Genomic DNA, 57671 nt, shown 5'->3' with positions numbered 1-57671 from the left:
AGAAACTATTGCTGTTGTAATGATGTTAATTGCCATGTCTATTGCCATGTCTTGGGTAATGTCTTATGAAGATATTCCACAATCAGTAACAGCATCATTATTACAAATTAGTGATAATAAAATTACTGTTTTACTTACCATTAATCTTATTTTGCTTTTTGTTGGAATATTTATGGATATGACACCTGCAGTATTAATTTTTACGCCAATTTTCTTACCAGTTGTAACTGCATTAGGAATAGATCCTGTACATTTTGGAATAATTATGGTTCTTAATTTATGTATAGGTTTGTGTACACCTCCTGTAGGATCTGTACTTTTTATTGGTGTGGGTGTTGCTAATACTAAAATAACAAAAGTAATTAAACCATTATTACCTTTGTTTTTAGCGATGATTGTCTCATTAATTTTGGTAAGTATCTTTCCAGAATTAAGCTTGTGGTTACCTAGATTGTTTGGTTATAAATAATAGACTAATCTTTTAATCTTTTAGAAGATCCTCTAATAATTACATCTGTATTTAAGAAGCTTATCTCAGTTATACTCTCGTTTTTAGACTTTTTTAGATGTTTCAATATTTTTTTAGAAGATATTTTTCCCATTTCATAAGCTGGGTGAGATATAGTTGATAAACCTGGATCAATAATTCTTGATATCGGATCGTTATTAAAACCTATAACTCCAAAATCTTCAGGAATTCTTAAACCTCTACTTTTTGCTACTTGAATAGCAGCAACAGCAGTGGTATCATTTGAAGAAAATATAGCATCTGGTGGGTTTTCTAAACTCAATAGTTTATTAACTGCTTTTTCACCCTCTTCATAACTCATGGTTTTTACATGAATAATTAAATTATCCTCTTCAGGTAAGTTATATTTTTTTAAGGCATCTCTATAACCTTGTTCTCGTTCGTTATAAATACTCCTAAACTTTAGACCTGCAATATGTGCAATACGTGTATATCCTTGTTCTATTAAATGTTGGGCAGCTTTAAATCCTGCTGAGTAATTATCTATCATTACTCTGTATGTAGTAAATGTTTTAGGAACTCTATCAACAAAAACAAGAGGTATATTTTTATTCCTAAATTGATCAAAATGATCAGTGTCTTTTGTCTCCATTGCAAGAGAACAAATAACACCACTAACTCTACTATTATATAATGCTTGACACATATTTACTTCATCTTCATAAGAGTCATGAGATTGTGCAATAATTACATTAAATCCAGCCTTTTGAGCTACTACTTCTATACCGCTAATGAGATCAGACATGAATGGCCTATTTATCCTTGAAATAAGCACTCCTATTGTGTTTGTTTTATTATTTCTTAAACTAGAAGCTAATATATTAGGCGTATACTGCATTTTTGCTGCAGCCTCATTAACCTTCAAGGTAGTTTTTTTACTAATACTAGAATGATTTTTTAATGCCCTTGAAACTGTAGATGTAGATAAGTTCAACGCATCAGCTATGTCATATATAGTAACATCTTTGTTCTGACTCATAATAAAAATATGTTGATTTTTACAAATTTAGAGTTTTATTAGCGATGATTATTAAGAAATGTTAAAAACTTAATAAAGACCACGAATATGATTGTGAACATGATTATTGTAGAATTCTTGTAGTTTTTTATGCGTAGACTCCTCTAAATGTTTTAGCTCAGAAACACTGCAGTTAGAAGCTACTTGAAACACTGAACTTGCTCCAGGAATAATACATGAAATTGAATCATGGTCTAAAATCCAACGTTGTGAAAACTGTGCCATTGAAATATTTTCTGGTAAAAATTCATTTTTAATTTTATCAGATAATTCTACACCTTTTTCAAAAGGTAATCCAGCAAATGTTTCTCCCACATTAAAAGCATTTCCATCTTTATTATAATTTCTATGGTCATTTTCGTTAAACAACATTTGTTTTGTGAATTTACCAGATAATAATCCGCTAGCTAATGGTAAACGAGCAATAACACCTACTCCTTTTTCTTTAGTTTTTGATAACAATTGTTCAGTAATTTTTTGTCTAAAAATATTAAAAATTACTTGTATGCTGGTAATATCATCTTGTTCAGCACAAAACAACCCTTCATCTATAGTTTCTACACTTGCACCAAAAGCTTTTATTTTACCTTCTTTTTTTAATTCCTTTAACCAATAAAATATAGTTTCTTGTTTTAAAATTTTGGTTGGTATACAATGTAACTGAAGTAAGTCTAAGCTATCGACTCCTAATCTTTTTAAAGATTTTTCTACAGACATTGTTAAAGCTTCTTTGGAGTAATTATTAGGATAAACATCTGATCCTCTACCAAATTTTGTCGCAATTCTCAAATCAGGCTTATATTCTTTTAAAAACTTGCCAATAATTTCCTCACTTCTACCATTTCCGTAAACGTCAGCAGTATCAAAGAGAGTAACTCCTCCTTCTACAGCTTTTTGCATAATATCAAATGCTTTTTTTTCAGAAATTTCATTTCCCCAATCTCCACCTAATTGCCAGCAGCCTAAACCAACTTCGCTAACATTAAAACCATTTTTTCCTAAAAATCTTGTTTTCATTTTTTTTTATATTAGTATTAATTATCCTATTTTACAAAAAACATTTGCAATATAGCGATTAATAATTATTTTTTTATATTTTTACGCAACCGATTGCAATATCTCATAAATTTATCTAAAATGAAAAAAAATCAACTAATATATTTACTAACATTACTTTTAGCTTTTTCTTCTTGTAAAAAAAAGACTTTAGTTAATGTAGAAAAACCAAATGGGTTAAAAGAAGTTTATAAAAATAATTTTTTAATAGGAGTTGCAATAAATGCAAATCAAATTAATGAAAAAAACGAGGTGCAAAATGCTTTAATTAAAACAGAATTTAATAGCATAACTCCAGAGAATATCATGAAATCTTTATTAATTCATCCTAAAAAAGATACATTCAATTTTGAATTATCAGATAAATTGGTGGGGTTAGCAGAAAAAAACAACATGCATATTCAAGGGCATACTTTAGTATGGCACAGCCAATTATCGCCCTTTTTTAAAGAAATAAAAGACAGTACAGAAATGGTTAATGAACTAAAAAACCATATAAATACTATTGTTGGTAGGTACAAAGGTAAAATTGATGCTTGGGATGTTGTAAATGAAGCTTTAAATGATGATGGTACTCTAAGAAAAACAGCATTTTTAGATGCATTAGGAGAAGATTATTTGTCCTTAGCATTTGATTTAACTAAAAAAGTAGATCCTGATGCAGAACTTTATTATAATGATTATAGCATGACTATTCCTGCAAAAAGAGCTGGAGCCATAAAAATGATAAAAAGAATTCAAGAACTTGGTACAAAAATAGATGGTATTGGTATGCAAGGTCACTGGGATTTAAACACCCCAAGCATAGAAGAAATTGAAAAAAGTATTGTTGAATATGCTGAGTTAGGGATTAAAGTAGCGATTACAGAATTAGATGTATCTGTTATACCTATGCCTTGGGATTTTTCTGGTGCAGACGTAAATGTAAAGTTTGAAAGTGGAGATCCAACTATGAATCCTTACCCAGAAAAACTTCCAGATTCTATACAAGTTAAACTAGCAGAACGTTATGAAGCTATTTTTAAGCTATTTTTAAAACACGAAGACAAGATTAGTCGTGTAACATTTTGGGGTGTTAATGATGGGGATTCTTGGAAAAATGATTGGCCAATTAATGGCAGAACCAATTACCCATTATTGTTTGATAGAAATAATGAAAAAAAGAAAGCTTATTACAGTGTATTTAATTTGAAATCTGATTCTAAAGAATGATATTACCTAAGAAAACCCTTTTTTTTTCCAGCATTATTTTTTGGTGTATAAGTATTAATGTTTTAAATGCAGAAGTTAAACTTCCTGCATTTATTAGTGATGGATTAGTTTTGCAACGAAACGCTGAAGTTAAAATTTGGGGTTGGGCATCATCCAAAGAAAAGATAATTATAGATTTTAATGGCAATGTATATAAAGGCGAAGCTAGTATTGAAGGAAAATGGGAATTTACTTTAAACAACTTAAAAGCAGGAGGACCATATACAATGGTTGTGTCTGGTGAAAACACCATAATTATCAATAATATTTTAGTAGGAGATGTCTGGTTATGTTCAGGGCAGTCAAATATGGAATTACCTATGAGACGTGTAAGCCCTTTGTATGAAGACGAAATTAAATCTGCTAACAATCCTAAAATTCATTATATAAAAATTCCACAACGTTATAATTTTAAAGCACCTCAAGAAAATATTGAAAGTGTAAACTGGCAAGAAGTAAATCAAGAGAATATTTCTGAATTTTCATCAGTTGCGTATTTTTTTGCACAAGAATTATATGAAAGCTACAATGTTCCTATAGGTATAATTAATTCAAGTTTAGGAGGTTCACCAGCAGAATCCTGGATAAGTGAAGACGCTTTAAAAGCATTTCCTCACTATTTTGATGAAGCTCAAAAATTTAAAGATGATAGTTTAATTAAAGAAATTCAAAATACTGATAATCAGAATTGGAAAGATTGGCATAACAAACTTTACAACAAAGATTTAGGAAATAAAAAAAATCCTTGGTACAATCAAAGCTTAGACACCCAAAAATGGGATGAAATGGATGTTCCTGGATATTGGGATAAAGAAAAAATTGCTGGCAAAAACGGCGTGGTTTGGTTTAGAAAAGATGTACAAATTCCAAAATCTATGCTAAATCAAACATTAAAATTAAATTTGGGCAGGGTTGTCGATTCAGATTCCGTTTATGTAAATGGAACTTTTGTGGGCACAACTGGTTATAAATATCCTCCAAGAAGATATACAATACCTTCTAATATTTTGGTTGAAGGTAACAATAACATTACGATTAGAGTTATAAATGAAAGTGGTGTTGGTGGTTTTTATTTAGATAAACCTTATGAAGTAAAATCTGATAATAAAACCATCGATTTGAAGGGAACTTGGAAATATAGACTTGGGGCAGAAATGCCACCAAAAGAAGGTCAAACATTTATTAGATGGAAGCCTGCTGGTTTATATAATGCAATGATAGCGCCTTTATTGAATTATAAAATAAAAGGAGTAATATGGTATCAAGGAGAATCAAACGTAAAAAATCCAAAAGAATACCAAACACTTTTTCCTACTTTAATTAAAAATTGGAGGACAAAATTTAAGCAAGGTAATTTTCCTTTTCTATTTGTGCAATTGGCCAATTACCAAGAAGCATATAAAGAACCTACAGAAAGTAGTTGGGCAGCTTTAAGGGAAGCACAATTACAAACATTAAAGTTACCAAAAACAGCTATGGCTGTTACTATTGATATTGGCGAGTGGAATGATATTCATCCTTTAAATAAAAAAGATGTTGCAAAACGATTAGCTTTAGCAGCAAAAAAAATGGCTTACAAAGAAAAAAATGTTGTGTTTTCTGGCCCTACTTTAAAAAGCAAAAAGAGTAAAGGAAATAAAATAATTCTGGAATTTGAAAACGTTGGAAGTGGCTTAGTTGCTAAAGGAGGAGAATTAAAAGAATTCGCGATTGCAGGTGCAGATAAAAAATTTGTTTGGGCAAAAGCAATAATCGAAAAAAACAAAATAATTGTTTTTAATGAGTCTATCAAAGATCCTGTTGCTGTTAGATATGCTTGGGCAGATAATCCAGATAAAGCAAATTTATATAACAAAGAAAACTTACCTGCTTCACCATTTAGAACCGATAATTGGTAAATTTAAAAATTATGAAATCAACAAAAAAAGTATTTTTTCTAATATTTAGTTTATTATTTTTAGTTTCTTGTAATTCAAATTCTCTAATAAACTTACAAAAACAAAAGTCTTACATTCAAACAAGCTCTGGTTTCGCTATTGTAAATAATAATGAAGCAACTGCTATTTATTTAAGTGATAATGACTATAAAGGTGTTAAAAAAATAGCTCAGAAATTTCAAGAAGATATAGAACGAGTTACCAATATAAAACCTAGTATCATTTCAAATGAAATACCATCAAATGGAACTGCAATAATTGTAGGTACTATAGGGAATTCTAACTTAATTGATCAACTAATTGAAGAAAAAAAGCTAGAGGTATCTTTAGTTAAAGGAAAATGGGAAACCTTTTTAATACAAACTATAAAAAATCCTTTTGAGGGTGTTGAAGAAGCTTTAGTAATCGTTGGTAGTGACAAACGAGGAACCATTTATGGTATGTTTGATGTCTCATACGAAATAGGGGTATCCCCACATCATTTCTGGGCAGATGTTCCTTCAAAGAAAAAAGAAAATGTTTTTATTACTAGAGGCAGCTATACAAAAGGGTCGCCTAAAGTAAAGTATAGAGGTATATTTATTAATGATGAAGCACCAGCACTTTCTGGCTGGGCTTTTGAAAAATTTGGTGGGTTTAATGCTGAATTTTACAATCATGTTTTTGAGTATATTCTTCGTATGAAAGGTAATTATTTATGGCCTTCCATGTGGGGACGTATGTTTTATGAAAACGATCCACAAAATCCTATTTTAGCAAACGAATATGGTATTGTTATGGGAACTTCGCATCACGAACCTTTAACGCGTGCACATGCAGAATGGCAACGTTTTGGTAAAGGTGAGTGGAATTACAACACCAATCCAGAAGGCTTACGAAAGTTTTGGACAGAAGGCATGGAACGAAGAGGAAATACTGAAACTATTGTAACTGTTGGTATGCGTGGTGATGGAGATGAAGCCATGAGTGAAGGAACAGCTACAGAATTATTAGAAACCATTGTTAAAGATCAGCGAAAAATAATTGAAGACGTTACAGGTAAACCTGCAGAAGAAACACCTCAAATGTGGGCTTTATATAAAGAAGTTCAAGATTATTATGACCAAGGCATGCAAGTTCCAGATGATGTTACGCTTTTATTGTGTGACGATAACTGGGGAAATATTAGAAAATTACCAGCCTTAGATGCAAAACCAAGAAAAGGAGGTTATGGTATTTACTATCATTACGATTATGTTGGTGGTCCACGAAATTACAAATGGATAAACACAACACAAATAGAACGTGTTTGGGAGCAAATGCATTTAGCTTACGAGCATAATGCAGATAGAGTTTGGATTGTAAATGTTGGCGATATTAAACCCATGGAGTTTCCTATTGAATTCTTTTTAGATTACGCTTGGGATCCTGAAAAATGGAATGCTGATAATCTTCAAGATTATTATACAGAATGGGCAGAAAAACAATTTGGAAGCCAGTTTGCTGAAGACATTGCAGACATGCTCAGAAAATACACAAAATATAATGCTCGTAGAAAACCAGAATTGTTAAATATTCCTGTGTATAATTTAACTAATTTTAATGAAGCTGAAAAAATCGTAGAAGATTATAACCTTTTAGCAAAAAAAGCAAAAGACTTAAAACAAAAATTACCACGAGATTATCATGATGCCTTTTATCAATTAGTAGAGCATCCAATAATTGCTAGTGCTAATTTAAATGAGCTTTATTTAGCTACAGAGAAAAATAAATTATATGCAACACAGGGTAAAGTAATAGCCAATACCTACGCTAAAAAAGTTAAGGAGCTGTTTGTTAAAGATTCTTTGATGACTAAATATTATCACGAAGAATTAGCCAATGGAAAATGGAACCATATGATGTCTCAAACTCATATAGGTTATGATAATTGGCAACAACCACGTTTTAATGTTATGCCTGAAACTATTTTAGTTGATGAAAATACTGAAATAGAAGTAGCAGATGTAAAAACACTAGCTTCTATCGATTTAGAAACCCCAAGCGATGCCAAAGGTTTTATAGAAAACAGCAGTTATATTTCAATGGAAGCACATCATTTTTCAAGTAAAACAGAGCCAGAATCTTTTCAATGGAAAGTTGTTGAGAATTTAGGGAAATCAGGATCTTCAGTTATTTCACTTCCTATCAAAAAGGGTAGAGTTGTATTGAATGAAGACTCACCTAAATTATCTTATAATGTTCATTTTCAAAATAAAGGAAAAGTAAAAGTACATGCCTATTTTTCACCAACTATAAATTATTCAACAAGAGAAGGGATGTATTATGGATTGTCATTTGATAATGAAATGCCAACACAAGTAAATTATGATACTGATCCTTTAATATTTAACTACAATGGTAAAGTTCCAAGTAATTGGCAAAATAATGTGTCAGATAATATAAAAGAGATTACAACAGAATTTGAAATTAATAAAACAGGAAATCATATTTTAAATTATTATAGAGTTGATGAAGGTTTAGTGTTACAAAAAATAGTAATTGAAACTCAAGAAAAGAAAATACCTAAAACATATTTAGGTCCTCCAGAAAGTAAATACGTAGATTAATTAATAAAAAACAACAACCATCTAAAGTTAATATAATGAGTATTGAAACACAAAAATTATCTGTAAAAGAAAAAATTGGATACAGTTTAGGAGATCTTGCTGCTAATCTAGTTTTTCAAACATTAATTACCTATTTAGCCTATTTTTACACAGATATTTATGGTCTAGATACAGGACATGCCTCTGCAATAATGTTTACTGTTGGTTTAATTGCTGCATTTGGTTTTAACCCAGTTATTGGTGCTCTTGCAGATAGAACTGTATCAAAATGGGGTAAATTCAGACCTTGGATTCTATTTACTTCTGTTCCTCTTGGTATTGTTGCATTACTTGCCTTTAGTACACCAGATTTTTCTTATAAAGGAAAAGTAATATATGCTGTAGCTACTTATACATTATTATTAATGTTATATGCAGCCAACAATTTACCTTACTCTGCTTTAAGTGGCGTAATTACAGGTGATATGAAAGAACGAAATAGCATGTCTGCATATCGTTTTGTAGCGGTTATGTTTGCGCAATTTTTTGTACAAGTTTTTATGTTACCTATTATAGAATCTGCTGGTGGTGGAGATAAAGCAATTGGTATAGAAATAGTAATGACTTGGTTAGCAATTATTGGTACAATTATGCTGATTATTACATTTTTAACTACAAAAGAGCGTGTTATTCCAACAGCTGAACAAAAATCTAGTTTAAAAGAAGATTTAGGCGATTTAACAAAAAATAAACCTTGGGTTATAATGCTGGTATTAACAACATTGGTGTTTGTAACATTAGCTATGAAAGGTGGTTCTTATGTGTATTATTTTAAGAATTATGTAGATGCTGATGAGCTAACTTCTTTTATTAGTCCTATTCTGGATTTCTTCAATAGTATTGGTGCAAATTTCTTTGGTGAAGATCCTGTTTCTGCCGGTTTTGGATTGTTTAATGCAGGGGGTATTATTTTTATGATTGTTGGTATTGGTTTATCAAAAAAATTAGCAGACAAATATGGTAAAAGAGATATTTTCAGATTCTTTTTATTCATATCAACATTATTTATTATTTCATTTTATTTCTTTTCACCAGAATCTGTAGAATTAATGTTTTTATCACAAATTTTACACGGTTTCTTTTATGGTATTACAATACCAATTTTATGGGCAATGATTGCAGATGTTGCAGATTTCTCTGAGTGGAGAACTAATCGTAGAGCAACAGCAATTATTTTTTCTGCAATGATGATAGGTTTAAAATTAGGACTTACAATTGGTGGCTCTCTTGTTGCTTGGATTTTAGGGCTATACAATTACCACCCACAATCAGAAACACAAGTAGAAAGTGCAATTCATGGAACAAAAATGTTAGTAAGTATATATCCTGCAATTCCATTTTTATTAGGTTGTGTTTTATTGTTTTTCTATGAAATCAATAAAAAAATGGAGAATCAAATTGAAGCAGATTTGAAGCTAAGAAGAATGTAATTTAATTGTAAAAACCTTAAAGAAAAAAGAATGCCAGAAGAAAGTATTGAACATATTGATTTTGAGAAACTAACAGAAACAGCGATTTCTCAACCTTTAGTAAAACATATTTACACAGCAGATCCTTCTGCACATTATTTTAATGGTAAAATTTATATTTACCCATCACATGATATTGATGCTGGAGAAGCTTTTGATGACTTAGGAAGTCATTTTGCTATGGAAGATTACCATGTAATTTCTATGGATAGTATTGATAGCGAAGCAATAGTACATGGTTTAGCTTTGCATGTAAATGATGTAGCTTGGGCAAAACAACAAATGTGGGCACCAGATGCACAAGAAAAAGATGGTAAATACTACTTATTTTTTCCTGCAAAAGATTATGATGATGTTTTTAAAATTGGAGTTGCTATTAGTGATTCCCCAACAGGACCTTTTAAAGCTCAACCAGAAGCAATAAAAGAAAGTTTTTCAATTGATCCTGCCGTTTTTAAAGACGATGATGGTAGTTATTATATGTATTTTGGAGGTCTTTGGGGAGGACAATTACAACGTTGGAGAAATGGAACTTTTAATGCAGAACATCCAGAAAGTCCTACAGCATTTCTTCCAAAAGACAATGAACCTGCTTTGTTACCATATGTTGCTAAAATGACAGATGATTTACTAGAGTTTGATGAAAAACCAAAAGAAATTGAAATTTTAGATGAAAACGGAAATTTACTATTAGCTGGAGATAATGATAGACGCTTTTTTGAAGCAGCTTGGTTACACAAATATAATGGCAAATATTATTTTTCATATTCAACAGGAGATACACATTTTATTTGTTATGCAGTTGGTGATAGTCCTTATGGTCCTTTTACTTATGGTGGACGTATTTTAAATCCAGTTGTAGGTTGGACCTCTCATCACTCAGTTTGTGAGGTTGAAGGAAAATGGTATTTATTTTATCATGATTCTAGTTTATCTAAAGGAATAACACATTTAAGATCAGTAAAAGTTGCAGAAATTACTCACAATAAAGATGGAAGCATCCAAGCTTTAAATCCTTATAAAATTTAACAAAATGAAAACACAAAAACTTCTATCTATTTTATTGATAATTATAGTATGTTTTTTTAGCTCTTGTAAAAACAAAACAGTTGAAAATCAATTTGACAATAAAGAATATGCTGCCTTTGATTGGTTTAATTACAAAGGAAAAGACCAAGTTTTTAACACAATAAAAAAAGCAGATAGCGAATATTTAAACCCAATACTTGCTGGTTTTTATCCAGATCCAAGTATTTGTAAAGCTGGTGATGATTATTATTTAATAACATCATCTTTTACATATTTTCCAGGTTTACCAATTTTTAAAAGTTCCGATTTAGTAAACTGGAAACAAGTTGGGCATGTTATTACAAGAAAAGAACAAGGTAATTTTTCTAAAATGCCTGTTTCTAGAGGTTTATATGCCCCAACAATTCGTTATAACAATGGTACATTCTATGTAATTTGTACAAATGTAGAACAAGGAGGTAATTTTATTGTTACCACTAAAGATCCTGAAGGAGAATGGTCTAATCCTGTTTGGTTGCCAGAAATAGATGGTATAGATCCAGATATCTTTTTTGATAATGATGGCAAAACGTACATTACACACAATGGTCCTCCACCAAATAACGAAATAAAACATAATGGTCATAGAGCTATTTATATTTGGGAGTATGATTTGGAAACCCAAAAAATAATTTCTGATCAAAAGTTATTAGTAGATGGTGGAACTGATATGGCTAAAAAACCAGTTTGGATAGAAGCACCACATATCATTAAAAAAGATGATTATTACTACTTAATTTGTGCAGAAGGAGGAACAGCTTACGAACATTCTGAAGTAGTTTTTAGAAGTAAAAATGTACTTGGGCCTTATGTTAGTTATGAAAATAATCCGATTTTAACACAACGTCATTTATCAAAAGATAGAAAAAATCAAATATCAACAACTGGTCATGCAGATTTTGTAGAAACTCAAAATGGAGATTGGTGGGCGGTTTATTTAGGTTGCAGACCTTACGAAATTGATTATTACAATACTGGACGTGAAACTTTTATGCTTCCTGTAACTTGGAAAGATGGTTGGCCAACTTTTGAAAAAGGAAATGAAGCACATCCTTTTTCACATCAAAAACCTAATTTACCAGAAACTAAAGAAATAATTCCTCCAACAACGGGTAATTTTGAATCGAATGATGATTTTTCTTCGGAAAAACTAGACTTTAAATGGGTGTTTTTAAGAAATCCTAAGGATAGTATTTATGTTTTACAAAACAGTAATTTATACTTAAAACCATCAGAAGAAAATATAAAACAAATTAGTAGCTCATCATTTATTTTAAGACGTCAACAACATCTTGAATTTGAAGCTTCAACTAAATTAAATTTCTCATTAACTAATTCATCTCAAACTTCAGGTTTAGTGGCTTTTCAAAATGAAAACCATTATATTTTTATTGGAAAGAGATTAAATAATGATGATAAAATAGAAGTTTTTGTAGAAAGAAATGCCTTAAAACAAAATGAAGGAAAACCAGAAATAATAGCATCTCAAGTAATAAAATCAGAAACGGAAGATTTATTTTTAAAAATAGAAGGTAAAACTAGGTATTATGATTTTTACTATAAACTATCTGAAAATGATGATTGGATTTTATTAGCAAAAGATGTTGATGCAATTAATTTAAGCACAGAAGAAGCAAAAGGTTTTGTAGGAACAATGCTTGGAATGTATGCTTCAAATAATCATTTTAAATTAAGTGAATAATTAAAATAATGGAATATTATATTGGATATGATTTAGGTAGTTCATCTGTTAAAGCAGCTTTAATAGACTCAAAAACAGGAAAATCTGTTGGAGTTACAAATTACCCTGAAAAAGAAATGACAATCTTGTCTGTAGAAACTGGTTGGGCTGAACAAGAACCAGAAGTTTGGTGGAAAAATATTGGAAAAGTAACGCAAAAATTACTAGCACAAACAGGTATTTCATCAGATAAAATAAAAGGCATAGGTATTTCTTATCAAATGCATGGGTTAGTTGTCGTTGATAAAGAAGCAAAAGTTTTAAGACCATCCATAATTTGGTGCGATAGTAGAGCTGTGCAAATTGGTAATGATGCTTTTAATGGTGTTGGTGCAGATAAATGTGTTTCTAATCTTTTAAATTCACCTGGAAATTTCACTTTATCAAAATTAAAATGGGTAAAAGAAAATGAACCTCATCTTTACGAAAAAATAGATAAATTACTTTTACCTGGAGATTACATCGCTTTAAAATTAACTGGAGAAGCAACCACAACAATTTCAGGTTTATCTGAGGGTATTATGTGGGATTTTAAACAAAATAAACCCGCAGATTGGTTGTTTAATTATATGGGAATTAGCACAGATTTAATTCCAACTATAGTTCCAACTTTTTCAGACCAAGGAAAAGTTACAAAATCTGCTGCTGCAGAAATAGGTTTACCAGAAGGAATACCTGTATTATACAGAGCAGGAGATCAACCTAACAACGCACTTTCTTTAAATGTTTTACATCCAGGAGAAATTGCTGCAACAGGTGGTACAAGTGGTGTTGTGTATGCAGTTACTGATAAAACAGCTTCAAAAGAAAGTATAAGAATTAACAATTTTGCACATGTAAATTACACAAAAGAAGCTCCAAGAATTGGAAAGCTTTTAAATATAAATGGAGCAGGAATTCAATATAGTTGGATGAAAAACCATATTGCACCCACAGATTCTTATAGTGATATGAATGATTTGGCTTCTCAAGTTCCTGTGGGTTCTGATGGATTGCGAATTATACCTTTTGGAAATGGTGCAGAACGTATGTTACATAATTCAAATAACGGATCTAGCATCTTCAATTTAAATTTTAACAAACATCAAAATCAGCATTTATTTAGAGCAGCTTTAGAAGGTATTGCATTTGCATTTGTGTATGGTATTGATATTTTAAAAAATGATGGTGTTAGGTTATCAGGCATGCGTGCTGGAAATGATAATTTGTTTCGTTCAGAAATTTTTTCAAAAACAATTGCAACCTTAATTGAAACTGAAATAAATATTATTGATACAACTGGCGCAATTGGTGCTGCACGTGCAGCAGGAGTTGCTGCTGGAGATTTTGCAACATTAGAAGAAGCTTTTTCAGATAATGAACAAGTGCTTACCTATCATCCATTAAATGATAGACAAATATATGTTGATGCATATAACTTATGGAAAAATGATTTAGAAAATAAATACAATAATTAAATAAATACAATAATGGCTTTAATAGGAAACAAAGAATATTTTAAAGGAATAGGCGAAATTAAATTCGAAGGAAAAGAATCAGACAATCCTTTAGCATTTAAATATTACAACCCAGAACAAGTTGTAGCAGGTAAAAAAATGAAAGATTGGTTTAAATTTTCAATCGCATATTGGCATACATTCTGTGGTCAAGGTTCTGATCCTTTTGGACCTGGAACACAAAACTTTGCTTGGGATCAACATTCGGATGCATTAGAAGCTGCAAAAGCAAAAGCAGATGCTGCTTTTGAATTTACAACTAAAATGGGATTTGGATACTACTGTTTTCATGATTTTGATTTAATTAGAGAAGGAGCAACTTTCGCTGAATCTGAAAGTAGAATTGCTGCAATTACTGAAGTATTAAAAGAAAAACAAGCTGCTTCTGGAGTAAAATTACTTTGGGGAACTGCAAACTGTTTCTCTAATCCAAGATACATGAATGGGGCTTCTACGAATCCTGATTTCAACGTATTAGCAAGAGCTGGTGGTCAAATTAAAGTTGCTTTAGATGCAACAATCGCTTTAGGTGGTGAGAACTACGTATTCTGGGGTGGTCGTGAAGGTTACATGTCTTTATTAAATACAGATATGAATCGTGAATTGGATCATATGGGTAAATTCTTAACTTCTGCTAGAGATTATGCAAGAGCTCAAGGATTTAAAGGAAACTTCTTTATTGAACCTAAGCCAATGGAGCCAATGAAACATCAATATGATTTTGATTCCGCAACTGCAATTGGTTTCTTAAACAAATATGGTTTACAAGACGATTTCAAAATCAATATTGAAGTGAATCACGCAACTTTAGCACAACATACTTTTCAACACGAAATCGAAGTTGCTGCTGGTGCAGGAATGCTTGGTAGTTTAGATGCAAATCGTGGAGATTATCAAAATGGATGGGATACAGATCAATTCCCTAACAACATTCAAGAAACTACTGAAGCTATGTTGGTTTTTATGAAAGCAGGTGGTTTACAAGGTGGTGGTGTTAATTTTGATGCAAAAATCAGAAGAAACTCTACAGATATGGAAGATGTATTCTTAGCACATATTGGTGGTGCAGATACATTTGCAAGAGCATTATTAACAGCAGATGCAATTATTTCTAATTCTCAATATGATGCATTAAGAAAAAAAAGATATGCTTCTTTTGATAGTGGAAAAGGAAAGGATTTTGAAAATGGAAAATTAGACTTCAAAGATTTATATGAAATCGCTAAAAATAATGGAGAATTAGAATTACAAAGTGGTAAACAAGAATTGTTTGAAAACATTATCAATCAATACATATAATCTAAGTAAGTTATGCGCTTTTATTTTTTTTTAAAAGCGCATAACTTAAACTAATCAATTTATAATGGAATCAGTATTAGAACGTTGGGATTGGGTTGTTCTCGGAATTTATTTTTTAGCTTTAATAGCTGTAGCTGTTTGGGTTGTATTACAAAAAAATAAAAATACTGAAGACTATTTTCTTGCAGGACGTAATGTTGGATGGTTTGTAATTGGAGCTTCAATTTTTGCTTCAAATATAGGTTCAGAACATGTTGTTGGTTTAGCAGGAACAGGGTTTGCAACAGGAACTCCAATGGCGCATTATGAATTACACGCATGGATTGTACTGCTTTTAGGTTGGTTATTTCTCCCTTTTTATATGAGAAGTGGTGCATTTACGATGCCTGAATTTCTTGAAAAACGTTTTGATGCAAAATCAAGATGGTTTTTATCAGTTTTTTCATTAGCTGCATACGTACTTACTAAAGTATCTGTAACTATTTATGCTGGTGGAATTGTGGTATCTGAATTACTCGGTATTCCATTTTGGTATGGAGCAATAGGTATTGTTATTTTTACGGGCATTTATACTGTTATTGGTGGAATGAAAGCCGTAATTTATACCGAAACTTTACAAACAGTTATTCTAATTGCAGGTTCATTAATTATCACCTATTTAGGTTTACAAGAAGTTGGTGGTTGGGACCAATTACAAGAAACGGTTAGAAATGTAAGTCCAGATCATTTTAACATGTGGAGGCCAATGAATGATCCAGATTTTCCTTGGACAGGGTTACTATTTGGAGGAACCATTGTTGGTATTTGGTATTGGTGTACAGACCAATATATTGTACAAAGAACATTAGCTGCAAACAACATTAAAATAGGTAGAAGAGGTGCTATTTTTGGAGCCTATTTAAAATTACTACCCATTTTAATTTTCTTGATTCCTGGTATTATTGCCTTTGCTTTAAGCATTCAAAATCCAGAAGTTTTTGGAGTTGAAAAAGCAGATAGAGCTTTTCCTATGTTAGTTAAAACGTTATTACCTGTTGGTTTAAAAGGATTAGTTGCTGGTGGATTAATGGCTGCTTTAATGAGCTCATTAGCATCTGTATTTAATTCATGTTCAACAATTTTTACAATTGATATTTACAAGAAATTAAAACCTCATAAATCTGAAAAAGAACTCTTAACAATTGGTAAAATTGCTACAGGAATTATAGTTGTTTTAGGTATTATTTGGATTCCAATTATGGAGAAAATTGGTGGTGGTGTTATGTATCAATATTTACAAAATGTGCAATCTTATATTGCACCACCAGTTACAGCAGTTTTCTTATTAGGTATTATTTGGAAACGTGTAAACTCTAAAGCAGCAATAACAACTTTATTGGCAGGTTTAGCTTTATTAATAATACGTTTAGGATCCGAAATTTACTATCAACGAGAACTTTTATCAGGTCAAGATATTTCTGGATTGTTATATGCTTTTGCTAAAATAAACTTTGCACACATGGCAATATTTATGTTTATTTTTTCAGTAATACTTTGTATTACTGTTAGTTTAGCTACAGCAGAACCTAATTACGAAAAAATTAAAGGATTATCATTTGGTACATTAACTGCCGAACACAAAAAAGAAAATAAAAACAGTTTTAGTAAAATTGATGTTGTACTGTCTATTTTACTTATAATTATTGTTTTTTCAATATTAATATATTTTAGAAAATAAAAACAAATGAAATTTTTTATTGACACAGCAAATTTAGATCAAATAACAGAAGCAGAAGCTTTAGGTGTTTTAGATGGTGTTACTACAAATCCATCTTTAATGGCAAAAGAAGGAATTACAGGAAAAGAAAATATAATACAACATTACAAAGATATTTGTGAAATTGTTGCTGGTGATGTAAGTGCAGAAGTTATTTCTACAGATTTTGATGGAATGATTAAAGAAGGAGAAGAACTTGCTAAATTACATCCTCAAATTGTGGTAAAATTACCAATGATAAAAGATGGAATTAAAGCTTGTAAATATTTTTCTGATAAAGGAATTAGAACAAATGTTACGTTAGTTTTTTCTGCAGGACAAGCTTTATTAGCTGCAAAAGCTGGTGCAACTTACGTTTCTCCTTTTTTAGGAAGGTTAGATGATATTTCTACAGATGGATTACATCTAATTTCAGAAATAAGACAAATTTATGATAACTATATGTTTGAAACTCAAATTTTAGCAGCCTCTATTCGTCATACTATGCACGTTATAGATTGCGCAAAAATTGGTGCAAATGTAATGACAGGACCTTTGTCATCTATAACAGGATTATTAAAACATCCTTTAACAGATATAGGTTTAGCTAAGTTTTTAGAAGATTATAAAAAAGGAAACTAATTTTGGAAACTATTATCTAGACAAAATAAATTCTGTACATCCAAGAAGATCTTAGGTTGTACAGAATTTTTTGTATCTCTATATCGTGAAATTAAGGATTTAAAAGATAATTTAGATATGAGGAAAGGATGAAGATTTCTTTTTTATCAAATAGGCATATTTACTTTTTGGAAGCCCACTTGTGCCTTTTTTTATGGCAGATTACAATGATAAAAAATTTTGAAATTGGTAAAGCAATCAACCTAACAGAAGGAAAAGGATTAAGAATTGTTGCCATTGTACATTTAGTTTTAGAATTTTTACAAACATCAGAAGTTTTAGAAGAATAAGCTATTTCTATAGAAGTATGACGTTTATAATTAGCTCTTTAGGTGAAGTAATTATATTAAAATCAGCTGCTAAACACATTGTATTTGCTACTGAAGAATATATATTAAGAGGTTTGGGAGAAAGAATTGCTAAAAATTTACCTATAAACACACCTACTCCACAAGAATTTGTTGGCACAAAAGATACGTTTTGAGAATCTGGAACTCCTGAGCAGTTAATGGGAAAATATGGTCTAAATTCAAGTTAGATAGTTGAAGCTGTTAAAAAGTTATTAAAGGAAGGATGTATAGGTATTTTAAAATTATTTACAATTTTAAATCTTTACGCAATTGGTTGCAGTATTTTTTGTGTATTTGATTTATTATTAACTATTTATCTTATTTATCATAAAAAAAAATACTTTTATTAACCTTATTTAAAGCTCTTTCTTATAACTTTAGAGCTCAAACATTATCAAATGCTCAATGGGTAGGGTGCAGTTGTATCAAGTGATACACAATTTTTTGTTTATGTAGATTTTACTGGAGAAATTTCAGATAATACTATGGAATGAAAAATTAAAACAGCAAGCGAGTATGGAGGAGTAGATTTTATTTTTTCAAAGTATGTTCAAATCACTCATAAAAATGAAACTATTTAGAGTAAACTGAATTTGTTGTACCCATAAAAAAACCGTAACAAATAAATGTTACGGTTTTAGTACTGAAGGCGGGACTTGAACCCGCACGGCCATTACTGACCACTGGATTTTAAGTCCAGCGTGTCTACCAATTCCACCACTTCAGCATGAAATTTTATAAAAGGTTTAGAGCGAAAGACGGGATTTGAACCCGCGACCCCCACCTTGGCAAGGTGATGCTCTACCCCTGAGCTACTTTCGCAGTCTTATTTTTATGAACGTATTGCTCTTTATTTCTTAGAGCGATGCAAATATAAGAAGTTTTCTATATCTGGCAAACACTTTTTGTTTTTTTTAATTTAATTTTTATTAATCTCTTTTATTTAAGAAAAATTTATATTTTAAATATTTTGTTACCAATTGTTTATCTGATATTCTATTCTCAAACAACTTTCAAATTGCAATTTTATTTATTTAAATAACTTACGTATATTTGGTAAACCAATTTGGTAAACCAAATATTAATTAAAAATAATGCTCAAAAGATGCTTATAAGTTATTTGTTTGATAATTTGGTTTACTTTTTGTTTAATATAATAATCTTATGAAAAAAACAATATTAATAGTTGTCGTTTTTATTTCTTTAATATCTTTTAAAATAAATGCTCAAGAACTTTTAGTTTGTGACATTTTAGAATATAACAAAGCAATAAAGTCTGCTAATGCTGGTAGTACAATTATATTAAAAAATGGAATTTGGAAAGACGTTGAGCTTAATGCATATGGCTATGGAACAGAAGATAATCCAATTATTGTAAAGGCAGAAACTGATGGAGGAGTAATTATTTCTGGAAATTCTACTTTAAATATATATGGTGAATATGTAATTGTAAGCGGTTTATGGTTTAAAGACGGAATGTCTTCTTACAAATCTGTTGTTCAATTTAGAAAAAATTCAAAAGAATTTGCAAATAATTGTCGTTTTACAAACTCAACAATTTCTTATTATCAGGTTGAGGATGGCATTAATGATCATTGGGTTGACATTTGGGGGAAAAATAATAGAATAGATCATAATAATTTTACAGGAAAAACAAGTCCTGGTACTACACTTGTGGTTTGGTTAAAAGGTGATGAACATACAGAGAATAATCATAAAATTGATAATAATTTGTTTGGACCAAGACCAGAATTAGGAACAAATGGTGGAGAAACCATAAGGATAGGTACAAGTACAAATTCTAAAAAGTCATCTAAAACATTAGTAGAAAGAAACATTTTTGAAGGTTGTGATGGAGAAATAGAAATCATATCAAACAAGTCTGGGGATAATATCTTTAGAGATAATTTATTTGTGGGTAGTAAAGGAGCTTTAACTTTAAGACATGGAGATAATGCTTTAGTGGAAAGAAATGTTTTTCTCGGAAATGGAGTGTCTAAAACAGGCGGAATTAGAGTAATTAATTCTGGACATATTATCAGAAATAATTTAATGATCGGTTTATTAGGAGATGGTTATAGAGGGCCAATTGTACTAATGAATGGTGTGCCTAACTCGTCTTTAAATAGATATGAGCAAGTTAAAAATGTAGATATTCAAAATAATACAATTATTAATTCTGGGCCAATTTCATTTGGAGAAGGCAAAGACGATGAGAAATCGCTAGCTCCCACAAATGTTAATTTTGCTAATAATTTGGTATTTAATAATTCATCTAATACAAATGTAATTTTTGTTGATGAAACAGCTAACATCAGCTTTAATAATAATTATATTGATGCAAATGGAGCTTATGATAAAGGTTTTAAAAACACTAAAATAATGTTTAAAGACCTTCAAAATGTTCCTATACCAACAGTAGATAATTCAGATTTATTGGTTGCATCAAAAAGCGCTAAAAGCCCAGAAGAAGATATTAATGGTTCAGTAAGAACAACTTTTAATGCAGGTGCTTTTAATTTAGATGCTACAGATGTACCCAAAGCTTTAAAATTAAGAGCAGGTCCAGGTTGGAAACCAGAAATTGTTGCGCCTGTTATTAAAGCTGAACATATTATTGTTGAACCTGGAACAGAAACTTTAAGAAAAGCCATTAGTAAAGCTGCATCAGGTTCTACTATTGTATTACAAACAGGTGAATATATTCTTGAGAAAACGATTAAAATCGATAAAAATATTACCATTAAAGGTGATAAAGGAGGAGCATCAATCTTAACAGCAATGAAAGATTTGGAGAAACCAATCAGTTACTTTTTTAGGGTGAATGAAGGCGTAAAATTTTCTTTGAACGATGTTATTATAGATGGCGAAATTTCTAGTCCAAAATATGCCATTGTTTCACCAGATAAAAATGAAGGAGGCCTTTACAGTATTTTTGTGGATCATGTAGTTTTTAAAAATTTCACCAATAAAGATGGAGGAGCAATTTTTAAAGCATATAATGGTACAAAAGCAGATACATTAAGTTTTAAAAATTCGAGATTTGATAATAGTTATAGAGGTTTAAACTTGTCTTATGATAAAGACCAAGTTGGTTTTTATAATGCTAATATTATCATTTTAGAGAATTCAGTTTTTAAAGATATTGAAGAAGAGGCTGTAAGTTATGTTAGAAACACTCCTTTAGAAGATATTCCTGGAGGAAAGCTGGTGGTAACAAACTGTGTATTTAGTTCTGTAAATAATCAAGAAAAAGGGAAGTTCTTAAAAACAACTGGAATTTACGCAGTTGAGATTACGAACTCTGTTTTTGAAAACAGTTACAAACAAAAAGCACCTTTAGATTTAAAAGGAAGTTATAATTTTATCTCAAATTGTTTGATTCACAATAGTGGATTTGTAAAAACTTCAAAAGGGGCAAAAGATAATAACTTAATTTATAATAATCCAAAATGGGATGATGATGTTCTTTTTATCCCTAGTAAAAAATCGCCTTTATTAAAGGAGAATAATAATAAAGAAAGAATTGGATTAAAACAGTAATTTAATAGTTTATGATAATAAAAATCAGGTTTTAAAACCTGATTTTTTTTGTTTGGTAAAAAGTCAATTAGTTCCTTTAAAGTTTCGATTTAAAATCAGAGCTTCTAAAATTTTATCTCTTTAATTTTCTTTTACTTTAATGGATGTTTTTTAATCGGTGTTTCTAACATTTCCTAGCTTGGTCATTTGATAAACTTTATATGCGTACTCTATATCACGAAAAACATCAATATGTATAGAGCAATTATATATTATATTTTTTATATCGGTGATGTTAAATAAAATAAATCTTAGAAAAAAGTAATCATTCAAACTTTGTATAGCTTATTCAAAAATTCCTTATCAAATACAAGATCTTAAGACTAATTCTTTTTGAGTGTTATTTATATCAAAAGAACAACTTCATTTAAAATTTAATTTGGGATTTTTATAAAAAAAGGACTACAACTTTAATAAGTTGTAGTCCCAAAATATAAAACTAATTCAAATTATATTTAATTATTAATACCCATCATTTTGTGTAATTACTCCACGAGTTGCTAAAATTTCTGAAACTGGAATTGGAAATAATAAATAATCAGGATTTGTAAAATTTAACTCAGATTGTGCAGTACCAATTCTAACTAAATCAAACCATCTGTGACCTTCAAAAGCCAATTCTAATCTTCTTTCATTTGCAATTGCTGTTGCTACTGCTGCTTTTGTAGTTGCAGTTGTGTTAGATAAACCTGCTCTCTTTCTAATTTTATTTAATTCTGTTATTGCTGCAGGTGTACTTCCGTTTTCGTTTAAAGCTTCTGCATACAATAAAATCATATCAGCTAATCTAATTTCAATCCAATCATGTTCTGGACCTAAACCTCCATCTTTTGGAAATTTAACAGCTGTTAATCCGTCTGCACTTATAGTTACAGCTCTTCTTAAATCAGTATTTCCAGTTGCATCACTAGCATCAAAAGCTGCATTTAAATCTGCATCTACAGGAAAATCAGATTTTGAATCATCACCAACAAACCAGTTCCAAAAATCTGATGCAGGTGAATATTCATCTACAATAGAACTTGAAATTTGTGTTGCATAGATAATCTCTGAGTTACCAACTTCATTAGCAGCACCAAAAACTTCACTAAAATTTGTTTTTAAACTTATGCCTGCTGCTGAAGCACCACTTACTACTGATGCAAGGATTGGTTGAGCACTTCCATAATTACCCATAGTGGCATATACTTTTCCTAATAAACTTTGAGCAGCCATTTTTGAGGCTCTACCAGTGGTTAATCCGTTATTATTTAAAGTAGCTATTGCATCATTTAAATCTTCAATAACAATATTATTATAAACATCTACTGCAGGTTGTCTTGCAAAAATTGAAGTATCTGTTGTGCTTGGTGTCGCAGATAAATTAACAGGAACAGCACCAAAAACTTTTACTAATTTGAAGTAAGATAAAGCTCTTAAAAATTTTGCTTCGCCAACTTCTGTAGCATCTGTAGAATTTTCTATTACGTTATTTGCACTTAAAATACACTTATAAAGTTGTGAGTAAAAAGGACGAAAAAACTGATCTTCCATCGTTGTTAAACCATTATCAAACTCATCAAACTCTGTATATGGTGGTTCAAACATAAATGCGTTATCAGCTCTAAAATCTCCCATTATTGCTAAGGGTGTAACAGTACCTAATTGATAAAAATATGCAGCATTTAAAACTCCTTCATAATCTGTTAAAGAGTTTGCACTTGCTAAATTTTCTGGAGATTGATCCAAATCTGTTGAACATGCCGTTATTAAAAATACGGACATACATAATATATATAGTTTTTTCATTTTTATTTATTTAGAAATTAATATTTAAACCAAGGGTAAAACTTCTTACAATTGGACTTGCACCTACTTGTGCACCATAAGTTGTTGGGCCTAAATAATCACCACCAGATGTTTGAACACCTTCTGGGTTATAAGATGTATAATTATCTGCCATTAGATATAATAAATTAGTTGCTGCACCATATAATCTTACAGAGCTTAATCCTATTTTATTAGCAATATCATCATCAATAGTATAACCAATTGTTAGGTTTCTTAAAGCTACATAAGAAGCATCTTGAATTGTAGCATCTGTTTGATTTCTGTTACGTTCATAATGAAGTCCATTATGATCTGCAATACCATCATTATTAGCATCAAAACTGTCTACTAATCTACCACCCCATTGTGAGTTGTAGTATAAAGGATCTATATTATAAACCTCTGCTCCATGAGATCCTTGAAATTGCATAGACATATCAAAATTCTTATAACTAAAGTTTTGAGTCATACCCCAATAAAAATCTGGTGTATTTTGACCTATTTTAACTAAGTCTCCACCATCTTCAACAGATTTTGTTCTGTCAATAATACCATCACCATTTTGATCTACGACATAAGATTCTCCAGAATTATTATTAGGACTTCTTGTACCATCTTCTAAGTACAACATTTCTACTTGTCCTGTAGTTTCTAATCCCCACATTTCACCAATTCCTCCACCAACATAATTTCTAAATACAGCACCTCTTCCACTTTGACCAAAAATGCTTTGTGGCAATTCATCTAAACCACCTAAATCTGTAATTTCTGTATTTACTGTAGATAGGTTTGCAGCCATATTCCATGAGAAATTATCGTTTCTATAGATGTTTGCAGATAATTCAAATTCTAAACCAGAACTTCTAACATCACCAGAATTAAGAACTAAAGAAGAGGTTCCTAATACTTCTGAAACACTTTGATTAATTAAGATATCTTCAATATCAGATGTATAATAATCTACTCCTAACGTAAGGCGATTGTTGAAAAATCCAAAATCGATACCATAGTTTGTTTCTGTATTTGTTTGCCAAGTTAAATCTGGGTTTGCTACATTATTTGGTATTAAAAAACCTGTTCCATTTATTGTTGGTGAAGGATCTAATAAACTCAAAGCATCATAAGAACCTAAGAAAGATGTTGTTCCTAAAGAACCTTTACTGAACCTTAATTTTAATTTACTTAATACATCATTATCTGTTAAAAAAGATTCTTTATGAACATTCCAACCTAAAGATACTGCAGGAAATGTTGCATACTTTTTGTTTGTACCAAATCTAGAATCACCATCTCTTCTTACAGAAACCGATACTAAATATTTATCATCATAAGCATAATTAACTCTTCCAAAAACACTTTCTCTAACTCTTTTTTCATCTCTTTCAGTTACCTGAATATCTGCTGGACTAAAAAGATTATAATTTAAGATAGCATTATCTGGCACATTTGAGCCATCTAAACGAGTTCCATTAAATGAAGTTTGTTGAAATTCTACACCAGCAACAGCAGCTATTTCGTGTTTCCCAATTATTTTAGAATAATTTAAAGTAGATTCACTTAAAACAGTAGTTACTTTTAAATCTGTTTGATCCATATATGTTTGAGAACTTCTAGCTCTAGAATCAAAACCAAGTAATCTATGTTCATAGTATTGTGTGTCTCTGTAATCTCCTCCTAAAACAGTTTTAACTTTTAAACCATCAATAATTTGATATTCTAAATAAGAACTTACGTTTCCGAAAAATGTTTTTTCATAACGTTCAGTATTTTCTAACTTTGCAGCAGGACCAGCATCTCCAGAACCACCAATACCATTATTAGCTCTACCATAATGCCAATCTTGAGCAGCCATACCAGGCTCTAAAGTATAAATACTATTTGCTTCGTAACCAGAACCTTGATATCCATTATCAAAACCAGCAAGACCTAATGCCTGTGCTTGTGCATCTAATCCTTGCACAAAAGCTATTGATTCAGCAGTGTGATATATTGGAGATACAGGTGTAGCTCTTAATAAATCTCTCATGTCATGTCCTAAAATATCTCTATCAGATGTAAAACCATTAAAGCTTATTCCTGCCTTAAATTTATCACCTAATTTAGCATCAACATTTAAACGTGCGTTTAATCTTTCAAAACCTTGTGTAATTACAACACCTTCTGCATTTTGATAACCTACAGATGCAAAAACACTTACATCTTCTGAACCTCCACTAACGCTAAAATCATGACTATTAGTTATACCATTTTGAAAAAGCCAATCTTCTGGACTTATAGAACCTGGAGAATTTTCGTAAGCTGATAATCTATACTCTACAAAAGCTGGATCAATTTGAGTAAGATCCCAATTACCAGCAGCAATTTCTGCTCTTGAGTGTGCAGCCCATTCTTGACCTGATTTAAGAATATTATCTCTGTATTTACTTGAAATACTTACAAATGTATTATAACTAAATTTTGCTTTACCAGATTTTCCTTTTTTAGTAGTTATTAAAATAACACCATTTGCTCCTCTAGATCCATAAATAGCAGCAGAAGCAGCATCTTTTAATACTTCTAAACTTTGAATATCATTAGAGTTAACTGTTTCAATACCTCCAGATATAGGGAAACCATCTACCACAATTAAAGGATTTGATGCTCCTGATATAGAGGAAGCAGCTCTAATTTGAATTTTAGGTGCAGCACCTGGAGAACCATCTTGATTCTGAATTAAAACTCCAGGTAATTTTCCTGCTAAAGCTTCATCAACTCTAGCAGCTTGAATAGCAGCAAGTGCACCACCTTCAATTTTTGCGATAGCTCCTGTAAGATGTGATTTTTTACGAGTACCATAACCAACAACAACAATTTCATCTAATTGACTAGCATCTTCTATTAGAGTTACATTTATAATAGATTGGCCATTAACAGCTATTTCTTGAGTTTTAAATCCTAAATAACTAAAAATTAAAATATCGTCTGCTTTTTTAGTTGTAATTGTATAATTACCATCAAAATCGGATGTTGTTCCTATATTTGTTCCTTTAACTTGAATAGTGACCTCTGGTATACCTCCAGTATTGTCCTTTACTATCCCAGTAATTTCTTGTTGAGAATAAGCAAAAAGAGATGCTAATAAAAATAAGCATGTACTAATTTGTTTAATGAATTTGTTTTTCGACATAATTTTAATTTAAACGGTTTTTGGTTTTCCAGATTGGTTAACCAGATTGGTTTTCCAAATATACGATTATATTTAAATTAACAAAATTTTAATAGTAATTTTAACATATTGATAATCAGTTATATATAATATATTTTTTTAAAAAATAAGATAATCCTATGTTTTAAGAGGTAATTTTAGGTTAATTCTACATATTTTTAGGTTAAAATAATTGCTGTCTATTTTTACTATACTGACTGATTTAAGGGTTACTTGTAATCTTTAGAGAGATATTGCAAGCTGCATTGAAGTTTTATTTGTAAATCATTTTCATTTTTGTGTTTATAATTCTTGATATAAATAATGTATATTTGAAAACCTAAATTGGTTAACCAATTATATTATTATGAAAAATTTACTCTTTATACTTTCGTTTATTCTGTTCTTTTATCAATCTGTATTTACTCAAACTTTGTTATCTGCAGATGGCACAACAGATACATATACATTAATAAATTCGGTTTTGGCAAATCCCAATAGAGATGTTGTAGAGGTCCCAGATTGTAATCATAATGATTTTGGAAAACACATTACGCAAGATTTTGATAACCAATTAAACAAAAATGTTTTCTTATTTCATATTCATGTAACTCCAGATAATGATCGTTGTAAAGCAGGTGTAAATGACAGACAGCGAAATGAGATTAAAACCTATGGAGATTCTCCAGAAAATTTAATCGCTAGAAATGGGGAAACTGTCCAGTATAAATGGAAATTTAAACTATCTGATACTTTTAAACCAAGTGCTAGTTTTACGCATATTCATCAAATAAAATCTGTGGAAGGTCCTTATGCCTCTATTCCAATGATTTCTTTTACGTTAAGAAAATCAAATCCAGACAAGTTAGAGTTAAGGTATACTGCAACTGCAAACCAAGAAACAATAGCCACTGCAAATTTAGATTTGTTTAGAGGAAATTGGGTTTCAGTTACAGAAACCATTAATTTCAGTGACAATGGGAGCTATGCTTTAGAAATTAAAAATATTGCTACCAATCAAATTATTTTAAATTACAATGCAACCAATAAAGATATGTGGCAAGATGGAGCTGATTTTTCGCGTCCAAAATGGGGCATTTACAGAAGTTTAAATAACAAGCAAGATTTACAAGACGAAATTGTAAAGTTTGCGGATTTTAGTATTGAAGAAAATCCAAAAACGCTTTCTACAGGCATTAATATAGATGTATTAAAGGCGAAAGCAGAAAATATTTTGTTGTATCCAAATCCTTCTTCTAACGAAGTAGAATTTAAAAATGCCAATTCAGATAGTTATGATACTATTGAAATGTATGATTATGCTGGTCGTAAAATGTCAATTGATAAAAAACTAAATAATGATAAATTAAACGTTTCTGGTTTTTCTAAAGGATTATATTTTATCGTTTTTAAGAAAGATACAATTACTGCTAAAGTTTTAAAATGTTATGTGAAATGATTTTTTAGTTGATAAAACTATCAATAACTTTCATCACTTCTAAGCCTTCTTTTACAGTACAAGGATTTTCAGTTTTCTTTAAAAAGTAATTTACAGTAGCTTCTATCATGGGTTGTTGAATGTTTTTAGGATTTGTAAACTTAAAAACCTCATTCTTTTCATCCGAAGTTAAAATTACTTTTTCGCCATAAAAAGAAAAGGTAATTGAGCCTTTTGTTCCGTAAATTTTGCATTCGTCTTTGGTTTCTCTTTCGTTGGCGTTAAAATTCCAAATACCTCTAAACTGCACACCATTTTTAAAGTTGATAATTCCGTTTACAAGATCATCTACCTTATTATTTTTTGAGGAATGAGAAAAACCTGTAGAGTCTTCAATTTCGCCAAAATAATAATACATTAAATCTATTTGATGAGGTGCAATGTCATTAAAATAGCCACCACCAGAAATTGCTGGTTTTAAACGCCAATGATCTTCAGTTTTGGTAATGATATCATTTTCATTCGATTGTAAAATTTGAATATCAGCAAAAATTATATTACCAATAATATTTGAATCTATAAGTTCTTTTACTTTTAAAAATGGAAGCAGCTTTCTCCTATAATGTGCAACAACAATTGTATCGTTTTTAGAAACAATTTTGTTTAATGCTGAAGCTTCTTCTGCATTTAAAGTCATTGGTTTTTCAAGGTAAATTAGCTTTTTTGCAGCCAAACATTTTTTAGCAATTTCTAAATGTGTGGAAGGTGGAGTTGCAATATACACTGCATTTATTTCTTTATTGGCTAATAAATCATCAATAGAATCATACCAAAAAGGAACCTTGTGTCGTTCTGCAAAATCTTTTGCTTTTTCAGCATTTCTTCTCATTACAGCAATTAAATTCGAGTTTTCTACTTTCTGAAAAGCAGGACCACTTTTAACTTCTGCAACATCTCCAGCACCAATTATTCCCCAATTTATTGTGTTCATTTTTATGATTTAGCTTTTATGATGAATTAGCTTTATGATTATTTTTAATACGATAAAGATAAAAATTAAAGAGAAATCTGTTAGCAATTAATTGATGATATTTATACTTTGTCAAAAAAACGTTTTCAAATTCAACTATTTACAGATAAATTTTATAAGATTACAAAAAGGTTTTTAGATAGATATTTTCTAAATCCAAATTTAGTTCCTATATTTGGTAAACCAAATTGGTAAACCAGTTTAATTCTAACTCATTTTATGCAAAAAACGTTCCTACTTTTAAGTGCTATTTTATTTTTTATTTCTTGTGATAAAACAGCAACAAATACAATTCATGTAAGTAATTCATCAGAATTAATAGATGTTGCAAAAAAGGCAAAAGCAGGAGATCATATTATAATTAAGAACGGAACATATAAAAACATAGCACTTCAATTTATTGGAGAAGGTACTGAGGAGAATCCCATAAACTTAAGTGCAGAAACTGCTGGACAAGTTTTTTTAGAGGGCACATCGAGTTTAGAAATTAGCGGAAATTACCTAAATGTAAGTGGCTTGTTTTTTAGAAATGGTTACTCACCTAAAGATAATGTAATTGCATTTAGAACAGGTTCTAAAAAAGTAGCAAATAACAGTACTGTAAGTAATTGTGTTATTTTAGATTATAATAGTTTAGAAAGAGATCAAGACAATCTTTGGGTGCAATTTTATGGAAAACACAATGTTTTACAAAATTGTTATTTAGCAGGTAAAACAAATGGAGGGCCAACTGTTAGAGTAGATTTAAAAGGAAACCAAAGTATTAGAAATTACCATAAAATTGTAAATAATCATTTTGGACCAAGACCCAGAAAAGGAGGTGCAAGAGGAGAAACAATTCAGTTAGGAAGTAGTTTTACGTCCATGAGTCCAAGCAATACGTTAATTGCGAATAATTTATTCGAAGAATGTAATGGAGAAGTAGAAATTATATCGAGCAAAACCAATTTTAACATCATAAAAAATAATGTGTTTTACAAAAGTGAAGGTTCTGTAGTTACAAGACATGGAAATTATGTGACTATAGATGGCAATTATTTTATAGGTGATGGAATTAACGATCAATTTGGTGGTATTAGAATTATAAACACAGGTCATTGGGTTACAAATAACCTGTTTTATAAGATAAAAGGTAAGAATTTTAGAAGTCCGATTGCAATAATGAATGGAATTCCAAAATCGCCCTTAAACAGATACAATCAAGTTACAGATGTTGTGGTTGCTTATAATACATTTGTAGATTCAGATTCGCCTTTTCAATTTGGTGTAGGTACAAATATTACACAAGCTGCTGTTTTGCCAAAATCGGAAATTCGTTCTGCAAGGCCTTTAAGAACTGAAGTTGTTAATAATGTAATCTATAATTCTAAAGGTGATGCAAACCCAATTATTGAGCATGATAAAGCTGATGGAGTAACTTTTAAAAGCAATATTATAGACAATAATGGTGTTGAAATTAAAAATGCACATGGTTTAATTACTAAAGATTTAACGTTAACAGATATTGGTTCCAATATTGCTGTTCCAACAACTGGTTTTGCTGATGTTGAAGTATATAAAGGTTTCGATTTTGAAGTGATTTCGAATGATTTATTAGGGAATTCTAGAAGCAAATCAAATCAAATTGGTGCGATTTTAAATGTTGAGAATATCAATTTAGATGTATTAGATAAAACTAAATATGGTGCGAATTGGTTTTCTAATGAAGTTGATAAAAAAGAAGCAACAACTCATAAAGTTACAAATGCTGATGAATTAATTACTAAATTAAAAGCTGCAGAAAGTGGCGATATTATTGATTTAGGTTTGGGTCTATATCAAGTAGATACATCTTTAATTATTGATAAATCAATTACTATAAAAAGTTCAGGAGATGGAAAAGCTCAAATCGTTTTTTCAGGAATGGAAAACACACCTTTGTTCGAATTAAATCCTTATGGAAAATTAAAAATTGAAAAAGTAATTTTAAAAGGAAACAATAACAACTATCTTTTTGCAACATTGAAAAAGAAAATGTCAAATCACTTTGGATTAACAGTTAACTATTGTGAAATCAGCAATTTTAAGTATGCTTTAAAAGTTTATAAACAATCTTTTGCAGAAAGAATCACATTCGAAGCTACTTCAATTACAAACTGTGAAAATGGTCTAGAATTATCTGAAGAAACAAATGATAGAGGAGATTATAACACAGAATATTTAACGATAGATGGTTGTACGTTTAATAATGTAGAACAAAACGTGGTTGATTATTATAGAGGTGGTTATGATGAGTCTACCATTGGTGGAAATCTTTTAATTACCAACTCCACATTTATGAATTCTGGAGCATCAGAAGAAAACAGCAGACTCTTAAATCATAATGGAATTCACAATGTAAATATCAATAATAATACTTTTAAAAATAATAAAGTTGAGTTTGTTTCTATTCTTTGGGGTGCAAAAAATAATGTGGAATCTAACAACACAATCATTAATTCTGGGAAAATTAAAACCGAAGAAAATTTAGTGCAAAAATTGATGTATTAAATATTTAAGATCAAAAAAATCAACTTAAAATGAAGAAAACAATATTCGTAATTACAGTATTTTTAGCAATTTTAGGTTGTAAAAATAATTCAGAAGTTAAAACAGATACAAGTTCAAATAAAGTAATACCTGTAAAATATCCAAGTTATGTTTTACCATCTTTAAATGAATGGAAAATTCTTTTAGGTGATGGGACTTATGTTGACAGTTTAGAAAATTATCAAAAAGAAGATTTTTTTTATGTTGAAAATGAAGATAATGTTGATTGGGTTGTTTATAAAACTCCAAATTCTGGGATAACATCAAGAACATCAAGCAATACAAGAACAGAATTAGGGCAAAAAAAACATTGGATTCCTGATGTTGGTGGTAAATTAACAGGAACCTTAAAAGTACAGCAGGTGTCTACAACTGGAGATGCCAATATTGCATCATCTTTTTCAGTAGTAATTGGTCAAATTCATAGTGATGAAGGTCATGAAAATGAACCATTAAAAATTTATTACAAAAAATTTCCTGGTCATACAAAAGGTGCCGTTTTTTGGAATTATGAAATTAATACGAAAGGAGATAATGCTGGTAGATGGGATTTTTCTACCAAAGTTTGGGGTTATGACTTTGCATATCTTGGAGAAAATGCAACAGCATATCCAGAAGAACCAAAAGATGGAATTGAATTAGGAGAAGAATTTAGTTATGAAGTAAATATTTATAAAGGAATTATGTATTTAACTTTTGCCAGTAAAAATCATGAAACTGTAAAATTCACAAAAAGTTTAATCAAATCTGATTTTGCTTCAAAAAAAGACATTCCTCAACAAGTTATAGATAATTATTCAGCAAAAAGAAAAGTTACTGAAGAAAGAGAAATAGCGTATGCAGGTGAAATTAATTACTTTAAACAAGGAGCTTATAACCAAGCAAATATAAAAACAGGTTCTAAAACTTTTGAAGGTGATATTGCAAAACAATATGCAAATGGCAGCTATACAGAAGTTTGGTTTAGAGAAAGTTCTTTAGGAGAAGGAACAGCACCAAAAAACAACAAATTTTGAATAATGTAATTTTTATTATAGGAGTTTCAGGTTGTGGAAAAAGTACAATTGGTAAATTATTAGCAAAAGAATTACAAATTCCTTTTTTTGATGGCGATGATTTTCATTCGGAAAGTAACATCAAAAAAATGTCTCAAGGAAATGCTTTAAATGATGATGATAGGCAAGGTTGGTTAGAAACTTTAAACAGTTTAGCAAAAGAAGAAATAAAAAAAAATAGTTGTGTTATTGTAAGTTCTGCACTAAAACAAAAATATAGAACTATTTTAAACAACAATATTCAGCACCATTCAAAATGGATCTATTTATCTGGAACTTTTAATCAGATTTTAGAAAGATTACATAGTAGATCTCATCATTTTATGCCAGCAGCATTGCTAAAATCTCAATTCGATATTTTAGAAGAACCAAAAAATGCTTATAAAATAGATATTAGTTTATCACCAAAAAAAATCATTAACATTATTAAAAAAGATTTCATGAAAACTTCTGAAATAGGATTATTTGGCTTAGGAGTAATGGGTAAAAGTTTGTGTAGAAATTTAGCCAACAATGGTTTTAAAATTTCTATGTTTAATAGACATGTACCAAATATTGAAGAAAATATTGCTAAAAATTTTAAAGAAACTCATCCAGAATTATCTAATTCAGAGGCGTTTGATGATATAGCAGCCTTTGTAAATTCTTTACAACAGCCCAGAAAAATTATGCTGATGGTAAATGCTGGTAAAACTATAGATTTTGTGATCGAAGATTTACTACCTCATTTATCAGAAAATGATATTTTAATTGATGGTGGAAACTCTAATTATAAAGAAACTCAAAAGCGTTTAGAATATTTAAATACCAAGAATATCCATTTTATTGGAACAGGAGTTTCTGGAGGTGAAGAAGGAGCATTAAAAGGACCATCAATTATGCCAAGTGGAGATTTAGAAGCCTATAATAATGTAAAACCATATTTAGAAAAAATAGCTGCAAAAGACCTTAATAATTTGCCTTGTTGTACCTATGTTGGCCCAGAAGGAAGTGGTCATTTTATAAAAATGGTACACAATGGAATTGAATATGTAGAGATGCAATTATTGGCTGAAGTTTGCACAATATTAGAAAAACTAGGTCAAAATCCAGATGAAATTGCAGCTACTTTAGAAAGCTGGAAATTAACTGCAAATAGTTATTTACTAGAAATTACAGTAGATATTTTTAGGAAAAAAGAAGGTGAAGATTGGTTAGTACATAAAATTTTAGACAAAGCAGGTAATAAAGGTACAGGAAACTGGACAACCATTGCTTCTGCAGAATTAGGTTTGCCAAGTACTTTAATAGCTTCTGCTTTATTTTCAAGATATACTTCATTTTTTAAAGAAGAAAGAATTCAACTTCATGAAAATTTTGAATTTAAAAATTCTCTAGAATTAAATATAACAGTTGAGAATGTTTTAGAAGCGTATCAATTCGCAAGAATTATAAATCATTATCAAGGTTTTAAATTGATTCATGAAGCTTCAAATGCCTACAAATGGAATTTGAATTTAAGTGAAATTGCAAGAATCTGGACAAATGGATGCATTATTAGATCTTCTCTAATGCAAAATCTTGTGGAAGTTTTTAAAGATTCAAGCAATATTTTAACCGATTCAAAAATTGAAAAACAACTAAAAGAATATAAATCATCAACAAAAAAAGTAGTTTCTGAATGTGTTTTAAATGATGTTACAATTCCTGCTTTAAGTGAAGCTGTTCAGTTTTTTAACGCAATTACCACTGCAAATTTATCAGCAAATATAATTCAAGCACAAAGAGATTATTTTGGAGCACATACCTATAAAAGAATCGATGATACCTCTGATAAGAGCTATCATACCAAATGGAAATAAAACTTAATAATCTTACACCAACTGCTAAAACATAACACTATGGAAGTAACTGCGTCTAAAAAATCTTTACTAAAAAAAATAATTTTAATTGTATTAGGTTTTGGACCGGGAATTTTCGCAATTGGTTATACAATTGGTACAGGTAGTGTAACTTCTATGCTTGTTGCTGGTAGTACTTATGGAATGCAACTTTTATGGGTATTATTTTTAAGTTGCCTTTTTTCTGGAATTTTAATATTCGCTTATGGGAATTACGCATTAATAACAGGAGAAACAGCGCTTTATAGTTTTAAAAAACATATTAAGGGAGGTAAAATACTGGCTATTTTTATCATAATTGGGGTTTCTATTGGTCAATGGGGTTCACTTATGGGTATTTTGACTATATCATCTAACATGCTTTTTGAAATTTTTGCAATGAATTTTGAAGGGGTTAGAAGTTATCAATATGAAACAGTACTAATTATTGCAATTGCTGTTATAGCAATTTTTTATTCAATAATGTTGGTAGGTAAGTACTCCTTTTTCGAAAAAATACTGGTTATATTCGTTACTTTCATGGGGTTATCTTTTATTATATCCTTATTTTTTGTACATCCATTACCATCAGAAGCTTTAGAAGGATTTATCCCTAGAATTCCTCAAGTACCTGGAGGTAAAATGATGGTAGCAGCATTTGTGGGTACAACTATGGCTGCAGCAACATTTTTATCTAGACCATTATTTGTAAAAGGTAAAGAATGGGGAATTAAAGATTTAAAAAAACAACGTAAAGACGCTATTACTGCAGCAATATTAGTATTTATTATTAGTGGAGCAATTATGGCAGTTGCAAGTGGAGCTTTGTTTCACCAAGGAAATCCAGTAGAAAGCGTTTTAGATATGGCTAAGCCTTTAGAGCCAATTGCAGGAAGTTTTGCAGTTGCAATTTTCTTTTTTGGAACACTTAGTGCAGGTTTATCTTCAATTTTTCCTTGTTTATTAATTGCACCTTTAATGATTGCAGATTACCAATCTGGTAAATTAGATACCACTTCAAAGCAATTTAAAATAATTACAGCAATTGCTTGTTTAGTCGCTTTAATTGGTCCTGCTTTTTTTGGAGGAAAACCAATTCTAGTTCAAATTTTATCGCAAGTATTTAATGTGTTTGTTTTACCTGTTGTTGTTCTTGGAATTATTCTTTTATTGAATAATAAAAAGTTAATGAAAGGATATAAAACAAGTCTGTTTGTTAACATTGGTTTGTATACAGCATTATTGTTTTCTTGTATAATTTCTTACAATGGAATTTTAGGTTTATTAGAGGGCTTTTAAAATTAATTACCTACATAAATAGTAAGATAAATTCATAAAAAAATAATAAAATATCTATCATAAAAATAATTAAAAATGAAAAAATTAAACTTCAGAATTGGATTGAAACTAGTATTTCTTGGTATTTTATTATCAATTTGTAGTTGTAAAAAAACGAATGAATCAACAAAGGAAGAATCATCAAAAGAAGAAGTTTCAAAAATAGTTTATGCTAGTGATGTTATTCCCTTTTTTGATGACTGGAAATTAATTTTAGGTGATGGATCAAATGCAGGAATTGCCAATAATTTTGAAAACAAAGATTTCTTTTATACTACAAATGATGAAGAAGGAAATTGGGTTGTTTTTAAAGCTCCAAATGGTGGAGATACACATGGAACATCAAACAATACAAGAACAGAATTGGCGCAATCAAAAAAATGGTATCCAAAAACAGCGAATGATAAGTTAACAGCTACCTTAAAAGTAATGAATGTTTCTGCTACTGGAGATGCTAGAGTTGCAGCTTCTCATGCTGTAGTTGTAGGTCAGATTCATAGTGCAGATAAACACGAAAACGAACCGCTAAAAATATTTTATAAAAAGTTTCCTGGACATACAAAAGGATCTGTTTTTTGGCATTATGAGATAAATACTTTAGGAGATGATAATTCTGGAAGATGGGATTTTTCATCAGCAGTTTGGGGAAATGATTTTTCTGTGGTTGGTAAAGAAGCAAATACATATCCTGAAGAACCTAAAGATGGTATTCTTTTAGGAGAAGAGTTTAGTTATGAAATAGAAGTAAAAGACGGAATTATGAACTTAAAATTCACAAGCAAAAATCATGAAACCAGAACATTTACTAAAAATTTAATCAAATCTGAATACACAACCAAGCAAAACATATCTGAACAAACTAAAAAATTATTTTTTCCAATTGGTCAAGATGGAGTAGAAAGAGAAAATGCATATTTAGGAGAAGGATGTTTTTTTAAATTAGGTTGTTATAATCAAACCAATGGAAAATCTCCAGAAATAAATAAAAATTGGTGTTCGGGTGCTGAAACTCATAATGGAGATCTTAAAAAACAATATGCAGATGGTAATTATGCTGAAGTTTGGTTTAAAACTGCAAGTATTTCTGTAAGTGAAAATGCGGTTTCCAATAATGGATATTTCACTAAAAACGATTAAATTAATTAGACAATAAAATGATAAACAAGAATAAATTAGAAGGTAAAAAAGTTTTAATAACTGCAGGTGCTCAGGGAATTGGAGAATCTATCACCAAACATTTTATAGATAGTGGTTCTAATGTTGCTATCCATTATTTTTCAAGTGCCGAAAATGCAAATAAATTAGTAGCCTATGCAAAAAGCAAAGGTCAGAAAGCTGTTGCTATTTCAGGTGATTTAACAATAGAAGCAAATGCAAATACTTTAGTTGCTAAAACAATAGAAGCTTTTGGTAGTTTAGATATCTTAATTAACAATGCTGGTTCATTGGTTGCACGTAAATTACTAAGTGAATTAGAAGCAGATTTTTGGCATAAAGTTATGGATATCAATCTTACTTCCATGCAATTTGTAACAAGAGCTGCAGCTCCTTATTTAGCTAAAAATACTAATAGTAGTATTGTAAATTTAGCATCACTAGCAGGTAGAAAAGGAGGTCATCCAGGTTCTTTAGCATACGCAACAAGTAAAGGTGCTATATTAACTTATACACGTGCACTTTCTACAGAATTAGGCCCAAAAGGCACTAGAGTTAATGCTGTTGCTCCTGGCCTTATTTTAGGAACGTCATTTCATAATACACATACAACCAAAGAATCTGCAAATGAAACAATTTTAGGAATTCCATTAGAAAGAGCAGGAAATGCAGCAGATGTTGCTAGAGCAGTTTTATTCCTTGCTTCAGAATATAATGGTTTTATAACAGGTGCTACTTTAGATATTAATGGAGGTGTTTATAATATGTAGGTATACTTTTTAAACGTATTCAAAATTTAAGAAAAGAATCTTTTTTATATCTATTTACTCTTATCAAATATTTTAATCGACTAATAATTAAAATATTAAATAAAGTTTTTAAAATCAAAAATTTATTGTATGTTTGGTAAACCAATTTGGTAAACCAATTTGGTTTTGCAGATTCATATTAATTTTAACTTTTCTAAAATCAAATACTTATGAAAAAAACATTACTTTTTATCGCATTAATTGCAAGTTCAGCATTTTTTGCGCAAACCAATCTTGTTCTTAATGGAACTTGTGAAGATCACACAGGAGATGTTAATGATAATTCCGATTCTTGGGATATGTCTCCTCCCTCTACATTAAAGAGTAATGATGAGACTCCTATTGATATTGATAGTCCATACAGTATTATTTGGAATAATTCGGTTTTAGATACGTGGCTTAATGAAGCTTTTAATGATGATAGTGAACAACCTGGTTCTACAAGTGATGGTGCTTATGTTAATGGTGTAAAAACAAGGGGTGTTAAATTAAGTGAAGCTAGTCGTCGTTTATATCAGAAAATAGTAGTTGTTCCAGGCACTGAATATACTTTCAAGATTGATTCACGTTCAGAGGCAGAACAAAATGTAAATCTAGAAAATATCAATTCTGAAGTATTTATTTTAAATACAGAAATTGAAAATGAAACTGGTCTTAGTGAAAATAGTGATAGTGTTGATGCTTATGTTAAAATCACAAATGATTTTTCTACTAATAAAGAAGTGTTTGCTACAACTGATTTTACCTTTACAGCAACCACAAATACAGTTGTAATTTACGTTAGATCATTAGCATCTATTGATAATGCAAGTGAGGTTTTTTATGATAATATATGGCTTTATGTAACGAATGATGAAGGAGATGAAGGAGATGAAGGTGAAGTTGGTGAAGAAGGAGATGAGCTTGTTTTAAATGGTACTGGAGATGAAAATGTTGAAAGTGAAAACGCAGGTGCTTTTGATATGACTCCTAGCTCAGATATAGATGATGGTAGTGGTAATGATATACCTAGTCCTTATAGAGCTCTTTGGTATAATGATACTTTAGATGGTTGGCTTAATGATAATTGTGGAGATAGTGATGAACAACCTGGTTCTACAAGTGATGGTCAGTTAGATGAAAATTTTGAAAAAACGAGAGCATTTAAGTTGTATGAATCTTGTCGTCGTTTATATCAGAAAATAGCAGTTACTCCAGGAGTTACATACAATTTTAGTGTGGAAACACGTGCAGAGAAAGGTGAAGAAGATGATAATAATGTAATAGAAGTTAATAATTTAGAAGTATATATTTTAAATACAGAAATTGAAGATGAAAATGGTCTTACAGGAGCTGTAGGTGGTTTTGTGGATCATTATGTTAACATAATAGATCATCTTAATAATAGTAAGCCATCTCAAGGAAACAATACATTTACAAAAACTGAATTTAGTTTTACAGCAACCACAAGTACAGTTGTAATTTATATGAGAGCACCATTGGCTACTAGTTCTGCTTATGATGTTTACGTAGATAATGTATCTCTTAAAGCAGCAGCTGTAGCATCTGTTGCAAATGTTTTTGCAGATAATATTACAATTTATCCAAATCCTGTAACTAACTTTATCAATATTTCAACTACAGAAAAAATCTCTAATGTAGAAGTTTATAATATTGTAGGGAAAAGAGTTTTATCAATTAAAAATTTAGAAAATAATCAAGTAGATATTTCAAATTTAGCATCTGGAATGTATATGTTAAGATTAACAAACGGAACTGCTGTTGCAACTAAAAAAATTATGAAGCAGTAATTAAGATATCTAATTTCTAAAATAAGAACTCATGCAAGTGGGTTCTTATTTTTTTAAAATACAATAAAAAATGAAAAAATTTCAAGCACTTTTATTTCTAGTATTAATTACTTTTTCTTGTACAAATAAAAAAGAAGAAGTTTTGGTTTCTGTTGATGATCAACAACATCCAAACTTAATATTAACCACTAAAAGTGTTGCTGAAATTAAAAATCAATTAGGGTCAATTCCTTTGTTTGATGAAACTTTAAAAGTTGCCAAACAAGAAGTAGATGCTGCAATTGCAATTGGTATAGATGTGCCAATGCCTAAAGATATGGCTGGTGGTTATACACATACTCAGCACAAATTAAATTATGCAAACATGCAAAAAGCTGGTGTTTTATTTCAGCTTTTAGGTGACGAAAAATATGCAGTTTACGTTAGAGATATGTTGTTGGAATATGCAAAAATATTCCCAACATTTAAAACGCACCCAGAACAAAGAAGTTATGCAACAGGTAAATTTTTCTGGCAATGTTTAAACGATTCTAATTGGTTAACTTATACAAGTCAGGCTTATGATTGTATTTATTCTTGGTTGCCAAAAGAACAATCAGACTATTTAAATGAAAATTTATTTAAACCTTATGCTGATTTTTTATCCGTAGAAAACCCAAAATATTTTAACAGAGTGCACAACCATTCAACTTGGGGAAATGTTGCTGTTGGTATGATTGGCTTGGTAATGGATGATGAGGAATTAATAAACAGAGCTTTATATGGTTTAGAAAAAAGCGATGTAGATTTAACTGAAAAAGATAATGATGGTGGTTTTATTTTTGATAAAGATGGCAAAGCAGGTTTTTTAGCAAATGTAGATTCTCCTTTTTCTCCTGACGGATTTTACACAGAAGGTCCTTATTATCAAAGATATGCAATGTATCCTTTTTTAATTTTTGCAGAAGCACTTCAAAATAAAAAACCAGATTTAAAGATTTTTGAATATAAAAACGGCGTTTTAATAAAAGCTGTGGATGCTCTATTGAATTTAACAGATGCAAATGGCGAATTTTTTCCATTAAATGATGGTCAAAAAGGAATGTCTTACTATACTCCTTCTTTAATTTCTGCAGTAGATATTGCTTATTATTATGGAAGTCAAGATGCAAGATTATTGTCTGTTGCCAAAAAACAAGGTGCTGTTCAACTAGATGCAACTGGTTTAAAAGTTGCTTTGGCTTTAAAAAATGGCGAAGAAAAACCATTTATAAAACAATCTATGGAATTGTCTGATGGCTCAAAAGGCGATGAAGGTGGCATAGGAATTTTACGCTATAATAATGAAGACCAAACAATGGCTTTGGTTTACAAATATGCAGCACAAGGTTTAAGTCATGGACATTATGATAAATTATCTTTTTCTATGTACGAAAATGGTAATGAAGTTTTACAAGATTATGGTTTATCAAGATTTGTAAATGTGGAACAAAAAAATGGTGGAGGTTATTTAAAAGAGAATAAAACCTACGCAAAACATACAATTGCACACAATACAATTACACAAAATGAAATTTCTCATTTTGATTTTGATTTTGAAACTGGAAGCAAAAATCATCCAGAAAAATATGTTTTTGATGTTGCTGATAAAAATTTTCAAATTGTAAGCGCGAAGGAAAAAAACGCATATCCTGGAACTGAAATGCACAGAACTTTTATCATGATAAAAGAGGATAGTTTAGCAAAACCTTTTATTGTTGATATCAATAAAGTACAATCCAACAAAAAAAATCAATACGATTTACCTTTCCATTATTTTGGACAAATAATTTCTACAAGTTTTACATATAGTGTTCCAAAAACCTTATCAACGTTAGGAGATAAATTTGGATATAATCATATTTGGAAAGAAGGTTCTGGAACTGCAAATGCAGAAAGCATTCAATTTACATGGTTAGATAATAGACGCTTTTATACTTTAACAGCAGCAACCAATAAAGAGGATGAACTAATTTTAGCAAGAGTTGGTGCTAATGATCCTGAATTTAATTTAAGAAAAGATCCTTCAATTATCATCAGAAAAAAGAATACTCAAAATACGGTATATGCATCAATTATAGAATCTCATGGAATATATGATCCTGTAAAAGAAGTTGCAGAAAATGCCTACAGTAATTTTAAAAATATAAAAGTTTTAAGTGATGATGCCAATTATACTGCATTAAAAGTTCAATTTAAAAATGATAATGAGAAAACAATAATTTTATCAAACTTAAATACAGATAAAAACAAAACACACACAGTAACTATCAATGGGAATACTTATTCTTGGGAAGGTTTTTACTACTATAAATAAAATAATCAGAAAAATATATATAAAATGAAAAGATTTAGCGAAAAGTATATTGTTGCAAAAGAGTTAGAATGGGAAGTTCTTGGAGGAGGAGTTTCAAGAAAATTTTTAGGCTATGATAATCAAATTATGATGGTAAGCGTAAAATTTGATAAAGGAGCTTTGGGTGCTCCACATCAACATTTTCATACACAAGCTACCTATTGTGTTTCAGGTAAATTCGAATTTGAAATTGATGGTGTAAAGCAAATTGTAGAAGCTGGAGATGGTGTTTATATTGAGCCTAACTTATTACACAGTGCTATTTGTTTAGAAGAAGGACAGTTAATTGATACTTTTAGTCCTGTAAGAGAAGATTTTTTAACTGGTGATGGACCATCTTATTTTAGCGATAAAAGTTAAAAAAAGATTTTAATTCTTGTATTAATAAAATAATATATATATTTGGTAAACCAGTTTGGTAAACCAAATTGAATTAAACTTTAATTTGGTATCATAAATCTTTTTAAAATAAAAATTTTGAAAAACTAATTCAAATCAATTAATTATGAATTTAAAAATTAAGTCGATATTTTTTCTTTTACTCTTAAGTTGCTCTTTCTTGTATGCGCAAGAAGAAGTTACAGTAAAAGGAACTGTTACATCAGCAGATGATGGTGAACCTATTTTGGGAGCAAATATTGTTGTTTTAGGGACTAAAAAAGGAACAAGTACAGATTTTGATGGGAACTATAGCATCAAAGTAAAATCTGGTGAAATTATTCAAATCTCTTATTTAGGTTTTGTTACGAAAACGATTACGTATTCTACTCAAAAAATTATTGATGTGCAACTTTCAGAAGATTCTAATCAATTAGATGAAATTGTAATTGTTGGTTATGGAGATCAAAAGAAAAATACGGTAACAAGTGCATTAAGTCAAGTTTCTGGAGATGATTTACAAAAACAATCAGTTTCAAGAGTAGAAGATGCTTTGAGAGGTAGAGTTGCAGGATTAAGAATTCAAACAGTTGCTTCTGAAGCAGGTGGAGATCCAAAAATTACATTAAGAGGTCCAGGTTCTATAACTGGTTCCTCCTCTCCTTTAATTGTTGTAGATGGTGTTGTGTTAGGAAATGGTGCAGATATTTTAGGAACTATAGACAATAATAATATAGAAAATATAAGTGTTTTAAAAGATGCATCTTCTGTTGCAATTTATGGTTCACGTGGTGCAAATGGTGTAATACTAGTTACTCTTAAAGAAGGTGTTGTTGGGCAAACAACTTTTTCTTACAACACATTTACAGGTTATAAATATGCAGAGAATAATACAAATTTCAATACCTCTATAGCAGATGAAAGATCTAGATTAAATGGTTTACAAAGCACCATAGATGGTATATCTACAAACAGTATAAATTACGATAGAATTATTAATAGTTATAATTCAGCTTATGCAGAGTTAGAAGCTATGGATTTTATTGCTTCTTTAGGAGATGGTGAAAAAAACTGGCAAGATGAAATTTTTGAAGGTGGTTTTATACAGAGTCATTCTTTTGCAGTAAGAGGAGGTACAGAATTAACTAGTTATTCTGCTTCTATGGGTTATTTAGAAGATCAAGGTATTGCAGTTAAAGATAATTTTAACAAATACAATGCAAGATTAAAAATAGATAGCTGGACAAAAAATAAGAAAATTAAATACGGAGCAAATATTCGTTTAAATTATAATGATCAAGAAAGATTACCATCAAGATTTACAGATCCTATAAGACAATTAGGGCATATACCACTTCGCTTAAATGAAGCTCATTTAGATTATGTAACTCAATTTTCTACAGCTACAGGTGTTTCTACAGATGCAGGAAAATTATTTGAAAATTTAGGAGTTGGTAGCTATGGTTTTTCAAGAGCTTTCGATCATGTTTTTACACAAGATCCAGACAATCCAAGAGCAATTGCTAGAGATCCAATTACAGGTTTACCAATAGCAAGTCCACTTACATCTGGAGGATTAACTTTATCAACTACAAAAAACGTACATCCATTAGTACATTTTTTAGAGAGATCTAGCACAAAAAGGAAATTAGATTTAAATGCATCATCTTATATCGATTTTAAATTAGCAAAAGGACTAAATTTTAGACAAGCTATTTCTGGTGTTTTTAGACATAACAAAACAAACCAAGCAGATTTTGTATTGGGTCAAGAAAATAGAGATCAAGAATCTACAAGATTTGAAAGTAGAGATGAATTAAATCAATATGCATTTGAATCTACTCTTAAATATAAGAAAGAAATTAAAAAACATAATTTTAATACTATTCTAGGTTTTGAGTATACACAAAGAGATTTTTACACGCAAGAATCTGATGCTGTTGGTTTTTCAAATGATTTTAATAACAACATTGCAATTGCAGATGGAGGAACTACTTATACAGATAATGGAACAGATAAATTAGTTTCTTATTTTGGTAGAGTAGATTATAATTATGATGAAAAATATTTATTACAAATTTCTGCACGAGCAGATGGTAGTACAAGATTTGGTTCAAATAATAGATTTGGTTACTTTCCAGCAGCTTCAGCTGGTTGGGTTTTATCAAAAGAAAAGTTTTTAGAATCTAGCAATATAATAAGCTTTTTAAAATTAAGAGCAAGTTATGGTGTATCTGGTTCTAATGAAATTTCTAACGATGTTTTTCAATCTTTATATAGATTTGAAGAATCTTTTAACACAATTAGTTATAATGGAACAACAGGTGTTAAAGGAATTACACTCGCAAATCAAGCTTTAGGATGGGAAAAATTAATAGAATTTAACCCTGGTATCGATGTTACTTTTGGTAGAGGTGTTATAGATTTATCTATAGATTATTATAAAAGAACAAGTGAAGATTTATTACTTTTTGCACCAGTTTCTGCAACTTATGGAACAGATAATTGGTTACAAAATATTGGTGAAGTTGAAAACAGAGGTTTAGAAATTGAATTAAATTCAAGAATAATCTCTAAAGAAAACTTTAGATGGAGTGCTTCTGGACAATTCTCTTTAAATAGAAATGAAGTAAAAAGTTTAGGAAATAACGACCAAATTATTTCTAGAATTGAGCAAGACACAAGAGCTACAGAATTTATAGCAAGAGTTGGGCAACCAATTACCTCTTTTTATGGTTGGGTTTATGAAAAAGAAGTTCCTTTAGAGTGGGTTGATAATCCTTTTAACAGATTTAATAATGATTTTGCAGATGTATATGTAAAAGATTTAAATGGAGATGGTATTATAGATGATGAAGATAGAACAGAATTAGGAAGTCCATATCCAGATTTTGAATGGGGTTTTGCTTCTGACTTTACTTTTTATGACTTTGATATGTCTTTATTATTTCAAGGTTCTCATGGAGCAGAAGTAAGAGTTGCAGATTTAGATCAACTATATTATGCAAGTGAATCTGCTGTGAACGAAGTTGCTAATTTTCCAGACAGAGATTTAACTGTTCACAGAAGATTTACAGACGATCATATACAAGACGCTTCTTTTGTAGCATTAAGAAATGTAACTTTAGGATATACAATGCCAGAATCTATAACATCGAAACTTAATTGTACTAATTTGAGATTGTATTTAACTGGAGAAAATTTATTGTTTTTTACTGCAAAAGGATATGAAGGCTTTAATCCAGAAGCACAAGGTCAAACTTCAGATAACGCGAATACACCTTTAACATCTGGTTATCAAAGAGGAGATGGACCAATTGTTAAAACGATTTCAGCAGGTATTAACTTTCAATTTTAAAAAATTATGAAAAATATATATAAAAATATAATCGTTTGTTTTTCTTTCATAACACTATTTTCTAGTTGTGAAACAGAATTAGACCTTCAGAACCCAACTGCACTTTCTTTAGAAGAATTGTTGCAAACAGATGATGGTTTTATAACCTTATCTAATGGAGTCTTAGATGCTTATCAAAAAGTACCAGCAAATGAATTTTATCTAACAGAATTAAGATCAGATAATTCTAGAGCCAATTCAGAAAATGGAAACTTTCCATTAATTAGTTCTTATAATGTAGAGCCAAATAATGGAGATGTAGCTGCATATTACTCAAACAATATGCATACTATTAAACATGCAAATACTATTATAGACAATCGTTTTTTAGCACCAGAAAATCAACAATATACTGTTGGTGAAGCTTATTTTATGAGAGCATTATGTCATTTTAATTTGGTAAGAGCATATCAAAATATACCTTATATAGATAAAGTTTTAGATATTACAACAGAAGAGGCTTTACAGTATAAACAATTGCCTGAAGCAGATGTTTATGCAAAAATTATTGAAGACTTTAAAACATCAATTGCTTATTTAGATAATGCAGAGCAAAATAAATATCGTCCATCTAAAGGAGCCGCAATTTGTTTAGCAGCAAAAGCATATTTAAGTCAGCCATCACCAAATTATGGTGAAGCAGAACTTTTATTAGCCTCTGTTGTAGAAAATAACGGAGCTTATGGGTATGATTTAATTTATACTGAAAGAGCTGCTGCAACAGATTTTAACGGAAATGGAACCATTAGCGATAGCGAATACAATGCAACTTTAGCCATTGATTTTGGAAATGTTTTTGGAAACGAGTTTAATGGAGATTATGCTGAAGAGGAAATCGTGTTAGATGGTTCTTGGTCTAATACAGGAATAGAAAAAAATAAAGAAATCATATTTTCTATTGCTTATGATTTGGTAAATAGTGATAACTATGTAACTCCAGATAGTGGTTTAGGGGATCAGGTAGAAACTGATTCTGAGTCATTTAGTTTTGCAATGACGTTGCAAGGACCTTCAAATGGAGTTAATATCGCTACAAATGAGCTTTTAGAAGTAATGTCTCCAGAATTACAACCAGTAAGATTTAATGCTACTTTTATAGCACTTTCTTACAATCCATCTATTTTAACAAACGATACGTTTAATGCTAAATATCCTACAAATGGTGAAATTGGTGATAATGACTGGATAATTTTAAGATATGCAGATGTGCTATTATTATATTCAGAAGCAATTTTAGCAGGAGCACAATCTACCACAGATGCAAGAGCTATTGAAGCGTATAATAAAGTAAGAAGAAGAGCTGGCTTAGAAGAAAACTCTAGTTTTGTTTTAACTAAGCAAGAATTATTAGATGAAAGAAGAGCAGAATTCGTTTTTGAAAATCAACGTTTATTTGATTTAATAAGATTTGGAGAAGCAGATAATGTATTAAGACAATTCTCTATAGATAACAGTTTAAATTATACGAGCGAAAAGAAATACCTTCCTTTTCCTCAAAGAGAAATAGATAATTTACCTGGTTTTTACAATCAAAATAATGGATACTAAAATAATATAAAGATGAAAAAACATATAAAAAATTTAAAATATATTGTGTTAGTGATGTTAATTTCGCTAACCTCTTGTTTAGATGATTCTTTACCAAATATTGGTGATTTACCAGATTTTACAAATCCAACACCTTTTTACAATGTAGAAGATGTTTCAACTTCAGAGTTTGATTGTAATGATGTAGAAATCTCAGCAAATTATGATTTTAATTTTCAAGCAGGATCTAATTTAGCCGTAAATGGTACTCAATATCAATGGTCAGTTTCGCCTTCAGAAGGCGTAACTTTTATCAACAAAGATTTACCTATTCTAGAACAAGGAATTAGAGGAGAATTAGCAACAGTTGTAGCTTTAGAAGATGCAATCGCTAAATTAGAGTTTAAATTACCTTGTGAACCAAACCCTGCAAAAGTTGATGTTTTAGAGGCTCAAATAGCAGGTTTAAAAGTTGATTTACAAGCTGCCAACGACAATCTTTCAGAAACAACATTACAAAATGTTGCTAATTTAGAAGCGCAAATTGCTGCCTTACCAGCTGCAAGTTTACAAAACAGAGAATTAATATTTTCATTTCCAAAGCCAGATGTGTATACAGTAAGTTTAACAGTTACAGATGATTTAGGAAAATCAGAAACTACAGAAAAATTAATTACCGTAAATCAAGCAGTACCAACAATTCCAGTTCCAGAAATAGGAGAAGCAAGTTTTGAAGATGGAAGCTTATTTGATGGTTCAGGAGATGGAAGAGATTCTTGGAGATCTCCAAGTAGTTCTAGATGGGGTTCTGTTTTTCAAATAAATACAGATTCTAATGGAAGAGGAGAAGGAAATGACTTACCACATGGTGTGCAAGCAGCCAAATTTCCTGCAGATGGTACTAGAACTGGTTATCAAGAAATTGCATTAACTCCTGGAGCAACGTATGTACTAACATACTTTACAACTTTTGATGGTTTAAATACGTTTGGAGATTTAACAGTATCAATTGTAAGTACAAATGCAAATAGTCTTGACGAAGCAAGGTTAGCAGCAAATACTATAGCTTCTAGAACAGACAATAATGTAGGTAGAGTAGATAATGTTTTTAAAAAGCATGCACTTACTTTTGAAGCTGGTACAAATGAATCTGCAATTATTCTTATAACAAATACAGGCGTAGAAAGTAGAATTGATGCTTTCGAAATAATCGTTAAACAATAAAATAGAGTCTTAAATTTACTATTATGATTTATAAATTAATAAAAAAATTCTACAGAAGTCTTTTTGCATTGCTTGTCATTTTTATAAGTTTTGCATCTTGTTATGATTCTGGTTACGAAGAATTTGTGCCACCAACAGGAAACGTAAATAATATACAACCTACAACCCTTTTTACAGCAACTACAAATGCTGAAGATAATTTAGGAGTAATTTTTAGAAGTTATTCAACAGATGCAGCTTCTTATTTATGGGATTTTGGAGATGGAAACTCCTCTACAGAAGCAAACCCAGATTATGTATACAACACAGGTGGTTTATATCAAGTAAAATTAACAACAACAAGTGCAGAAGGTTTAGTTGGTAAAGATTCTACAAACGTAGCTCCTATATTTGTAGATTATAGTTTTACAACTGTAGATTCTCAAGTAACTTTTACAAATAATACAGAAGGTGCAGCTAGTTTAGTTTGGGATTTTGGAGATGGAGAATCAGTTAGTTGGGAGGCTGCAGATACTCAAACAGATTCAGATTTTAGTCCAATACATACCTATGCTACAGCAGATGTTTTTGATGTAACATTAACAGTAACTAACTTTTTAGGAAGAGAAATTACTTTAACAAAAAGAGTAGAAGGGTTAGTTTTAGCGGCAATTCCAGATTTTTCATTCTCTTCAAATGGATTAAGAGCAGAATTTACGGACGAATCACTTTTAGCAGAATCTTATAGTTGGGATTTTGGAGATGGAACAACATCAACAGAAAAAGACCCAGTACATATTTATGCTGCAACAGGAACGTATGATGTAACCTTAACAATTACAAACTCTGCAAATGTGGAGAGAACAATAACCAAAGCAGTGCCAATTGGTGGTGTAAAACCTACTTTTAAAGTAATTGTTTTAAATGGAACAGGAGATGAATTTCAAGGAAATACTGGAGACAATGCTGATGCTTGGGATATGACTCCAAATAGCACAGTAGAAGATGATGCTCAAGGTACAATCGATAGTCCTTTTAGAGAACTTTGGTATAATTCAGATTTAGATAGTTGGTTAGATACTAATTGTGGAGATAATAGTGAGCAACCTGGTTCTACAAGTGATGGTAATAAATTTGCAGGTTTAGGAGATAGAGGCTTAAAGCTTGATGAAGCTTGCAGAAGATTATACCAAGTTGTTACTGTAGAAGTAGGTGTAGAATATACTTTTACAATACAATCTCGCTCAGAATCAGCAGATACTCAAACAGAAGTATTTATTTTAAATAACGAAATTACTGGTGAAGATGCTATTAATACTGTAGCTGAAAGAGATGCTAACGCAGATGCTTATTATTTAATTGATAATGATTTTAACGATACTAAAGCATCAAGTTCAGACAATACTTTTACAACCACTACATTTTCATTTAAACCATCAACAACAAAAGTAGTTATATATATTAGATCAATAGCACCAAATCTTACTGCTCCAGATGTTATTGATGGAACTAGAGAGGTGTTTTATGATAATATTGATATTATAACACCAGGATTTTAAACTATAAATTTTAGGATTAAATTAGAATTATGCTACTTCCCTAACAAATAAATAGGAAGTAGCATAATTTAGATATTTTTGATATAATATTTTATAAATCACTAAAAACTAATTGTTAATTAAATTTTATCTTTGCAAATAATTTAACAAACTGAACTATGAAACTAGATGTGCTTGCAAAATCTGATAATTCGATTATTCAAAAAAATATAATCTCTAAAATTAGAGATTTAATAAATTTAAAGAATTTAGAGCCAGGAGACAAATTGCCTTCTGAAAGAATGTTGTCGGAAAAATTTGAAGTATCTAGAGGTAATGTAAGAGAAGCAATTCAAAAACTAGAGTTTTACGGTCTTTTAAAATCAATTCCACAAAGTGGCACATTTGTAGCAAATATTGGTGTGATTGCTATGAACGGAATGATTGATGACATTTTAAGATTAGAAGAGCCAGAATTTAAATCTTTAGTTGAAACAAGAATCTTATTAGAACTAAAAACGGTAAGATTAGCATCTACAAGAAGAACGGAAGCAGACCTAGAAATGTTAGAGCAAGCTTTGCATGCTTATAGAGATAAAGTTTTAAATGGAGAAGATGCTGTGCAAGAAGATTTATTATTTCATTTAGCTATTGCAAAAGCAAGTGGTAATAGCACTATGAATAATTTTATGTTAATAATTATACCAGAAATTATTACAAATTTTCAAAAGTATCATGTTTGTGATGCAGGATTATCTAAAAGAGGTATTACAGACCACCAAGCAATTTTCGACGCAATTAAAAGTCAAGATCCACAGTTAGCAAAACAAAAAATGAAAGATCATTTTAAAGAATTGTATGTGTACTGTTATAATTTGACATAGAATTCCTTAAAAATCTATTTTAATTACATCTTATTTTAACATTTATTAAAAATTATTTTTTTAATAGATGTTTTTTAATATAAAATCATTAGATTTGGTAAACCAAACTGGTGAACCAATTTTAGGTTAATTAAAATAATACATATGAAAGTAAAAGGTTTAAGATGGTGGATAATAGCTTTAATCTGTCTTGCAACAGTAATTAATTATATTGATAGAACCGCTTTTGGTGTTATGTGGCCAGAAATGGGGAAAGATCTTGGCATGGATGAGTCAGACTATGCTGTAATGCTAAATGTTTTTATGATTACTTATGCTTTAGGTAAATTTTTATCTGGTAAGTTGTATGATATTATAGGAACAAGAATGGGGTTTACAGTTTCTATTGTAGTTTGGTCTGTAGCTTCAATATTTCATGCATTCGCAAGAGGATTATTTTCCTTAACCTTATTTAGAGCACTATTAGGTTTGGGTGAAGCTGGAAATTGGCCAGGTGCTGTAAAAAGCAATGGAGAATGGTTTCCTGTAAAGCAAAGAGCTATTGCACAAGGAATTTTTAATGCAGGAGCTTCATTAGGTAGTGTTGTTGCACCAGTTTTAATTGCGTATTTATATGGTCATTTTGGTTGGAGAACAACCTTTATCATTATTGGAGCAGTTGGTTTGTTGTGGGTTATTCCATGGTTATTTATCAATAAAACTACACCAGAATCTCATCCTTGGATAACTGATGAGGAGAGAAACCTTATAATGAACAGTAGAATTGAAGCTATAAAGTCTACTGAAAATAAAAAAGAAAAAGGACTAAGTGTAGTTCAAATTTTAAAGCATAAAGAATCTTGGGGAGTTTTAGCATCTAGATTTTTTATTGAGCCAATTTGGTGGTTATTTGTAGGTTGGATGCCTTTATATTTAAATTCAGAATTTGGTTTTAGTATTGAAGAAATTGGAGCTACAATTTGGATATCTTATTTAGGAGGAATGGCTGGTAGTATAATTGGTGGTTGGTATAGTGGTAAATTGATGGAAACAAAAACTGTAGATGCAGCCCGAAAAATTACCATAACAATTGGTGGATCACTAATATTTTTAGGTTTATTAGGAATTATCTTCTTAGTAAACGAAAACAATCCAATGACATTTATTTACATTGTTGCAGTTGTACTTTTTGGTTTTCAGTTTGCAATTGGAAATATTCAAACAATTTCAAGTGATTTATTAAAAGGGCCATCTGTAGGAACTTTAGCAGGTTTAGCAGGAACAGTGGCAGCAGTTTCAGTAATTATAATGAATAGTTTAATTCCTAAAATAGCAGCTGTATCTTATACACCAGCTTTTATAGTAATTGCAGTCTTAGCACCAATGGCTGTTTTATCAATATTTTTCTTCATTAAAAATATTGGTCCAGTAGAGGAGTAAAATAAAAAAAAACAAATATTAAAGAATAAATTAAATAATATGAGTAATACAAATGGTAATGTAGCTGTAATAACAGGAGCTACTGGAGGAATTGGTTTTGAAGTAGCTAAAAGATTAGGTAAAGATGGCTACATAGTAATATTAAATGGTATTGATGATGCAGCTGGAGCTGATAGATTAAAAGAGCTTACTGAAAGTGGAATTACAGCAGAATATTTTGGTTTTGATGTTACAGATGAACATGCAGTTACATCTAACATCAATACAATTGGAGAAAAATACGGAAAAATTGATGTACTTGTAAACAATGCAGGTGGTTTAGGTGGTAGATCTCGTTTTGAAGAAATGACAACTGAATTCTATAGATTTGTAATGGCTTTAAATTTAGATTCAGCATTTTTTGCTTCAAGAGCAGCAATTCCTTTCTTGAAGAAAAGTGATTATGCATCAATTATAAATTATACTTCTAACGCAGGTTGGAATGCTGGTGGACCAGGTGCAGGTATTTATGGAACTTCAAAAGCTGGTGTGCATGCAATTACAAGAGCTCTAGCTAAAGATTTAGCAGAATATGGAATTAGAGTAAATGCAGTTTCTCCTGGAACTATAGATACTCCTTTTCATGCACAAATTAAAGCGACAAAACCAGAAGTTTTTGCTTCTTGGGCAAATAATATTATGTTAGGTAGATTAGGAAAACCAGAAGATGTTGCTGGAGTTGTTTCTTTTTTAGCTAGCAAAGATGCTGCTTTTATAACTGCAGAAACTATCCAAATTGGTGGTGGACAAGCTTTAGGAATTTAAAGTTTCCTATTAAAAACATATAATCTATAAAAGCCGTTTTGTAATATTTACAAAACGGCTTTTAATGTTTACATTTATCGGATTTTAAAATTGATAATCAATAATTATGAAAACGAATCAAGCAATTTTATATATGGTTTTTAGTGTAATTGCTTTTGCAATGATGAATGCTGTTGTAAAATATTTAACCTCTTTTAATGTATATCAAATTGTTTTTTTTAGGTCGATAGGAACTTTAGTGATTACAGTACCAATTGTTTTAAAACAAAAGATTTCTTTTTTTGGAAATGAAAAAAAAAAATGGCTGCTGATTAGGGGAATTGCAGGTGTAATTTCACTAACCTGCTTTTTTCAATCTTTAAACTATTTGGCTGTTGGTACAGCTGTTTCATTACGCTATACATCACCTATTTTTGCAGCTATTTTTGCCTTTCTTTTTTTAAAAGAAAAAATAAAACCTATTCAATGGTTATTATTTTTCATCGCCTTTATTGGGGTTTTAATTATAAAAGGTTTTGGTGCAAATATGGATTCTATAGGATTGATATTCGTAATGATTTCCGCAATTTTTCTTGGGATAATTTTTGTTGTAATTCGTAAAATCGGGGATAAAGAAAGCCCTTTGGTAATTATAAATTATTTTATGATCATGGCTTTTATTTTTGGAGGTATTCTATCAATAAATAATTGGAAACAGCCAACATCAACAGAATGGTTGTTATTATTAAGTTTAGGCTTTTTTGGTTATATAGGCCAGTTATATATGACTAAAGCATTTCAATCTGATGAAACTAGTATGGTTGCCCCATTAAAATATTTAGAAGTCGTTTTTATGATTATAATCGGTGCTTTTTGGTTTGATGAAATCTATAATCTTTGGACATTATTAGGAATTTTCTTAATTCTGTTAGGTTTAATCTATAACATCTATTTAAAAAAGCAAAAGAAATAAAGTTTTAGATAATTATAAAACAATGTAAGTTTAATTGATAAGTGCAAAAATAAATTTGAATCAGATCATTCAAAATAGATTAATTACTATGATTGAAAAACTAAATTAGAGGATTATTAAAGTGGATGGCTTTATAAACAAAGAAAGGTAAAGTTTCTTTAATGCTATTTTATTTAAAAATTTTAATGTTTGATAATAAAAAAGAATTTTTTTGATATCAGGAAATAGTAGAAGAATTTAACAAAAAAACATATTTTCCACACCTTATACATCTTAAGAAAAGAGAACTGTAGAGAATAGAATTATAAGATGATTTTTTTTCGAAGGAAAACTAGTTTAATAAATGTCTCAAAACAAATAATTAAAGAAATGGATTTATGAATCAATAATAGCGCTATTAAAAAATCCAGCTATATAAGGTCAATAAAAATAATAAATAATAATTTTGGTTGATTTAAGATTTGAAGACAGGTATAATTAATCGCGTAAAAAATAATTAATTTCATTAGGTTGATAAGAATTAATGGTTGTATCTTTGCAGTCCGAAATTTTCGGTAAAGAAGTTCAGTTGTTTTTAGGGTTTAAAAATATATTTTTTTTATTTGTCAGTTTAAAAATAAGTTTTATATTTGCACCCGCTAACAGAAATAGTAAAAAAAAGTTCAGGGAGATTTTGGAATGATGATAAGAAAAACTTAAGGTTTTTTTAAAATATCAGATAGTTCGATTCTATTGTTTCTACAGATTTAGGTTTTATAAAGATTGTTTAACGACAAGATTGCGAGGCTTAAGAAGTTCATTGAAAATATTGAAATTGACAGCGTAAATAAAGAGTAGAATAACCATGTTTAATTAATTAGACAAATTCTTTTGAAACTTATTCATTCATATTATTTAAAATATACAATGAAGAGTTTGATCCTGGCTCAGGATGAACGCTAGCGGCAGGCTTAACACATGCAAGTCGAGGGGTAACATTGTGCTTGCACAGATGACGACCGGCGCACGGGTGCGTAACGCGTATAGAATCTACCTTTTACAGGGGGATAGCCTTTAGAAATGAAGATTAATATCCCATAGTATTGAGACTTGGCATCAAGACTTAATTAAAGATTTATCGGTAAAAGATGACTATGCGTCCTATTAGCTAGATGGTAAGGTAATGGCTTACCATGGCTACGATAGGTAGGGGTCCTGAGAGGGAGATCCCCCACACTGGTACTGAGACACGGACCAGACTCCTACGGGAGGCAGCAGTGAGGAATATTGGGCAATGGAGGTAACTCTGACCCAGCCATGCCGCGTGCAGGAAGACTGCCCTATGGGTTGTAAACTGCTTTTATACAGGAAGAAACACTGGTATGTATACCAGCTTGACGGTACTGTAAGAATAAGGACCGGCTAACTCCGTGCCAGCAGCCGCGGTAATACGGAGGGTCCGAGCGTTATCCGGAATCATTGGGTTTAAAGGGTCCGCAGGCGGTCAATTAAGTCAGAGGTGAAATCCCATAGCTTAACTATGGAACTGCCTTTGATACTGGTTGACTTGAGTCATATGGAAGTAGATAGAATGTGTAGTGTAGCGGTGAAATGCATAGATATTACACAGAATACCGATTGCGAAGGCAGTCTACTACGTATGTACTGACGCTCATGGACGAAAGCGTGGGGAGCGAACAGGATTAGATACCCTGGTAGTCCACGCCGTAAACGATGGATACTAGTTGTTGGGCATAAGCTCAGTGACTAAGCGAAAGTGATAAGTATCCCACCTGGGGAGTACGGTCGCAAGACTGAAACTCAAAGGAATTGACGGGGGCCCGCACAAGCGGTGGAGCATGTGGTTTAATTCGATGATACGCGAGGAACCTTACCAGGGCTTAAATGTAGTATGACAGGTTTAGAGATAGACTTTTCTTCGGACATATTACAAGGTGCTGCATGGTTGTCGTCAGCTCGTGCCGTGAGGTGTCAGGTTAAGTCCTATAACGAGCGCAACCCTTGTCATTAGTTGCCAGCATGTAAAGATGGGGACTCTAATGAGACTGCCGGTGCAAACCGCGAGGAAGGTGGGGATGACGTCAAATCATCACGGCCCTTACGTCCTGGGCCACACACGTGCTACAATGGTATGGACAATGAGCAGCCATCTGGCAACAGAGAGCGAATCTATAAACCATATCACAGTTCGGATCGGAGTCTGCAACTCGACTCCGTGAAGCTGGAATCGCTAGTAATCGGATATCAGCCATGATCCGGTGAATACGTTCCCGGGCCTTGTACACACCGCCCGTCAAGCCATGGAAGCTGGGAGTGCCTGAAGTCGGTTACCGCAAGGAGCCGCCTAGGGTAAAACTGGTAACTAGGGCTAAGTCGTAACAAGGTAGCCGTACCGGAAGGTGCGGCTGGAACACCTCCTTTCTAGAGAAAGATGGTGAGTTACAAAAGGAAATTTTACTCTTTGCTGTTAATTTTAAAAAACAATATATTTAAGCTATTATAGTCTCGTAGCTCAGCTGGTTAGAGCGCTACACTGATAATGTAGAGGTCGGCAGTTCGAGTCTGCCCGGGACTACAATTATGCTAAATATATAAGGAAATTCTAGAAGTGGTTATTCACCCAATTAGTCGGCTAACGACTGCAGACTGAGAACTGTGGACTGCCAACTAGGAAAAAGGGGGATTAGCTCAGCTGGCTAGAGCGCTTGCCTTGCACGCAAGAGGTCATCGGTTCGACTCCGATATTCTCCACAACGGTCAATTTTAATTAAAAGACCACAAGTTCATTGACATATTGGTAAAATGATATCGTAAGAATCAAAAAGATAGAGAGTTTAAAATAGAGATATTTTAAACATATTTTATAAAAATATAAAAGAGCTCGTTGTAGTAGAAATACTATAGCAAAAAGTACAATAAGTTAAGTAAGGGCGTATGGCGGATGCCTAGGCTCTCAGAGGCGATGAAGGACGTGATAAGCTGCGAAAAGCTACGGGGAGGGGCACATACCTTATAATCCGTAGATATCCGAATGGGGCAACCCAGCATGTTGAAGACATGTTACCTAGCAATAGGGGTAAACCCGGTGAACTGAAACATCTAAGTAACCGGAGGAAGAGAAAACAATAGTGATTCCGTTAGTAGTGGCGAGCGAACGCGGATTAGCCCAAACCAATATTGTTACGGCAATATTGGGGTTGTAGGACCACAATATTTGATGCTACGTGAATTAGAACTGTTTGGAAAGACAGACCAAAGAGGGTGATAGTCCCGTAAAAGTAAGCAAAGTTATTGATAGTGGTATCCTGAGTAGTGCGGGAC

The 57671-nt window shown here is 30.8% G+C and carries 37 protein-coding genes, 4 tRNA genes and 2 rRNA genes (2 of these 43 only partly in view); 36 read left to right on the top strand and 7 right to left on the bottom strand.

From position 1 onward, the window contains the following. Positions 1–469 carry the final stretch of a TRAP transporter large permease gene (locus LPB03_RS09745; protein ID WP_065319433.1) on the top strand. Its footprint begins 824 nt before the window's first position, so the window shows 469 of its 1293 coding nt (coding positions 825–1293); its start codon lies off the left edge, out of view; its stop codon occupies positions 467–469. A 4-nt stretch (positions 470–473) separates the two neighbouring features. Here LPB03_RS09745 and LPB03_RS09740 read toward each other — a convergent pair whose 3' ends face one another. Continuing rightward, positions 474–1508 (bottom strand): LacI family DNA-binding transcriptional regulator, encoded by a 1035-nt coding sequence (locus LPB03_RS09740; protein ID WP_065319432.1) that lies wholly within the window; start codon positions 1506–1508, stop codon positions 474–476. 69 nt (positions 1509–1577) lie between these two features. Further along, a complete protein-coding gene (locus tag LPB03_RS09735; RefSeq protein ID WP_065319431.1) occupies positions 1578–2564 on the bottom strand; it encodes an aldo/keto reductase in 987 nt (328 codons plus the stop codon). A gap of 120 nt (positions 2565–2684) precedes the next feature. Between LPB03_RS09735 and LPB03_RS09730 the strand changes: the two genes are divergently transcribed. The 12 genes from LPB03_RS09730 (at position 2685) to LPB03_RS16625 (ending at position 18391) form a co-directional block, all read left to right on the top strand. Beyond that, positions 2685–3815, top strand: a complete 1131-nt coding sequence (locus LPB03_RS09730) for an endo-1,4-beta-xylanase (RefSeq protein ID WP_065319430.1) — start codon at positions 2685–2687, stop codon at positions 3813–3815. Next, positions 3812–5752, top strand: coding sequence for a sialate O-acetylesterase (locus LPB03_RS09725; RefSeq protein WP_083187187.1), 1941 nt, complete (start codon positions 3812–3814; stop codon positions 5750–5752). The genes LPB03_RS09730 and LPB03_RS09725 overlap by 4 nt, the downstream gene beginning before the upstream one ends. An 11-nt stretch (positions 5753–5763) precedes the next feature. Beyond that, a complete protein-coding gene (locus LPB03_RS09720; RefSeq protein WP_065320095.1) occupies positions 5764–8379 on the top strand; it encodes a glycosyl hydrolase 115 family protein in 2616 nt (871 codons plus the stop codon). A gap of 35 nt (positions 8380–8414) precedes the next feature. Beyond that, positions 8415–9848, top strand: coding sequence for an MFS transporter (locus LPB03_RS09715; protein WP_065319429.1), 1434 nt, complete (start codon positions 8415–8417; stop codon positions 9846–9848). A 30-nt stretch (positions 9849–9878) separates the two neighbouring features. Then, positions 9879–10916: a glycoside hydrolase family 43 protein gene (locus tag LPB03_RS09710; protein ID WP_065319428.1), complete on the top strand. Its 1038-nt coding sequence runs from the start codon at positions 9879–9881 to the stop codon at positions 10914–10916. A gap of 4 nt (positions 10917–10920) precedes the next feature. After that, a complete protein-coding gene (locus LPB03_RS09705; protein WP_065319427.1) occupies positions 10921–12657 on the top strand; it encodes a glycoside hydrolase family 43 protein in 1737 nt (578 codons plus the stop codon). 8 nt (positions 12658–12665) lie between these two features. Further along, positions 12666–14153 (top strand): xylulokinase, encoded by a 1488-nt coding sequence (locus LPB03_RS09700; protein WP_065319426.1) that lies wholly within the window; start codon positions 12666–12668, stop codon positions 14151–14153. 12 nt (positions 14154–14165) lie between these two features. Continuing rightward, positions 14166–15491: a xylose isomerase gene (gene xylA, locus LPB03_RS09695; RefSeq protein ID WP_065319425.1), complete on the top strand. Its 1326-nt coding sequence runs from the start codon at positions 14166–14168 to the stop codon at positions 15489–15491. Between the two features lie 64 nt (positions 15492–15555). Then, a complete protein-coding gene (locus tag LPB03_RS09690; protein WP_065319424.1) occupies positions 15556–17208 on the top strand; it encodes a sodium:solute symporter in 1653 nt (550 codons plus the stop codon). Positions 17209–17214: 6 nt separating this feature from the next. After that, complete coding sequence (gene fsa / locus LPB03_RS09685; protein WP_065319423.1) at positions 17215–17868, top strand: fructose-6-phosphate aldolase; 654 nt, start codon at positions 17215–17217, stop codon at positions 17866–17868. 206 nt (positions 17869–18074) lie between these two features. Next, positions 18075–18197, top strand: coding sequence for a hypothetical protein (locus LPB03_RS16895; protein ID WP_262502073.1), 123 nt, complete (start codon positions 18075–18077; stop codon positions 18195–18197). A gap of 17 nt (positions 18198–18214) precedes the next feature. Beyond that, on the top strand, positions 18215–18391 hold the full coding sequence (locus LPB03_RS16625; RefSeq protein WP_157579357.1) for a hypothetical protein: 177 nt from the start codon (positions 18215–18217) through the stop codon (positions 18389–18391). Positions 18392–18898: 507 nt separating this feature from the next. On the opposite strand, the gene LPB03_RS09680 is transcribed toward LPB03_RS16625, so the two are convergent. Beyond that, positions 18899–18984 (bottom strand) — tRNA-Leu (locus LPB03_RS09680). Positions 18985–19007: 23 nt separating this feature from the next. Next, positions 19008–19079: transfer RNA gene (locus LPB03_RS09675), tRNA-Gly, on the bottom strand. Positions 19080–19421: 342 nt separating this feature from the next. Between LPB03_RS09675 and LPB03_RS09670 the strand changes: the two genes are divergently transcribed. After that, positions 19422–21800, top strand: a complete 2379-nt coding sequence (locus LPB03_RS09670) for a polysaccharide lyase 6 family protein (protein ID WP_065319422.1) — start codon at positions 19422–19424, stop codon at positions 21798–21800. 501 nt (positions 21801–22301) lie between these two features. Here the strand turns inward: LPB03_RS09670 and LPB03_RS09665 are convergent. Both LPB03_RS09665 and LPB03_RS09660 read right to left on the bottom strand, forming a co-directional pair. Then, positions 22302–23603 (bottom strand): RagB/SusD family nutrient uptake outer membrane protein, encoded by a 1302-nt coding sequence (locus LPB03_RS09665; protein WP_231953085.1) that lies wholly within the window; start codon positions 23601–23603, stop codon positions 22302–22304. Between the two features lie 34 nt (positions 23604–23637). After that, complete coding sequence (locus LPB03_RS09660) at positions 23638–26814, bottom strand: SusC/RagA family TonB-linked outer membrane protein (RefSeq protein ID WP_065319420.1); 3177 nt, start codon at positions 26812–26814, stop codon at positions 23638–23640. Between the two features lie 385 nt (positions 26815–27199). Here LPB03_RS09660 and LPB03_RS09655 point away from each other — a divergent pair, with 385 nt between their 5' ends. Continuing rightward, positions 27200–28291, top strand: a complete 1092-nt coding sequence (locus LPB03_RS09655; RefSeq protein WP_065319419.1) for a T9SS type A sorting domain-containing protein — start codon at positions 27200–27202, stop codon at positions 28289–28291. A gap of 4 nt (positions 28292–28295) precedes the next feature. On the opposite strand, the gene LPB03_RS09650 is transcribed toward LPB03_RS09655, so the two are convergent. Beyond that, complete coding sequence (locus LPB03_RS09650) at positions 28296–29261, bottom strand: Gfo/Idh/MocA family protein (RefSeq protein ID WP_065319418.1); 966 nt, start codon at positions 29259–29261, stop codon at positions 28296–28298. Positions 29262–29519: 258 nt separating this feature from the next. Here LPB03_RS09650 and LPB03_RS09645 point away from each other — a divergent pair, with 258 nt between their 5' ends. From LPB03_RS09645 to LPB03_RS09545, 21 genes are all read left to right on the top strand, one after another. Further along, entirely contained in the window at positions 29520–31829 is a 2310-nt protein-coding gene (locus LPB03_RS09645; RefSeq protein ID WP_065319417.1) for a chondroitinase-B domain-containing protein, read from the top strand. A gap of 29 nt (positions 31830–31858) precedes the next feature. Next, positions 31859–32884 carry a polysaccharide lyase family 7 protein gene (locus LPB03_RS09640; protein ID WP_065319416.1) on the top strand — a complete coding sequence of 342 codons (1026 nt, stop codon included), beginning with the start codon at positions 31859–31861 and terminating at the stop codon, positions 32882–32884. Beyond that, positions 32881–34764: an NADP-dependent phosphogluconate dehydrogenase gene (gnd, locus tag LPB03_RS09635; RefSeq protein ID WP_065319415.1), complete on the top strand. Its 1884-nt coding sequence runs from the start codon at positions 32881–32883 to the stop codon at positions 34762–34764. Before LPB03_RS09640 ends, gnd begins: the two co-directional genes overlap by 4 nt. A gap of 39 nt (positions 34765–34803) precedes the next feature. Continuing rightward, positions 34804–36081, top strand: coding sequence for an Nramp family divalent metal transporter (locus LPB03_RS09630; RefSeq protein WP_065319414.1), 1278 nt, complete (start codon positions 34804–34806; stop codon positions 36079–36081). 75 nt (positions 36082–36156) lie between these two features. Further along, entirely contained in the window at positions 36157–37257 is a 1101-nt protein-coding gene (locus LPB03_RS09625; protein ID WP_065319413.1) for a polysaccharide lyase family 7 protein, read from the top strand. 17 nt (positions 37258–37274) lie between these two features. After that, positions 37275–38045 (top strand): SDR family NAD(P)-dependent oxidoreductase, encoded by a 771-nt coding sequence (locus tag LPB03_RS09620; RefSeq protein WP_065319412.1) that lies wholly within the window; start codon positions 37275–37277, stop codon positions 38043–38045. Positions 38046–38254: 209 nt separating this feature from the next. Next, positions 38255–39874: a T9SS type A sorting domain-containing protein gene (locus LPB03_RS09615; protein ID WP_065319411.1), complete on the top strand. Its 1620-nt coding sequence runs from the start codon at positions 38255–38257 to the stop codon at positions 39872–39874. A 70-nt stretch (positions 39875–39944) separates the two neighbouring features. Next, positions 39945–42209 (top strand): alginate lyase family protein, encoded by a 2265-nt coding sequence (locus tag LPB03_RS09610; protein ID WP_065319410.1) that lies wholly within the window; start codon positions 39945–39947, stop codon positions 42207–42209. 24 nt (positions 42210–42233) lie between these two features. Further along, on the top strand, positions 42234–42608 hold the full coding sequence (locus LPB03_RS09605; protein ID WP_065319409.1) for a cupin domain-containing protein: 375 nt from the start codon (positions 42234–42236) through the stop codon (positions 42606–42608). A gap of 145 nt (positions 42609–42753) precedes the next feature. Beyond that, on the top strand, positions 42754–45984 hold the full coding sequence (locus LPB03_RS09600; RefSeq protein ID WP_065319408.1) for a SusC/RagA family TonB-linked outer membrane protein: 3231 nt from the start codon (positions 42754–42756) through the stop codon (positions 45982–45984). A 6-nt stretch (positions 45985–45990) separates the two neighbouring features. After that, the gene (locus LPB03_RS09595; protein WP_065319407.1) at positions 45991–47571 is read left to right on the top strand and encodes a RagB/SusD family nutrient uptake outer membrane protein; all 1581 of its coding nucleotides are present in this window, start codon (positions 45991–45993) and stop codon (positions 47569–47571) included. Between the two features lie 12 nt (positions 47572–47583). After that, positions 47584–48774: a PKD domain-containing protein gene (locus LPB03_RS09590; protein WP_065319406.1), complete on the top strand. Its 1191-nt coding sequence runs from the start codon at positions 47584–47586 to the stop codon at positions 48772–48774. A gap of 23 nt (positions 48775–48797) precedes the next feature. After that, positions 48798–50312: a PKD domain-containing protein gene (locus LPB03_RS16890; RefSeq protein ID WP_083187185.1), complete on the top strand. Its 1515-nt coding sequence runs from the start codon at positions 48798–48800 to the stop codon at positions 50310–50312. A gap of 158 nt (positions 50313–50470) precedes the next feature. After that, positions 50471–51175, top strand: coding sequence for a FadR/GntR family transcriptional regulator (locus LPB03_RS09580; protein WP_065319404.1), 705 nt, complete (start codon positions 50471–50473; stop codon positions 51173–51175). Positions 51176–51319: 144 nt separating this feature from the next. Further along, positions 51320–52594 (top strand): MFS transporter, encoded by a 1275-nt coding sequence (locus LPB03_RS09575; RefSeq protein WP_065319403.1) that lies wholly within the window; start codon positions 51320–51322, stop codon positions 52592–52594. Between the two features lie 39 nt (positions 52595–52633). Continuing rightward, entirely contained in the window at positions 52634–53398 is a 765-nt protein-coding gene (locus tag LPB03_RS09570) for an SDR family NAD(P)-dependent oxidoreductase (protein ID WP_065319402.1), read from the top strand. Between the two features lie 106 nt (positions 53399–53504). Then, positions 53505–54350: a DMT family transporter gene (locus LPB03_RS09565; protein ID WP_231953084.1), complete on the top strand. Its 846-nt coding sequence runs from the start codon at positions 53505–53507 to the stop codon at positions 54348–54350. 903 nt (positions 54351–55253) lie between these two features. Further along, positions 55254–56771, top strand: a 16S ribosomal RNA gene (locus tag LPB03_RS09560). An 80-nt stretch (positions 56772–56851) separates the two neighbouring features. Then, positions 56852–56925 (top strand) — tRNA-Ile (locus LPB03_RS09555). A 102-nt stretch (positions 56926–57027) separates the two neighbouring features. Next, a tRNA-Ala gene (locus LPB03_RS09550) sits at positions 57028–57101 on the top strand. A 162-nt stretch (positions 57102–57263) separates the two neighbouring features. Further along, a 23S ribosomal RNA gene (locus LPB03_RS09545) occupies positions 57264–57671 on the top strand; it runs 2472 nt beyond the window's last position. Together the 16S and 23S rRNA genes with 2 tRNA genes alongside form the textbook arrangement of a ribosomal RNA operon.

The sequence above is a fragment of the Polaribacter vadi genome (assembly GCF_001761365.1).
Taxonomy (GTDB): Bacteria; Bacteroidota; Bacteroidia; order Flavobacteriales; family Flavobacteriaceae; genus Polaribacter; species Polaribacter vadi.
This window is presented reverse-complemented; position numbering and strand designations above follow the sequence as displayed.

What these genes read in the sequence shown, in the direction of transcription:
- LPB03_RS09740 (WP_065319432.1), bottom strand. Translation starts at nt 1,508, where the DNA reads ATGAGTCAGAACAAAGATGTTACTATATATGACATAGCTGATGCGTTG.
- LPB03_RS09735 (WP_065319431.1), bottom strand. Translation starts at nt 2,564, where the DNA reads ATGAAAACAAGATTTTTAGGAAAAAATGGTTTTAATGTTAGCGAAGTT.
- LPB03_RS09730 (WP_065319430.1), top strand. Translation starts at nt 2,685, where the DNA reads ATGAAAAAAAATCAACTAATATATTTACTAACATTACTTTTAGCTTTT.
- LPB03_RS09725 (WP_083187187.1), top strand. Translation starts at nt 3,812, where the DNA reads ATGATATTACCTAAGAAAACCCTTTTTTTTTCCAGCATTATTTTTTGG.
- LPB03_RS09720 (WP_065320095.1), top strand. Translation starts at nt 5,764, where the DNA reads ATGAAATCAACAAAAAAAGTATTTTTTCTAATATTTAGTTTATTATTT.
- LPB03_RS09715 (WP_065319429.1), top strand. Translation starts at nt 8,415, where the DNA reads ATGAGTATTGAAACACAAAAATTATCTGTAAAAGAAAAAATTGGATAC.
- LPB03_RS09710 (WP_065319428.1), top strand. Translation starts at nt 9,879, where the DNA reads ATGCCAGAAGAAAGTATTGAACATATTGATTTTGAGAAACTAACAGAA.
- LPB03_RS09705 (WP_065319427.1), top strand. Translation starts at nt 10,921, where the DNA reads ATGAAAACACAAAAACTTCTATCTATTTTATTGATAATTATAGTATGT.
- LPB03_RS09700 (WP_065319426.1), top strand. Translation starts at nt 12,666, where the DNA reads ATGGAATATTATATTGGATATGATTTAGGTAGTTCATCTGTTAAAGCA.
- xylA (WP_065319425.1), top strand. Translation starts at nt 14,166, where the DNA reads ATGGCTTTAATAGGAAACAAAGAATATTTTAAAGGAATAGGCGAAATT.
- LPB03_RS09690 (WP_065319424.1), top strand. Translation starts at nt 15,556, where the DNA reads ATGGAATCAGTATTAGAACGTTGGGATTGGGTTGTTCTCGGAATTTAT.
- fsa (WP_065319423.1), top strand. Translation starts at nt 17,215, where the DNA reads ATGAAATTTTTTATTGACACAGCAAATTTAGATCAAATAACAGAAGCA.
- LPB03_RS16895 (WP_262502073.1), top strand. Translation starts at nt 18,075, where the DNA reads ATGATAAAAAATTTTGAAATTGGTAAAGCAATCAACCTAACAGAAGGA.
- LPB03_RS16625 (WP_157579357.1), top strand. Translation starts at nt 18,215, where the DNA reads ATGACGTTTATAATTAGCTCTTTAGGTGAAGTAATTATATTAAAATCA.
- LPB03_RS09670 (WP_065319422.1), top strand. Translation starts at nt 19,422, where the DNA reads ATGAAAAAAACAATATTAATAGTTGTCGTTTTTATTTCTTTAATATCT.
- LPB03_RS09665 (WP_231953085.1), bottom strand. Translation starts at nt 23,603, where the DNA reads ATGTCCGTATTTTTAATAACGGCATGTTCAACAGATTTGGATCAATCT.
- LPB03_RS09660 (WP_065319420.1), bottom strand. Translation starts at nt 26,814, where the DNA reads ATGTCGAAAAACAAATTCATTAAACAAATTAGTACATGCTTATTTTTA.
- LPB03_RS09655 (WP_065319419.1), top strand. Translation starts at nt 27,200, where the DNA reads ATGAAAAATTTACTCTTTATACTTTCGTTTATTCTGTTCTTTTATCAA.
- LPB03_RS09650 (WP_065319418.1), bottom strand. Translation starts at nt 29,261, where the DNA reads ATGAACACAATAAATTGGGGAATAATTGGTGCTGGAGATGTTGCAGAA.
- LPB03_RS09645 (WP_065319417.1), top strand. Translation starts at nt 29,520, where the DNA reads ATGCAAAAAACGTTCCTACTTTTAAGTGCTATTTTATTTTTTATTTCT.
- LPB03_RS09640 (WP_065319416.1), top strand. Translation starts at nt 31,859, where the DNA reads ATGAAGAAAACAATATTCGTAATTACAGTATTTTTAGCAATTTTAGGT.
- LPB03_RS09630 (WP_065319414.1), top strand. Translation starts at nt 34,804, where the DNA reads ATGGAAGTAACTGCGTCTAAAAAATCTTTACTAAAAAAAATAATTTTA.
- LPB03_RS09625 (WP_065319413.1), top strand. Translation starts at nt 36,157, where the DNA reads ATGAAAAAATTAAACTTCAGAATTGGATTGAAACTAGTATTTCTTGGT.
- LPB03_RS09620 (WP_065319412.1), top strand. Translation starts at nt 37,275, where the DNA reads ATGATAAACAAGAATAAATTAGAAGGTAAAAAAGTTTTAATAACTGCA.
- LPB03_RS09615 (WP_065319411.1), top strand. Translation starts at nt 38,255, where the DNA reads ATGAAAAAAACATTACTTTTTATCGCATTAATTGCAAGTTCAGCATTT.
- LPB03_RS09610 (WP_065319410.1), top strand. Translation starts at nt 39,945, where the DNA reads ATGAAAAAATTTCAAGCACTTTTATTTCTAGTATTAATTACTTTTTCT.
- LPB03_RS09605 (WP_065319409.1), top strand. Translation starts at nt 42,234, where the DNA reads ATGAAAAGATTTAGCGAAAAGTATATTGTTGCAAAAGAGTTAGAATGG.
- LPB03_RS09600 (WP_065319408.1), top strand. Translation starts at nt 42,754, where the DNA reads ATGAATTTAAAAATTAAGTCGATATTTTTTCTTTTACTCTTAAGTTGC.
- LPB03_RS09595 (WP_065319407.1), top strand. Translation starts at nt 45,991, where the DNA reads ATGAAAAATATATATAAAAATATAATCGTTTGTTTTTCTTTCATAACA.
- LPB03_RS09590 (WP_065319406.1), top strand. Translation starts at nt 47,584, where the DNA reads ATGAAAAAACATATAAAAAATTTAAAATATATTGTGTTAGTGATGTTA.
- LPB03_RS16890 (WP_083187185.1), top strand. Translation starts at nt 48,798, where the DNA reads ATGATTTATAAATTAATAAAAAAATTCTACAGAAGTCTTTTTGCATTG.
- LPB03_RS09580 (WP_065319404.1), top strand. Translation starts at nt 50,471, where the DNA reads ATGAAACTAGATGTGCTTGCAAAATCTGATAATTCGATTATTCAAAAA.
- LPB03_RS09575 (WP_065319403.1), top strand. Translation starts at nt 51,320, where the DNA reads ATGAAAGTAAAAGGTTTAAGATGGTGGATAATAGCTTTAATCTGTCTT.
- LPB03_RS09570 (WP_065319402.1), top strand. Translation starts at nt 52,634, where the DNA reads ATGAGTAATACAAATGGTAATGTAGCTGTAATAACAGGAGCTACTGGA.
- LPB03_RS09565 (WP_231953084.1), top strand. Translation starts at nt 53,505, where the DNA reads ATGAAAACGAATCAAGCAATTTTATATATGGTTTTTAGTGTAATTGCT.